The sequence below is a fragment of the Microbacterium aoyamense genome (genome assembly GCF_023155855.1).
GTDB lineage: Bacteria > Actinomycetota > Actinomycetes > Actinomycetales > Microbacteriaceae > Microbacterium > Microbacterium aoyamense.
Map to the genome: position 1 here is coordinate 158251 of NZ_JAKNUT010000001.1, position 54879 is coordinate 213129.

61 protein-coding genes and 1 pseudogene (1 of these 62 only partly in view) are annotated in these 54879 nt (G+C 69.5%); 30 read left to right on the forward strand and 32 right to left on the reverse strand.

All coding sequences use genetic code 11. The features are described 5' to 3' along the window. Positions 1 to 37 precede the first annotated feature (37 nt). The 6 genes from aspS (at position 38) to MA876_RS01100 (ending at position 6327) form a co-directional block, all read left to right on the forward strand. Complete coding sequence (gene aspS / locus MA876_RS01075) at positions 38 to 1378, forward strand: aspartate--tRNA(Asn) ligase (protein ID WP_248145219.1); 1341 nt, start codon at positions 38 to 40, stop codon at positions 1376 to 1378. Between the two features lie 70 nt (positions 1379 to 1448). Beyond that, positions 1449 to 2252: a tyrosine-protein phosphatase gene (locus tag MA876_RS01080; RefSeq protein ID WP_248145221.1), complete on the forward strand. Its 804-nt coding sequence runs from the start codon at positions 1449 to 1451 to the stop codon at positions 2250 to 2252. Positions 2253 to 2379: 127 nt separating this feature from the next. Further along, positions 2380 to 3516, forward strand: coding sequence for an ABC transporter substrate-binding protein (locus MA876_RS01085; protein ID WP_248145223.1), 1137 nt, complete (start codon positions 2380 to 2382; stop codon positions 3514 to 3516). Beyond that, positions 3495 to 4445 carry an ABC transporter permease gene (locus MA876_RS01090; RefSeq protein WP_248145226.1) on the forward strand — a complete coding sequence of 317 codons (951 nt, stop codon included), beginning with the start codon at positions 3495 to 3497 and terminating at the stop codon, positions 4443 to 4445. Before MA876_RS01085 ends, MA876_RS01090 begins: the two co-directional genes overlap by 22 nt. Then, positions 4442 to 5242, forward strand: a complete 801-nt coding sequence (locus MA876_RS01095) for an ABC transporter permease (RefSeq protein ID WP_248145229.1) — start codon at positions 4442 to 4444, stop codon at positions 5240 to 5242. Before MA876_RS01090 ends, MA876_RS01095 begins: the two co-directional genes overlap by 4 nt. Then, positions 5239 to 6327: an ABC transporter ATP-binding protein gene (locus MA876_RS01100; RefSeq protein ID WP_248145231.1), complete on the forward strand. Its 1089-nt coding sequence runs from the start codon at positions 5239 to 5241 to the stop codon at positions 6325 to 6327. Before MA876_RS01095 ends, MA876_RS01100 begins: the two co-directional genes overlap by 4 nt. 102 nt (positions 6328 to 6429) lie before the next feature. On the opposite strand, the gene MA876_RS01105 is transcribed toward MA876_RS01100, so the two are convergent. The 4 genes from MA876_RS01105 to MA876_RS01120 all read right to left on the reverse strand — a co-directional run bounded on the left by MA876_RS01105 (position 6430) and on the right by MA876_RS01120 (position 8200). After that, the gene (locus tag MA876_RS01105) at positions 6430 to 6912 is read right to left on the reverse strand and encodes a hypothetical protein (protein WP_248145233.1); all 483 of its coding nucleotides are present in this window, start codon (positions 6910 to 6912) and stop codon (positions 6430 to 6432) included. Positions 6913 to 7305: 393 nt separating this feature from the next. Next, positions 7306 to 7638 carry a hypothetical protein gene (locus tag MA876_RS01110; RefSeq protein WP_248145235.1) on the reverse strand — a complete coding sequence of 111 codons (333 nt, stop codon included), beginning with the start codon at positions 7636 to 7638 and terminating at the stop codon, positions 7306 to 7308. Then, on the reverse strand, positions 7638 to 7928 hold the full coding sequence (locus tag MA876_RS01115; RefSeq protein WP_248145238.1) for a type II toxin-antitoxin system RelE family toxin: 291 nt from the start codon (positions 7926 to 7928) through the stop codon (positions 7638 to 7640). Before MA876_RS01115 ends, MA876_RS01110 begins: the two co-directional genes overlap by 1 nt. Beyond that, entirely contained in the window at positions 7925 to 8200 is a 276-nt protein-coding gene (locus MA876_RS01120; RefSeq protein WP_248145241.1) for a type II toxin-antitoxin system Phd/YefM family antitoxin, read from the reverse strand. Before MA876_RS01120 ends, MA876_RS01115 begins: the two co-directional genes overlap by 4 nt. A gap of 176 nt (positions 8201 to 8376) precedes the next feature. On the opposite strand from MA876_RS01120, the gene MA876_RS01125 reads away from it, so the two are divergent. Next, positions 8377 to 9645 carry a MinD/ParA family ATP-binding protein gene (locus tag MA876_RS01125; RefSeq protein ID WP_248145242.1) on the forward strand — a complete coding sequence of 423 codons (1269 nt, stop codon included), beginning with the start codon at positions 8377 to 8379 and terminating at the stop codon, positions 9643 to 9645. 1 nt (position 9646) lies between these two features. On the opposite strand, the gene MA876_RS18845 is transcribed toward MA876_RS01125, so the two are convergent. The 5 genes from MA876_RS18845 to MA876_RS01145 are packed head-to-tail and all read right to left on the reverse strand — an operon-like array spanning position 9647 to position 11910. After that, positions 9647 to 9781 (reverse strand): hypothetical protein, encoded by a 135-nt coding sequence (locus tag MA876_RS18845; RefSeq protein WP_275561558.1) that lies wholly within the window; start codon positions 9779 to 9781, stop codon positions 9647 to 9649. After that, positions 9781 to 10434 (reverse strand): VOC family protein, encoded by a 654-nt coding sequence (locus MA876_RS01130; protein ID WP_248145243.1) that lies wholly within the window; start codon positions 10432 to 10434, stop codon positions 9781 to 9783. Before MA876_RS01130 ends, MA876_RS18845 begins: the two co-directional genes overlap by 1 nt. Positions 10435 to 10484: 50 nt before the next feature. After that, the gene (locus tag MA876_RS01135; RefSeq protein ID WP_248145244.1) at positions 10485 to 10937 is read right to left on the reverse strand and encodes an SRPBCC family protein; all 453 of its coding nucleotides are present in this window, start codon (positions 10935 to 10937) and stop codon (positions 10485 to 10487) included. Beyond that, positions 10934 to 11269, reverse strand: a complete 336-nt coding sequence (locus MA876_RS01140; protein WP_248145246.1) for an ArsR/SmtB family transcription factor — start codon at positions 11267 to 11269, stop codon at positions 10934 to 10936. Before MA876_RS01140 ends, MA876_RS01135 begins: the two co-directional genes overlap by 4 nt. A 17-nt stretch (positions 11270 to 11286) precedes the next feature. Then, positions 11287 to 11910 carry a DUF998 domain-containing protein gene (locus MA876_RS01145; RefSeq protein WP_248145247.1) on the reverse strand — a complete coding sequence of 208 codons (624 nt, stop codon included), beginning with the start codon at positions 11908 to 11910 and terminating at the stop codon, positions 11287 to 11289. A 136-nt stretch (positions 11911 to 12046) separates the two neighbouring features. Here MA876_RS01145 and dinB point away from each other — a divergent pair, with 136 nt between their 5' ends. Continuing rightward, complete coding sequence (gene dinB, locus MA876_RS01150) at positions 12047 to 13243, forward strand: DNA polymerase IV (RefSeq protein WP_248145248.1); 1197 nt, start codon at positions 12047 to 12049, stop codon at positions 13241 to 13243. Positions 13244 to 13249: 6 nt separating this feature from the next. On the opposite strand, the gene MA876_RS01155 is transcribed toward dinB, so the two are convergent. Then, a complete protein-coding gene (locus MA876_RS01155) occupies positions 13250 to 14161 on the reverse strand; it encodes a hypothetical protein (protein WP_248145249.1) in 912 nt (303 codons plus the stop codon). A gap of 87 nt (positions 14162 to 14248) precedes the next feature. Here MA876_RS01155 and MA876_RS01160 point away from each other — a divergent pair, with 87 nt between their 5' ends. Beyond that, positions 14249 to 14797: an AAA family ATPase gene (locus MA876_RS01160; RefSeq protein ID WP_248145251.1), complete on the forward strand. Its 549-nt coding sequence runs from the start codon at positions 14249 to 14251 to the stop codon at positions 14795 to 14797. Here the strand turns inward: MA876_RS01160 and MA876_RS01165 are convergent, their stop codons facing one another. Then, on the reverse strand, positions 14798 to 15019 hold the full coding sequence (locus MA876_RS01165) for an RNA-binding S4 domain-containing protein (RefSeq protein WP_248145254.1): 222 nt from the start codon (positions 15017 to 15019) through the stop codon (positions 14798 to 14800). A gap of 76 nt (positions 15020 to 15095) precedes the next feature. Here MA876_RS01165 and MA876_RS01170 point away from each other — a divergent pair, with 76 nt between their 5' ends. Both MA876_RS01170 and MA876_RS01175 read left to right on the forward strand, forming a co-directional pair. After that, complete coding sequence (locus tag MA876_RS01170; protein ID WP_248145257.1) at positions 15096 to 15743, forward strand: dihydrofolate reductase family protein; 648 nt, start codon at positions 15096 to 15098, stop codon at positions 15741 to 15743. Between the two features lie 55 nt (positions 15744 to 15798). Then, positions 15799 to 17040, forward strand: coding sequence for an MFS transporter (locus MA876_RS01175; RefSeq protein WP_248145259.1), 1242 nt, complete (start codon positions 15799 to 15801; stop codon positions 17038 to 17040). A gap of 3 nt (positions 17041 to 17043) precedes the next feature. On the opposite strand, the gene MA876_RS01180 is transcribed toward MA876_RS01175, so the two are convergent. Beyond that, on the reverse strand, positions 17044 to 17424 hold the full coding sequence (locus MA876_RS01180) for a RidA family protein (protein ID WP_248145262.1): 381 nt from the start codon (positions 17422 to 17424) through the stop codon (positions 17044 to 17046). A gap of 33 nt (positions 17425 to 17457) precedes the next feature. Beyond that, positions 17458 to 18408, reverse strand: a complete 951-nt coding sequence (locus MA876_RS01185; protein ID WP_248145265.1) for an AAA family ATPase — start codon at positions 18406 to 18408, stop codon at positions 17458 to 17460. 71 nt (positions 18409 to 18479) lie between these two features. On the opposite strand from MA876_RS01185, the gene MA876_RS01190 reads away from it, so the two are divergent. After that, the gene (locus MA876_RS01190; RefSeq protein WP_248145267.1) at positions 18480 to 19037 is read left to right on the forward strand and encodes a hypothetical protein; all 558 of its coding nucleotides are present in this window, start codon (positions 18480 to 18482) and stop codon (positions 19035 to 19037) included. A 119-nt stretch (positions 19038 to 19156) separates the two neighbouring features. Next, positions 19157 to 19339, forward strand: coding sequence for a YegP family protein (locus MA876_RS01195; RefSeq protein WP_248145268.1), 183 nt, complete (start codon positions 19157 to 19159; stop codon positions 19337 to 19339). A 3-nt stretch (positions 19340 to 19342) separates the two neighbouring features. Here MA876_RS01195 and MA876_RS01200 read toward each other — a convergent pair whose 3' ends face one another. The 5 genes from MA876_RS01200 to MA876_RS01220 form a co-directional block, all read right to left on the reverse strand. Then, on the reverse strand, positions 19343 to 19603 hold the full coding sequence (locus tag MA876_RS01200) for a glutaredoxin family protein (protein WP_248145269.1): 261 nt from the start codon (positions 19601 to 19603) through the stop codon (positions 19343 to 19345). A gap of 11 nt (positions 19604 to 19614) precedes the next feature. Continuing rightward, the gene (locus MA876_RS01205) at positions 19615 to 19908 is read right to left on the reverse strand and encodes a rhodanese-like domain-containing protein (RefSeq protein ID WP_248145270.1); all 294 of its coding nucleotides are present in this window, start codon (positions 19906 to 19908) and stop codon (positions 19615 to 19617) included. Between the two features lie 67 nt (positions 19909 to 19975). Beyond that, entirely contained in the window at positions 19976 to 20074 is a 99-nt protein-coding gene (locus MA876_RS01210; RefSeq protein ID WP_003792170.1) for a 30S ribosomal protein bS22, read from the reverse strand. 84 nt (positions 20075 to 20158) lie between these two features. Then, positions 20159 to 20350, reverse strand: a complete 192-nt coding sequence (locus tag MA876_RS01215; protein ID WP_248145271.1) for a helix-turn-helix domain-containing protein — start codon at positions 20348 to 20350, stop codon at positions 20159 to 20161. Positions 20351 to 20455: 105 nt separating this feature from the next. Continuing rightward, positions 20456 to 21385 (reverse strand): TetR/AcrR family transcriptional regulator, encoded by a 930-nt coding sequence (locus tag MA876_RS01220; protein ID WP_248145272.1) that lies wholly within the window; start codon positions 21383 to 21385, stop codon positions 20456 to 20458. An 83-nt stretch (positions 21386 to 21468) separates the two neighbouring features. Here MA876_RS01220 and MA876_RS01225 point away from each other — a divergent pair, with 83 nt between their 5' ends. Continuing rightward, complete coding sequence (locus MA876_RS01225; protein WP_248145273.1) at positions 21469 to 22359, forward strand: ATP-binding cassette domain-containing protein; 891 nt, start codon at positions 21469 to 21471, stop codon at positions 22357 to 22359. Beyond that, positions 22356 to 23150, forward strand: coding sequence for an ABC transporter permease (locus tag MA876_RS01230; RefSeq protein WP_248145274.1), 795 nt, complete (start codon positions 22356 to 22358; stop codon positions 23148 to 23150). Before MA876_RS01225 ends, MA876_RS01230 begins: the two co-directional genes overlap by 4 nt. Positions 23151 to 23156: 6 nt before the next feature. Here the strand turns inward: MA876_RS01230 and MA876_RS01235 are convergent, their stop codons facing one another. Further along, positions 23157 to 23564, reverse strand: coding sequence for an ArsR/SmtB family transcription factor (locus MA876_RS01235; protein WP_248145276.1), 408 nt, complete (start codon positions 23562 to 23564; stop codon positions 23157 to 23159). 89 nt (positions 23565 to 23653) lie between these two features. Here MA876_RS01235 and MA876_RS01240 point away from each other — a divergent pair, with 89 nt between their 5' ends. Continuing rightward, the gene (locus MA876_RS01240) at positions 23654 to 25093 is read left to right on the forward strand and encodes a TrkH family potassium uptake protein (RefSeq protein WP_248145278.1); all 1440 of its coding nucleotides are present in this window, start codon (positions 23654 to 23656) and stop codon (positions 25091 to 25093) included. Next, positions 25086 to 25757, forward strand: a complete 672-nt coding sequence (locus MA876_RS01245; protein ID WP_248145281.1) for a potassium channel family protein — start codon at positions 25086 to 25088, stop codon at positions 25755 to 25757. Before MA876_RS01240 ends, MA876_RS01245 begins: the two co-directional genes overlap by 8 nt. A 237-nt stretch (positions 25758 to 25994) precedes the next feature. On the opposite strand, the gene proC is transcribed toward MA876_RS01245, so the two are convergent. Next, positions 25995 to 26828, reverse strand: a complete 834-nt coding sequence (gene proC, locus MA876_RS01250; RefSeq protein WP_248145292.1) for a pyrroline-5-carboxylate reductase — start codon at positions 26826 to 26828, stop codon at positions 25995 to 25997. Between the two features lie 60 nt (positions 26829 to 26888). Between proC and MA876_RS01255 the strand changes: the two genes are divergently transcribed. The 5 genes from MA876_RS01255 (at position 26889) to MA876_RS01275 (ending at position 31165) form a co-directional block, all read left to right on the forward strand. Next, positions 26889 to 27263 carry an ArsR/SmtB family transcription factor gene (locus MA876_RS01255; RefSeq protein WP_248147134.1) on the forward strand — a complete coding sequence of 125 codons (375 nt, stop codon included), beginning with the start codon at positions 26889 to 26891 and terminating at the stop codon, positions 27261 to 27263. A 1-nt stretch (position 27264) separates the two neighbouring features. Further along, positions 27265 to 27918: an SRPBCC domain-containing protein gene (locus MA876_RS01260; RefSeq protein WP_248145294.1), complete on the forward strand. Its 654-nt coding sequence runs from the start codon at positions 27265 to 27267 to the stop codon at positions 27916 to 27918. Between the two features lie 94 nt (positions 27919 to 28012). Then, entirely contained in the window at positions 28013 to 29125 is a 1113-nt protein-coding gene (locus MA876_RS01265) for an alpha/beta fold hydrolase (protein ID WP_248145296.1), read from the forward strand. 31 nt (positions 29126 to 29156) lie between these two features. Next, entirely contained in the window at positions 29157 to 30122 is a 966-nt protein-coding gene (locus MA876_RS01270; RefSeq protein ID WP_248145299.1) for a cation diffusion facilitator family transporter, read from the forward strand. Between the two features lie 113 nt (positions 30123 to 30235). Beyond that, the gene (locus MA876_RS01275) at positions 30236 to 31165 is read left to right on the forward strand and encodes an LLM class F420-dependent oxidoreductase (RefSeq protein ID WP_248145301.1); all 930 of its coding nucleotides are present in this window, start codon (positions 30236 to 30238) and stop codon (positions 31163 to 31165) included. A gap of 156 nt (positions 31166 to 31321) precedes the next feature. On the opposite strand, the gene tadA is transcribed toward MA876_RS01275, so the two are convergent. Then, on the reverse strand, positions 31322 to 31753 hold the full coding sequence (tadA, locus tag MA876_RS01280; protein WP_248147136.1) for a tRNA adenosine(34) deaminase TadA: 432 nt from the start codon (positions 31751 to 31753) through the stop codon (positions 31322 to 31324). Between the two features lie 64 nt (positions 31754 to 31817). Between tadA and upp the strand changes: the two genes are divergently transcribed. After that, complete coding sequence (upp, locus tag MA876_RS01285) at positions 31818 to 32450, forward strand: uracil phosphoribosyltransferase (protein WP_248147138.1); 633 nt, start codon at positions 31818 to 31820, stop codon at positions 32448 to 32450. 126 nt (positions 32451 to 32576) lie between these two features. Here upp and MA876_RS01290 read toward each other — a convergent pair. The 4 genes and pseudogenes from MA876_RS01290 to MA876_RS01305 all read right to left on the reverse strand — a co-directional run. Next, positions 32577 to 33665 (reverse strand): annotated as a pseudogene (locus MA876_RS01290) (alanine racemase); the annotation flags it as partial. Beyond that, positions 33662 to 34177 (reverse strand): hypothetical protein, encoded by a 516-nt coding sequence (locus tag MA876_RS01295; protein ID WP_248145303.1) that lies wholly within the window; start codon positions 34175 to 34177, stop codon positions 33662 to 33664. The pseudogene MA876_RS01290 and the gene MA876_RS01295, both read right to left, overlap by 4 nt. Positions 34178 to 34225: 48 nt before the next feature. Further along, positions 34226 to 34549 carry a DUF3467 domain-containing protein gene (locus MA876_RS01300; RefSeq protein WP_248145305.1) on the reverse strand — a complete coding sequence of 108 codons (324 nt, stop codon included), beginning with the start codon at positions 34547 to 34549 and terminating at the stop codon, positions 34226 to 34228. 51 nt (positions 34550 to 34600) lie between these two features. Beyond that, a complete protein-coding gene (locus MA876_RS01305) occupies positions 34601 to 38098 on the reverse strand; it encodes a TM0106 family RecB-like putative nuclease (protein WP_248145308.1) in 3498 nt (1165 codons plus the stop codon). Between the two features lie 177 nt (positions 38099 to 38275). Here MA876_RS01305 and MA876_RS01310 point away from each other — a divergent pair, with 177 nt between their 5' ends. Then, positions 38276 to 40324, forward strand: a complete 2049-nt coding sequence (locus MA876_RS01310) for an NAD(+) synthase (protein ID WP_248145310.1) — start codon at positions 38276 to 38278, stop codon at positions 40322 to 40324. Between the two features lie 6 nt (positions 40325 to 40330). Here the strand turns inward: MA876_RS01310 and MA876_RS01315 are convergent, their stop codons facing one another. The 3 genes from MA876_RS01315 to MA876_RS01325 all read right to left on the reverse strand — a co-directional run bounded on the left by MA876_RS01315 (position 40331) and on the right by MA876_RS01325 (position 42705). Further along, a complete protein-coding gene (locus MA876_RS01315) occupies positions 40331 to 40909 on the reverse strand; it encodes a hypothetical protein (protein ID WP_248145312.1) in 579 nt (192 codons plus the stop codon). Positions 40910 to 41035: 126 nt separating this feature from the next. Further along, complete coding sequence (locus tag MA876_RS01320) at positions 41036 to 41476, reverse strand: hypothetical protein (protein ID WP_248145314.1); 441 nt, start codon at positions 41474 to 41476, stop codon at positions 41036 to 41038. 101 nt (positions 41477 to 41577) lie between these two features. Beyond that, a complete protein-coding gene (locus MA876_RS01325; protein ID WP_248145316.1) occupies positions 41578 to 42705 on the reverse strand; it encodes a phosphotransferase in 1128 nt (375 codons plus the stop codon). A gap of 111 nt (positions 42706 to 42816) precedes the next feature. On the opposite strand from MA876_RS01325, the gene MA876_RS01330 reads away from it, so the two are divergent. The 4 genes from MA876_RS01330 to MA876_RS01345 are packed head-to-tail and all read left to right on the forward strand — an operon-like array spanning position 42817 to position 47863. Then, the gene (locus MA876_RS01330; protein WP_248145318.1) at positions 42817 to 44271 is read left to right on the forward strand and encodes a sensor histidine kinase; all 1455 of its coding nucleotides are present in this window, start codon (positions 42817 to 42819) and stop codon (positions 44269 to 44271) included. Between the two features lies 1 nt (position 44272). Beyond that, on the forward strand, positions 44273 to 44929 hold the full coding sequence (locus tag MA876_RS01335) for a response regulator transcription factor (protein ID WP_248145320.1): 657 nt from the start codon (positions 44273 to 44275) through the stop codon (positions 44927 to 44929). 33 nt (positions 44930 to 44962) lie between these two features. Continuing rightward, positions 44963 to 46423, forward strand: coding sequence for a phytoene desaturase family protein (locus tag MA876_RS01340; RefSeq protein ID WP_248145322.1), 1461 nt, complete (start codon positions 44963 to 44965; stop codon positions 46421 to 46423). 3 nt (positions 46424 to 46426) lie between these two features. Then, entirely contained in the window at positions 46427 to 47863 is a 1437-nt protein-coding gene (locus MA876_RS01345; protein ID WP_248145326.1) for a lipase maturation factor family protein, read from the forward strand. Between the two features lie 206 nt (positions 47864 to 48069). Here the strand turns inward: MA876_RS01345 and MA876_RS01350 are convergent, their stop codons facing one another. After that, on the reverse strand, positions 48070 to 49539 hold the full coding sequence (locus MA876_RS01350) for an MFS transporter (RefSeq protein ID WP_248145329.1): 1470 nt from the start codon (positions 49537 to 49539) through the stop codon (positions 48070 to 48072). A 59-nt stretch (positions 49540 to 49598) separates the two neighbouring features. Here MA876_RS01350 and MA876_RS01355 point away from each other — a divergent pair, with 59 nt between their 5' ends. Next, on the forward strand, positions 49599 to 50156 hold the full coding sequence (locus tag MA876_RS01355; protein ID WP_248145331.1) for a phosphorylase family protein: 558 nt from the start codon (positions 49599 to 49601) through the stop codon (positions 50154 to 50156). A gap of 3 nt (positions 50157 to 50159) precedes the next feature. Here the strand turns inward: MA876_RS01355 and MA876_RS01360 are convergent, their stop codons facing one another. Continuing rightward, positions 50160 to 50345, reverse strand: coding sequence for a hypothetical protein (locus tag MA876_RS01360; protein WP_248145332.1), 186 nt, complete (start codon positions 50343 to 50345; stop codon positions 50160 to 50162). A gap of 47 nt (positions 50346 to 50392) precedes the next feature. On the opposite strand from MA876_RS01360, the gene MA876_RS01365 reads away from it, so the two are divergent. Further along, positions 50393 to 51301: a hypothetical protein gene (locus tag MA876_RS01365; protein WP_248145336.1), complete on the forward strand. Its 909-nt coding sequence runs from the start codon at positions 50393 to 50395 to the stop codon at positions 51299 to 51301. 62 nt (positions 51302 to 51363) lie between these two features. On the opposite strand, the gene MA876_RS01370 is transcribed toward MA876_RS01365, so the two are convergent. Together MA876_RS01370 and MA876_RS01375 are read right to left on the reverse strand one after the other, a co-directional pair. Next, positions 51364 to 52206, reverse strand: coding sequence for an SGNH/GDSL hydrolase family protein (locus MA876_RS01370; RefSeq protein WP_248145337.1), 843 nt, complete (start codon positions 52204 to 52206; stop codon positions 51364 to 51366). 190 nt (positions 52207 to 52396) lie between these two features. Further along, on the reverse strand, positions 52397 to 54879 hold the 3' portion of the coding sequence (locus MA876_RS01375; protein WP_248145338.1) for an AAA family ATPase. 514 nt of this gene lie beyond the right edge of the window; only the last 2483 of its 2997 coding nucleotides appear in the window; the start codon falls outside the window, past its right edge — the gene reads right to left on this strand; it ends in the stop codon at positions 52397 to 52399.

Consider the following 54879-nt stretch of genomic DNA (forward strand, 5'->3'; position numbering starts at 1 on the left):
CGGGCGGCGGCGAGAGGCCCACGTAGACTGGTCCCTCGTGACCGAACGCACTCTCGTCTCCCAGCTCCAGTCCCGCACAGACGGACCCGTCACGGTGTCCGGATGGGTCGAGACCGTCCGCGATCAGAAGAAGGTGCAGTTCGTCATCCTCCGCGATGAGACCGGCGCGGTGCAGCTCGTGAACCCCGCGACGCGTCCGTCAGAGGACGGCGAGGCTCAGGATGCCGCGGCCCTCGCGCTCACCGACACCATCTCGAACCTCGCGACGGGCACGTTCCTCACGGTCCACGGCGAGCTCAAGCACGACGAGCGCGTCAAGCTCGGCGGCGTCGAGATCAAGATCGGCTCGCTCGAGATCGCCGCAGCGGCCAACCCCGAGACGCCGATCGCCGCCGACTCGAGCGTCGACAAGCGCATGGACTGGCGCTTCCTCGACCTGCGCCAGCGCCGCAACAACCTCATCTTCCGCGTGCAGACGACGCTCGAGCACGCGATGCGCTCCTACTGGATCGAGCGCGACTACGTCGAGATCCACTCCCCCAAGCTCATGGCCTCGCCGTCGGAGTCGAACGCCGAGCTGTTCGAGGTGCCCTACTTCGAAGACAAGACGGCCTACCTCGCGCAGTCGCCCCAGTTCTTCAAGCAGATGGCGCAGGTCGCCGGCTTCGGCAAGATCTTCGAGATCGCGCCCGCCTTCCGCGCCGACCCGTCGTTCACGTCGCGTCACGCGACCGAGTTCACCTCGATCGACGCCGAGATCAGCTGGATCGACTCGCACGAAGACGTGGCGCGCATGCAGGAGGAACTGCTGCAGACGGCGTTCCAGGCGGTCAAGGACAAGCACGGCGCCGAGATCGAGGAGCTCTTCGGCCTCGAGGTGCAGGTGCCCAGCATCCCGTTCCCGCGCATCCCGCTCGCCGAGGCGCTCGAGATCGTGAAGTCCCGCGGCTACGAGGTGCCCCGCACCGACGGCGACCTCGACCCCGAGGGCGAGCGCCAGATCGCCGCGTACGTCGAAGAGACATACGGCCATCAGTTCGTCTTCATCACCGACTACCACCCGCAGATCCGCGCGTTCTACCACATGCGCGACGAGGAGACGGGGCTCACGAAGTCGTACGACCTGCTCTTCAAGGGCGTCGAGATCACGACGGGCGCCCAGCGCGAGCACCGCGTCGACGTGCTGATCGAACAGGCGAAGGAGAAGGGCCTCGATCCCGAGCACCTCGACTTCTACCTCGACTTCTTCCGCTTCGGCGCTCCCCCGCACGGCGGCTTCGGCATGGGGCTCGCCCGCGTCATGATGCTGCTGCTCGGCGAGTCGTCGATCCGCGAGGTGACCTACCTCTTCCGCGGCCCGACGCGCCTCGCCCCCTGATCGGGTGATCGGCGGGTGATTTCGAGACAGGATGCCGGGCAGCGGCATCCGGCCTCGATAGCCTGACCGCATGACGACGACTCTCGACGGCACGTTCAACTTCCGTGATGTGGGCGGCATGCCGCTCGCCGGCGGAGGCGCGACGAACTCCGGCATCCTGTACCGTTCCGACGCCCTCAGCGGGCTTACCGATGCGGGGCTGGAGCAGCTCGCGGCGAGAGACATCGGGGTCATCGTCGACTTCCGCACTCCGCAGGAACGACAGATGGCGCCCGACCGCCTGCCCGCGAGCCGGCCGTTCCACGTCGTCGATCTGCCGCTGCTCGAGGGGGCTGTCACGGGCCTCGCGCAGCAGGGCATGCAGTCGCTCGCGCAGGGGTCGGACCCCGAAGCGCAGCAGAAGGCGATCGCCGCGGTCATCTCGCAGCTGCCGTCGCTCGGCGACCTGTACGTGAGCATGCTCGAGCACGGCGCGACCTCGTTCGCCGAGTTCGCGCGGCTCGTCTCTGCCGCGACGGTCGACCCGCCGACCGCCGTGCTGTTCCACTGCACGGCCGGCAAGGACCGCACGGGCGTGAGCGCAGCGCTCGTGCTGGATGCCGTCGGTGTGCAGCGCGACGCTGTCGTGGCCGACTACGCCTCATCGCAGGACAACCTCGCCGGCCCGTGGGCCGATCGCATGACCGGGATGATCGAGCAGTTCGGCATCCCGCTCACTCCCGAGATCCGCGACCTCGTGTCGGGAACCCCCGCCGCGGCGATCGAGACGGCGCTCGCGTGGGTCGACGCGCACGGCGGCTCGGCCGCCTACCTGCAGTCGGGCGGGCTGACGGATGCCGAGCTCGCAGCCCTGCGCGAGAAGCTCGCGGGCTGATCGTCACGAGCGGCTCACCCGCCGTTCATCTTCGACGCCAGGGTCGGTAACCCGGCGCTCATAGGTTCCTCTCGTCCCAGCATCCCGAGCATGTTTCGGCGTGCCCGGAAACCCGAGAGGAACACACATGTCTCTGTCCTTCCGCCGTGCCGGTATCGGCATCGCCTTCGCGGCGTCCGCCGCCCTGATCCTCGCCGGCTGCGCTTCCACCGGCGCCCCCGCTGCCGACGGCGGTGACTCGGGGGTCGACGCATCCACCGCCACGAGCCTCGCCGACTTCGGCACGCTCGCCGACCTCGAGGCCGCTGCCAAGGCCGAGGGCCAGCTCAACGTCATCGCGCTCCCGCGCGACTGGGCCAACTACGGCGAGATCATCGACCTGTTCAAGGAGAAGTACCCCGAGATCACGGTCAACGAGCAGTCGCCCGACATCTCCAGCGCCGAAGAGATCCAGGCCGCCGAGACGAACGCGGGCCTCGACACGGCGCCCGACGTCTTCGACCTGGGCCTCACTGTCGCGCTGCAGAGCACCGACCAGTTCGCCGCCTACAAGGTCGAGACGTGGGATGACATCCCCGACGCGCTCAAGGAGTCCACGGGCCTGTTCGTCGGCGACTACGGCGGGTACATGTCGGTCGGCTACGACTCGGCGAAGTACGACGAGCCGGCCGAGATCTCGGACCTCCTCGGCGCCGACTACAAGGGCGCCGTCGCGATCAACGGCGACCCGACGCAGGCCGGCGCCGCGTTCGCCGCCGTGGGCCTCGCGACCGTGCAGAACGACGGCACGCTCGATGACTTCCAGCCCGGAATCGACTTCTTCTCGGAGCTGCAGAAGGCGGGAAACCTGCTGAAGGTGGATGTCACGACCGGCACGATCACGTCGGGTGAGACCCCCGTCGTCTTCGACTGGGACTACCTCAACGCCTCGCACCAGGCCGAGAACCCGGACTGGAAGGTCAAGGTCTTCGACGGCGTCGGCTACGCGGGCTACTACAACCAGGCCATCAACGTGGACGCGCCGAACCCGGCCGCGGCGCGCCTGTGGCAGGAGTTCCTCTACAGCGACGAGGCGCAGAACCTGTGGCTCGCAGGTGGCGCGCGCCCCGTCCGCATGGAGGCCATGATCGAGGCCGGCACGATCGACGAGGCGCTCGCCGCAGCCCTCCCGGCCGCCCCCGAAGAGACCGTCGTCCCCACCGAGGAGCAGTCGACGAACGCCGGCACGCTGCTCGGCGCCGAATGGGCCGCCGCGGTCCAGTGACCCAGGTCACCCTCGCACCCGCCGGGTCGGAGCAGCTCGCTCCGGCCCGGCCGGGCGCGCCCGGCACGAAAAGCGGTGCATCGCGTCGCCTCAGCTGGGCGTGGCTCGGTCTCACGCCCTTCGCCGCCTATGTGCTGCTCTTCCTCGCCCTCCCGACGATCCTCGCGATCAGCACGGGGTTCTTCGACGGTGAGGGAGCGTTCACATGGGACAACATCGCCGCGCTCGGCGATCCCGTCATCCTCGTGACGTTCTGGAACACGACCTGGCTCTCGCTGCTCACCGCCGCGGTCGGCGCCGTTCTCGGCGCGCTCGTCTGCTACGCGGCGCTCGGCCTGCCGCCGACCGGTGTGATCCGCAGCATCCTCGACGCCGCCACCGGCGTGCTCGCCCAGTTCGGCGGCGTCATGCTCGCGTTCATGTTCATCGCCACGATCGGCGTGCAGGGCGTGGTCACGGTGTTCCTGCGCGACACGTTCGCGATCGACATCCAGCCCGGGTCGTGGCTGTACTCGCTGCCGGGGCTCATCCTCCCCTACATCTACTTCCAGGTGCCGCTCATGATCATCACGTTCCTGCCGGCGCTGTCTGCGCTCAAGCCGCAGTGGGTCGAGGCGAACCTGACACTCGGCGGCACGCGGTCGAGCTTCTGGCTGCGGATCGGGATGCCGGTGCTCGCGCCGTCGTTCCTCGCGAGCTTCCTGCTGCTGTTCGCGAACGCGTTCTCGTCCTACGCGACCGCCGCCGCCCTCGCGAGCCAGGGGTCGCAGATCGTCCCGCTGCAGATCCGCGCCGCGCTCACGAGCGAGACCGTGCTCGGTCGCGAGAACCTCGCCGGCGCGCTCGCGCTCGGCATGATCGTCGTCGTCGGGGTCGTGATGTGGCTGTACTCGCTCATCCAGAACCGCGCCGCGAGGTGGCAGTCGTGAACGGACTCGCACCCGCCCGCGCGACACGCTGGATCATCGGCCTGGTCGTCGGCATCCTCTTCGCGATCCCGCTCGTCTCGACGCTGCTGTTCACGCTGCAGGACCGCGCGACCGGGGGCTACTCGCTCACGAACTGGATCCGCGTCTTCGACCCCGCGAACACGCAGGTGCTCACGCCGATCTGGACCGGTCTGGGCAACTCGCTCATCCTCGCCGTCGTGACGGTCGCGATCGTGCTGTTCCTGCTGCTGCCGACGATGATCCTCATCGAGCTGCGCTTCCCGCGCTTCGCGCGCTCCTTCGAGTTCATCGTCCTGCTGCCGATCACGATCCCCGCGATCGTGCTCGTCGTGGGTCTCGCGCCGATCTACCTGCAGATCGGCCGCACGCTCGGCACGGGCGCGTGGACCCTCGCGTTCGCGTACGGCATCACGGTGCTGCCCTTCGCGTACCGCTCGATCAAGGCATCCATCGACGCCGTCGACCTCAAGACGCTCGCCGAGGCGGCACGATCGCTCGGGGCAGGATGGCTCGCCGTCGTGCTGCGCGCACTCGTGCCGAACCTGCGCCAGGGGCTGCTCGCAGCATCCCTCATCTCGGTCGCCGTCGTGCTCGGCGAGTTCACGATCGCCTCGCTTCTCAACCGCCAGGTGCTGCAGACGGCCCTCGTCGTCGCGAACAAGATCGACCCCTACGCGTCGGCGATCTTCACGCTCCTGTCGCTGCTGTTCGTCTTCCTGCTTCTCCTCCTCATCGGTCGCGTGGCGCGCTCCCGCGATGGAAAGGCCCGCGCATGACCACTCCCCGCGCTCTACCCCGGACGTCCGACAACACGCTTCTCGCCGATGCCGGCAGCGGAACCCGCGTCGAGTTCCGCGACGTCGTGAAGGACTACGGCTCGACCCGCGTGCTGCACGGCATCGACCTCGACATCGCACCGGGCGAGTTCATCTCGCTGCTCGGGCCGTCGGGCTGCGGCAAGACGACGGCGCTGCGCGTGCTCGCGGGCCTCGAGCAGGCGACCGGCGGCACCGTGCTGCTCGGCGACCGTGACGTCTCGCGCGTGCCGACCAACAAGCGCGACATCGGCATGGTCTTCCAGTCGTACTCGCTCTTCCCGCACCTGCGGGTGCTCGACAACACGGCGTTCGGCCTGCGTCGCCGGGGAGTGGGGTCGAAGGATGCCGCGCGCCGCGCGACCGACGCGCTCGAGCTCGTCGGGCTCGGGCACCTCGCCGACCGCTTCCCGCACCAACTCTCAGGCGGGCAGCAGCAGCGCGTCGCGCTGGCGCGCGCTCTCGTGACCGAGCCCCGTGTGCTCCTGCTCGACGAGCCGCTGTCGGCGCTCGACGCGAAGGTGCGCGTCCAGCTGCGCGACGAGATCCGCCGCATCCAACTGCGTCTGGGCGTCACGACCGTCTTCGTGACGCACGATCAAGAGGAGGCTCTCGCGGTCTCTGACCGCATCGCCGTCATGAACGCCGGCCGTATCGAGCAGATCGGCACCCCCGAAGAGCTCTACCTGCGGCCCGCGACGCCTGGCGTCGCGGCGTTCGTCGGCATCTCGAGCATCGTGCCCGGCGTGGCGTCCGGCGGAGCGGTGACCGTCTGGGATCAGCGCCTGCCCCTGCAGTCGCCCGTCGCCGACGGGCCGGTCGAGGTCTTCCTGCGCCCCGAGAACGTGCGGCTCTCGACCGACGGGGTTGCCGGAGCGGTGCAGGAGAGCACGTTCCTCGGCAGCATCCGCCGCACCCTCGTGCGCCTCGAGGATGGCACGCTCGTGCAGGTGCAGCACTCCGCCGGCGAGCGCGTCGAGTACGACGACCGCGTCCGCCTGCAGATCGCCGACGAGCCCGTCACGGTGCGACCCGCGGCATCCTGAGCCGGCTAAGCCCAGGTCGACCACGGCAGGGCCACAGATTCATCCGGAGTTCTTCCCGCCTGGCGCCTACGCTCGTATCGCCTCAAGCGCGTCCCGCGAAGTTCAGTCCTCGCGAACGAACACTCTCTCCTGGACCGGGCCGTCTGGGTCGCCTACGTAGGTGCGCAGCGTGAGGCCTTGGAACGGCGAGGATCTCGCAAGCAACGGGAACTGAATCCGCCTACCGTCATCCTCAAGCACCACACTGACGTTGTCCCCACCGATAACCCACCCGCCTTCGGCTGTGAGCCCTTGTGCGACGACGATCGGCGGATTCGAATAGTGCGGATCCAGGATCGTGAGATTGGTGGAATACGCCGAACCATCGAGCGCAATCGTCAATTCGCCTGGGGCCTCTCTCGTGGTACTCACCCATCGACCTGTGACCTGCTCCGGAGCGAGCGAGTCGACAGGGTAATCGGCGAACCCGAAAACGGCTGTCGCGCCGCCGATCACGAGCGCGCCAACGGTCATAGGAACCACGATTTTGCTAGCCCTCAAAGGAGAACTCCTGCGTATAACTGGTCCGTTGAGCGGCATGCTCATCGCGGCGCCCCTCCAATCGCGACGAGCGTCGCCCCTTCCCGGGTGACTACGACATAGGACTCGTAGCCCGAGTCGTCAACAACGATGCGGAGTTCTGGCCCCGCCCAAGAACCAGTGCGAGATCCAAGCCTTCCGCTCGTTGATCGGTCACGTCGTCTCCGGTGCTGGACAGCAGTGCTCGTGCCAAGTCTGGACCCGCTTGATACGTGGCGGGTTCGACCCCGGGCGCTATCACTTCGGCGGCCGACTCGATGCGAATAGTGGTGGCGGATGCATCCTCGAACTGGAGCATCAGGTCGAGGACGTGCTCTGCCACGGTAATCATCGCGAGACGACTTCCGACGACGCTGAAACTATGCAGCTGCTCGGGTGAGTCGAGTATGCGAACCTCGGTCACCGCGACACCACCTGCGTGCGCGGGCTCATGTCAGGCGACCTGGTTCTCGCCCACCGCGCACAGGCGTCTGCGAGCCACACGAGGGCATAGGTAATCGCCGAGTCGGGCGTAGCGGCCAAGGACTCGATCTCTGCGAGCGAACGCGAGAGCTGGCCGATCGTGAACTCGGTCGGCGTGGAGTGGACGTCGTTGCGCTGCTCCGGAGGGATCGCCCAGAACATGTCAACGTCGAGCTCGACGGTCGGCCCGGAAAGCTCCTCGATGCGGTCGAACAACACGTGCGCCGCACGCCGCAATGTTTCGACGCCTACTTCTGTCGTGTCAGTCATCAACCCATCCCCTGATTTCTCGGCGCGGGAGGCCGGTACGCATCCCGCCGGTGAGCGATGCGAACCACCAGCAACGTGCCCGACTCGTCGTCGAGCAAGAACAGCACGCGGTAGTCGCCGCGACGAGCTGATCGCAGGCCCTCGAACTCGCCCTGGAGAGGTTTACTCATCCGATGAGGGTTTCCGGGCAGCGTGTGCGTGAGGAACTCGACGACGGCCTGAGCGATCTTGATCGGCAAGCTGTCGAGCCCTCGAATCGCAGCACTCGCGAACTGGACGTTCCAGTTCACCGAGGCCGCAGTCCGTAGCGCTCGCGGACATCGGCGGCGCTCAGAGTCTCGCCGGCTTCGAGTTCTCGCTTCGCATCAGCGACGTCGTCTCGAACCCCGGGCTGCGACAGCCAGAACAGTGTCTCGTGCAGCGAGTCCAGGGCGTCTTTACTCATCAAGACCGCCGCCGCGTGACCATGGCGAGTGATCTCGATCACCTCATGCTCGCGTTCGACCTGCTCCACCAAGCCCGAGAGCTTGTCCTTCGCCTCGCTGAGCGGCACCGTTTGCATGACTCAAGATTAGCCGATCTATTAGCCGATGAGTAGCGCTACTAACGGCCAAAAAGCGCACACGACCAGCGCGCTCGAAGACGAACGGGGCTAGACGCAGCATCCCATTCCGAGGTCCAACCACCCGACCTCGGTAGGCTGGCAGACGTTCGGCCACCCGGGCGCGAGGAGTGAACGTGGAATCTCAGACCGGCGAACCCGTCGTCAACATCCTGTCGGGAACCTCTGCCGAGGTCGTGATCGACGGCGTCTCAGAGCAGATCACCGCCGCCGACAGCCCTGCACTGCAGGCGCGCTTCGTCGAGGCCGTGCGGCAGCGCGCGGCATCCATCGGCGGCCCTGTCACCGCGACGATCGTCGAGGGCTCTTCGCGCTACCCGCTGATCGTCAACCCCGATGGGTCGACCGGCGATCAGAGCATCACGATCCCACCGCGGCCCGCGCGCGTGCCCGAGCCCGGCACCCTGACCGCGGCCGGCGCGCTGCAGCAGCGCTCGACCTCGAGCGGACCCAAGCCCACCGTCGACGACCTGCTGGCATCGCGCGACCAGCCCGCCGGCGATCGCGGCACGATCGGCTGGCCCGGCTTCGTGCGGCGCCTCACGGGCGGACGCGTCACGCTCAAGCCCAACAAGAAGGAACGCACGCTGCTCGATCGCGAGCGCACGGTCAAGCGCCGCCTCGACGGGTCGCGCACGATCGTGATCCTCAACCCCAAGGGAGGCGCGCACAAGACGACGAGCACGCTGCTGCTGGCCGAGACGCTCGGCAATCTGCGCGGCGGCTCGACCCTCGCGTGGGACAACAACGAGACCCGCGGCACGCTCGGCTGGCGGGCGCGCAGCACGCCCCACAGCAAGACCGCCGTCGATCTGCTCGACAACCTCGACCAGTTCGCCGACCTCAGCCGCGCGAGCCTCGCGCAGCTCGACGGCTACGTGCGTGCGCAGGTCGACTCGCGGTTCGATGTGCTGGCATCGGATGAGGATGCCGCGGCATCCTCCACCATCGACGCCGAGGCCTTCGACCGCCTGCACGCCATGCTCGGGCGGTATTACCGCATGATCGTCGTCGACACCGGCAACAACATGCGCGCCTCGAACTGGGTCGCCGCCGTCGCCGCGGCCGACCAGCTCGTCATCGTCTCGACGGTGCGCGAAGACACCGCGGCGAGCGCCGCGTGGCTGCTCGACGGCCTGCGCGAGAAGGGCTTCGGCGCCAAGATCGACGAGGCCGTGACGGTGCTCGCGTCGCCGTCCGACAAGACCGACCGCCGCCTGCGCAATCGTCTCGATTCGCACTTCGCGCAGGTCACGGCGGTGGTCGAGCACGTGCCGTACGACCCTGCACTCGTCGACGGCGGACCGGTCGACTTCGACGCGCTGTCACCCGAGACGCGGGATGCGTGGCTGACCGTCGCCGCGACGATCGCCGCGCGCCTCTGACTCAGACCGGCTCGGTCGTGCGGATCAGCCCGCAGTTCACGCACGACCACGCGACGAGGAACCGTTCGTCGTCGAGGATCTCGAACACGAGCGGGTCACCGCACGTCGGGCACAGGAGCGGGCTCGTCCGAGCCATCAGTCGAACGTGTCGGTCCACGACGCGATGTCGACGCCGTGGTTGTCGGGCGATGCGAGCGACCACCAGGCGGGCGCGTGCGCGTCGTCGACGAGCCGCCCGCCGGCGGCGAGCGCGGCATCCACTCGCGCCTGCGCATGATCCGCGGGCACGAACACGTCGAAGTGCGTGCGCCCACGCCCCGGATTGTCGCCGTCGATCGGGTTGAACGCGAGCTGCGGGCCCGTGCGGAGGGGGTCGACGGCATCCGTCTCGCCCAGCTCTTCGTACCCGAGCGCGGCGAGGAAGAACGGCCGCACGTCTGCCCGCGAGTGCTGCGCGACATAGATCCCGACGGTCTGCGCCCGTGACGGATCGGCGGCGAGCCCCAGGCCGGCGGCGGCCTGCGAGACCTCGGCGGCGAACCCGGTCGCCGCTGCCGGGATGCCGTCGTCACCGCGGTTCGGGATGCGCACGACCACCGCTTCTGGCCGCACGTCGATGTCGGGCAGCACGTCGAAGCGTTCGGCCGCCGCGGTGATCGGCGCGACCAGGCGTGCCGCGTCGGCGAGGGAGGCCGCGGTGAACACGGCATGCGGGCCGGAACCCGTGACGCGCCAGGCTTCGACGCCCGGGGCTCGATGGAACGCTGCCGGGGTGATCGATTCCGTCATCCAGGCCTCCTTCGCTCGCTGTCATGATGCCACGCGGCACGCGGCGAGCGTCAACCCCGCTGCAGGAACGCGGTGATGCGGGCGAGCGCGCCGTTCCAGACCTCGTCGACGAAGAAGTCGCGCACCTCGGGCACGGGGAAGCCGCTCTGCACGATGGACATGCGCGTGCCGTCGCCCTCGGGTTCGAACGTGATCTCGATGCGGGTCGCCATCGTCATGCCGTCGGGGCTCGATCCGCTCGACTCGGTGACGAGGCGATGCGGCCGATCGATCTCGAGGAAGGTCTGCGTCTCGCGGAACAGCGTGTCCTCGTCCGGACCCCACACCGCGGTCTGCGTGCCGCCGACCCGCAGATCGACCTCGATCTCGACGATGCCGGGGCGCTCGTCGAGGATCGAGAACCAGATCTTCTGCTTCTCGGCATCGGTGTACGCATCGAACACCTCGTCGGGGGTCGCGGGCAGTACGCGCGAGATGCGCAGCTCGAGGGGTGCGTCGCTCATCGGTCGGTTCCTTTCCGGAGTGTGAAGTAGGCGTCGAGGCCGTCGAGGCGACGCTCCCACAGGCGTTGGTAGTAGCTGATCCAGGCCATCGCGTCATCCAATCGCTCGCCGCCGAGGCGGCACTGCCGGGTGCGACCGATCTTCTCGGTGGTCACGAGTCCCGCATCTTCGAGCACGCGGATGTGCTTGGCCATGCCTGTCACGGTCATGGCCGCCGCGCTCGCGAGCTCCGACACGGGAGCCGGGCCGTCGCCCAGGCGCTGCAGGATGTCGCGGCGCGTGCCGTCGGCGAGTGCCGCGAAGGCCCGATCGAGTTCGGCTTGTTGAACCATGCGGTTCAGAGTAATCCTCATCGCACACGATCGCGCACCGCCGCGAGGGCGAGGGCCGACACGAGCCCGAGCTCGATGGCCGAACTGACGACGAGCCGGATGGCCAGCGTGTCGGGGTCGCCGAGTGCGGCGACGAGCAGCGCCGAAACGACGGAGACGATGGATGCCGTCATCCATCCCCTCTGCGTGCTGCGACCGAAGCGGAACGCGAGCACGATGGCGAGCGCGACGAATGCGAGCTGCGTGAGCACGAAGCCGACCTCGTGCACCGCGCCGTGCCAGCTCATGACGGGTGCGCCTGCGGGAGCACCGACGGGGAACCCCGCACCGCCGTCGGCGACGAATACGCCCGCGACGACGAGACCGACTCCCATGAGAGCGATCAGGATGCCGGCCCACCGTGTCAGCCTTCCGGCCGCGAGCACGCGGGCCAGGCCGATCCCTCCCCCGATGACCAGCAGACCCGTGACGACGAAGTTCAGGATCTGCACCCAGCCGCCCTCGCCGAGGCTGAGAAGGCTCAGGGGATGGAACGTCGGACGGAACCCCTCGCGCGTGAACGCCTGCAGCGCCCAGAGAACGATGAAGAGCGGCATCGAGACGGTCGCGCCGATGAGCAGGGCATGAGTCGAGCGCGTCATCCGCTTCTGAATAAGTTGAACCATGCGGTTCACTATTGCACACTGAACCGATAAGTTCAATATCAGATCTCGGTGGCAGCCGCGATGTCGGCGGGCGGTGGGAGGATCCGGGTCCGGGGAGCGACAGGAGGACGGGATGCGGGGCGAGGCGACCGTGCTGCACGCCGACCTCGACGCGTTCTACGCCTCGGTCGAGCAGCGCGACCAGCCTTCGCTGCGGGGGCGTCCGGTCATCGTCGGCGGAGGCGTCGTGCTCGCGGCGTCGTATGAAGCGAAGGCGCGCGGCGTGCGCACGGCGATGGGTGGTCGACAGGCTCGGGAGCTGTGTCCGGATGCCGTGGTCGTGCGACCGCGGATGGATGCGTACTCGGCCGCGAGCAAGGACGTCTTCGCGATCTTCCGCGACACGACTCCCCTGGTCGAGGGCATCTCGATCGACGAAGCGTTCCTCGAGGTGGGCGGCCTGCGCCGCATCTCGGGCACACCCGAGCAGATCGCGGTCCGCCTGCGCGAGCGCGTCCGCGTAGAAGTGGGCCTGCCGATCTCGGTGGGCGTCGCACGCACGAAGTACCTCGCGAAGGTCGCGAGCGCCGTCAGCAAGCCCGACGGCCTCATCGTCGTCGAGCCCGAGCGCGAACAGGAGTTCCTGCTGCCGCTGCCGGTCGAACGCCTGTGGGGCGTCGGCAAGGTCACCGGCGCCAAGCTGCACGGGCTCGGCATCCACACCGTCGGCGAACTCGCTGATCTCGAAGCCGCGACCGCCGAACGACTTCTCGGCCGCGCCGCCGGAGCCCACCTGCACGCGCTCGCGCGCCTCAAGGATCCCCGGCCTGTCGACACCACCAAGCGGCGCGGGTCGATCGGCTCGCAGCGCGCGCTCGGCAGCCGTCCGCGCACTCACGACGAACTCGACGTCTTCCTGACGCAGATCGTCGATCGACTCGGCCGCCGGCTGCGCGAGAAGGACCGCGTCTGCCGCACCGTCGTGCTGCGTCTGCGCTACGGCGACTTCGCGAAGGCGACCAGGTCGAGGTCGTTCCGCATCCCCTCCGATCGCACGGCACTGCTGCTCTCCGTCGCTCGCGGGCTGCTCGCTGCGGCGATGCCCGAGATCGAGGCTCGCGGGATCACCCTGATCGGGGTCTCTCTGACCGGCCTGGGCCGCGCCGACAGCGTGCCGCCAGAACTCGACATCGACTGGGATGACGGAGCCCGCCTCGACTCCGTGCTCGACACCCTGCGCGACCGCTTCGGTGCGGCATCCGTCGCGCGGGCGACGCAGCTCGGCCGCGACCCGGGCTGGTCGACGCCCGTGCTCCCCGAGCACGAATAGCGGGCGCTACTGCTCGATGAACCGCACCGGCATTTCCGTGATGTGCAGGCCCGACGAGCGGATGAGATCCTCGATCGCCGCATGCTCGCGGTCGGGTGCGACGATCTGGACCTTCTCGACACCGTCGGTCGGGGTGCCGGCGCCGTCGGCCCAGAAACTGGTCACTGCGTGCTCGTCAGCCAGCTCTCGGAGCAGCGCGAGGTAAGCAGCGCTCTCGCCGGGCTCGATCAGCATGCCGAGGTTCATCGAGTTGATCTCGACCGAATCCTGGGCATCGAGACCCGCTGCCGCGAGCCAGGCGTCCGAGTGTTCGACGAGCGGCAGCAGGTGGGCGTAGCCCGATACCGCATAGTCCTCGAGCGCGACGAGGGCGAACGTCCCCTCGAACCAGATCGAGGGCTGGATCGGGATGCCGGGGGCGAGTCGATCGGCGGCATCGACGACGCTCAGCGCGTCGAACCCGAAGTCCGGGCATCCGGTGGCGCGAGCCGGGAACTCCGTCGAGTGCAGGGAGACCTGCGCCGTGGCGGGAGTAACCACCAGGAAGGACCACGTCACCGGGTCGGCATACTCGTTCGCGCACGCGAGCTCGAGCAGGGCGGGCAGCCCGGCCGCGTCGACCGTGACCGCCATCCACGATGTCGGCGTCCAGAAGCCCGGCGCTTCGACCCAGCGCTCCTTCTCGACGGCCTCGACGTGCGGAAGAGCGGCGACCTGCTCCTCGAGCGCATCGAACTCCGCGCTGGGCCGATCGAAATGCGTCTCGTCGATCATCCAGCTGAACAGCACGAGGCCGCCGATCACCAGAGCACCCACGATCACTACGATGAGCGTGATCCATACGCGCTTGGCGCTCTTCGAGCGCGCGGGCGCGGCATCCGGTTCCGGATCCGCAGGTGCTTCGATCGTCGTCGACATCGCATCGTCTCCCCAGAGCGCTGCTGTCAGGTGGCATGAGCGTACCGCCCAGAGGTTGCGAGCGGGTGAACGCTCTAGAGTCTCAGGATGCGGATCGTCGTGTCGGGCACTCATGCGAGCGGCAAGAGCACGCTCGTCTCGGACTTCGCCCGGCGGCATCCGGACTTCACGGTCCTCCCCGATCCCTTCGAACTCATCGACGAGTCGTGGGATGCCCCGAGCGCAGCTTCCTTCGCGGCCCAGCTCCGCCTCTCCGCTGTGCGGCTGGATCCCCGCGAGGCGCCCGACGAGCTGATCGCCGAACGCGGACCACTCGACTTCCTCGCATATCTCGCGGCGCTCGAGGCGACGTCGGTGGACGCCGGATCTCGGGAGCTGTGGGAGCGCTCGGTCAGGGTCACCGCGGAGGCGCTGGCGAACGTCGATCTGATCGTGGTGCTTCCGCTGAATGCGGTGGACGGGATCGCGGCCGGAGCGGACGAGGACGAAGCGCTCAGAGGTGCGATGAATGACGCGCTGCTCGACCTCATCGACGACCCCGACCTCGTGGGCGACAGCACCCAGGTCGTCGAGATCACCGGCGACCGGATGCAGCGGCTGGCGCGGCTCGAGGCGGTCTCGCTCGGTGGAGCGTGATCAGGCCTGGACGCGCACAGCGCGATCCTCGAACCGCACCACATCGCCGATCTGCAGCTGACGGCCGCGACGGCGATCGACCTCGCCGTTCACCGTCACGAACCCGTCGATGATGGCTTCCTTGACGTCGCCGCCCGAGTCGAGCACGCCGGCGAACTTGAGGAACTGTCCGAGGCGGATGCCGTCGCCGCCGATCGAGACGTCTTCGATGGGCGCGGTCATGCCTTGAATGCTAGCGCGACGTGCCGCACGCACCGGTGTCGGCCGCGACGCATACACTCGGCTCGAAGGAGACCCCATGACCCGCGTGCGCATCGACCTCTTCGCCTCTCTCGACGGCTACACAGCGGCCCCCGACCCGGCCGTCGACAACCCTATGGGCGAGGACTGGGGTCCGCTCACCGCCGCGTACGCGGCGACCCGCACCTTCCGGCAGAAGGTCTTCGGCGACACCACCGGAGCGGGTACGACCGGGACCGACGACGCCTTCGCGGTCGCGTTCTTCGAGGGTGTCGGCGCCGAGATCATGGGCGCCGCGATGTTCGGGCTGCACGCGAACCCCGACGACGAGAACTGGAAGGGCTGGTGGGGCGACGAGCCCCCGTTCGGCTGCCCCGTCTACGTCCTGACGCATTCCGTGCCCAGGCCGGCAATCGAGATGGCCGGCGGAACGACCTTCCACTTCCGCAGCGGCGCGATCGACGACGTCCTCGCCGAGGCCAGCGTCGCGGCCGATGGCCTGGATGTGCGCGTGGGCGGCGGCATCCGCACCGCCCGCGAGTTCCTGCGCGCAGGGCTCGTCGACGAGCTCCACGTGACGATCGCGCCGATCGTGCTGGGGCGTGGCAACCGCGTGTGGGACGACCTCCGCGGGCTGGAGCACACGCACAACGTCACGACGGTCGTGGCTGAGAGCGGCACGATCCACGTGACTTTCACGCGCTGAGCGCGCCGGCGACGCCGGCGAGCGCAACCGCCGTCGAATCGATACGATAGCCGGATTGCCGCGGATCTTGCGCAGCATCCATCGCCTGAAAGACCGCTCCACCGTGTACTCACTCCTGCTCGCGATCATCTACATCGCCTTCATCAGCCTCGGTCTGCCCGACTCGCTCGTGGGCGCCGGCTGGCCGGTCATGCATCAAGACCTCGGCGTGCCGATCGCGTTCGCCGGCATCATCACGATGATCATCGCGGGCGGCACGATCCTCTCGAGCCTGGCCTCGGAGCGGATCACACGCCGATTCGGCGTCGGACTCGTGACGGCCGTGAGCGTCGGCATGACGGCCGCGGCGCTCGTGGGCTTCTCGGTCTCGGACTCGTTCTGGATGCTGTGCCTCTGGGCCATCCCGTACGGCCTCGGCGCTGGCGCCGTCGACGCGGCGCTGAACAACTACGTCGCTCTGCACTACGCCGCACGTCACATGAACTGGCTGCACGCGTGCTGGGGACTGGGAGCGTCCATCAGTCCGTTCATCATGAGCTTCGCCCTCACGCAGGACCTCGGCTGGTCGAGCGCCTACCTGATCATCGGCGTCGTGCAGGCGGTCCTCACCTTCGGGCTGCTGCTCAGCATCCCGCTGTGGAAGAAGGTCAACCCGCTCACGACGGCAGACGAGTCCGGGAAGCATGCGACGCACGTGCCGCTCGCGCAGGCACTGCGGATCCGGGGCGTCTGGCTGATCCTCACCGCGTTCTTCGCGTACTGCGCGCTCGAGAGCACGGCGATCCTGTGGGCATCGACGTATCTCGTGACGGATCGGGGGGTGGATGCCGCGACCGCCGCCGCCTTCGCCTCGCTCTTCCTGCTCGGCGTCACCGCCGGGCGGTTCCTCGCGGGCTTCTTCGCCGACCGCGTGGGCGATCGGTGGATGATCCGCCGCGGCTTCCTCACGGTCGGCCTCGGGATCGTGCTGCTCCTGCTGCCCGTGCAGACGACGGTGCTCGCGCTCGCGGGGCTCGTGATCGCGGGTCTCGGCTGCGCGCCGATCTACCCCGCGATCATCCACTCCACGCCGGTCAACTTCGGCCGCCGCAACTCGCAGGCCATCATCGGCGTGCAGATGGCCGCCGCCTACACGGGTTCGACGCTCGCACCGCCCCTCTTCGGCGCGCTCTCTGCGGGCACCGGTATGTGGATCTTCCCGCTCTTCCTCGCCGCGCTCATGCTGCTCGGCCTGCTGATGTCGGAGCGACTCAACCGCCTCGACCCCGGCGCGACCGCAGACGCCGCGGCGCCCTGACGATCAGTCCGGCACGTGGGCGGTCATCATGATCGAGACCAGGATGCCGGGCAGCTCGGGACCGAGTCTCGCGACCGCGCGAGCGGGCGGGTCCTGCGGGAAGACCTGGGCGTAGGCCTCGTTCATCCCCGCGAAGTCCGGCGGATGCGCGAGCAGCACGGTCACCAGTGCGACGTCATCCAGCGCGCACCCCGCCGCGCGGAGCACGGCCTCGCCATTGCGCAGCGCTTGGAGTGTCTGTCCTTCGATCGACTCGGGGCGTGACCCGCTCTGCGGGTCGACGCCGACCATGCCCGAGACGTAGACCGTCGAGCCGGCGCGGACACCCTGGCTGAACAATGGCGAACTCGGTGCGTCGGGTGTCGTGATGATCTGCCTCGACATGCCCAGGAGCCTACGCTCAGCCGCGAACGTCCTCTACCGGTCGCCTCGGATCAACGCTTCGACCCGATCGGCGAGTGCAGTCACCGGCTCTCGGCCGTCGAGCTCCACCGTCGCGCCGGCGCGAAGCAGCGGTTCAACCGTCCTCACATCATGGGCGATCCGCTCTCGATCCTCGGCTGTCGCCCCATACGGGTTGTTCGTGCGAGCGGACACACGCTCGAGCAGCACCTCCAGCGGCGCGCTCAACAGGATGACGGCGGCGAAACGGTCGTAGAAGCGGCCCTGATTCTCGACGGTGCCTTGCACGACGACCGCTTCATCGGACGCGAGGAGCTCCGTCATCCGCTCCTCGTCCCACCGACCGTCCGCGAGGACCCATCCGTCGTAGTCCGTGTCGACGACGCGACGACCGCGCCGACCGAGCTCGTCGAGGAGCGTCGACTTCCCCGCTCCCGACATGCCGGTGACGAGGATGTGCCGCGGCCGGATGCCGGCCACGACCTCGTCGACGATCTGCGCGAGCGGGCGATCGGCCTCGACGCGCAGGTGATCGCCCAACCAGGGTTCGAACTCCGCTGCTCGCCGCCGCACGTCGTCCCAGGTCGGTTCGACGATGCTGCGCAGATTCCGCTCGCGGACCGCCAGCCGCCGCTGATGCTCGGTCTCGTCGTCGAGCATCAGCAGCACGAAGGTCAGGGATGCGTTCGTCGCACCCGCCGCACGCCGCCACGTGTCACGAGCGATCTCGCTGTCGTTGACAGCATCCACCACCACCCTCAGGCCCAGCGCGAGGTTCTGCTCGGCCACCGCGCGCACCGCCTCATACGCGGCGGCGCCCGTCGTCCACGACCGCTCGAGTCCCCCGCCCAGCATCGCGTCCTCGACGGTATCGATCGAGAGGTGCACGGCGCCCGTTCGTCGGGCTACTTCGACCGCGACCGCGGACTTGCCCGTGCCTGGCAGTCCTGAGATCACGACGAGCATCCGCCCATTATCGCGGGCAGGTCGACGGCGCGCGGGAGGGGAGCGCGATCGCGTCGGTATGCTGACCGACGATGACGAAGCACCTCGATCTCACCGGCCTGCCGCGGTTCCTCGCTCACCTCGAGGCCAGGGACGCTTCGTCGGCGCACTTCGCCCGACTGCTGCTCGACAGCGGGTGCGTGCCGGTCGGCTTCTGGGGCCCCGTGCAGATGGACGTATGGGAGCTGCGGATCCGCCGGGGCGCCGCCATCGTACGATTCGGGGTTGAGCGAGGATACTCCGATGGACTGATGATCGGACCGCCGACCGGCTCCGACTCGTGGACGAGCTTCGTGCCGATGAACCTGGCCGTCGTCGCCTGGGCAGGAGCGAACGCGTATGCACTCCGTCTCGACGACCCGAGCGTGGTGAACGTCGACCTGCAGGAGGTCGGGCTGGCCGTGGTCGATTGGGTCGGTGATGGCCACGAAGAAGCGATCGATCGTGTGCGCCAGGCGTGGAAGACCTATCACGAGAAGGAGGGTCGACTTCGCCGGCGGACGAACGGTCACCCGACGCCGGCACAACTGAACGCGTCGAGAGCTGCCGGAGCGGCGGCGATGCAGGCAGCCGCGACGCCGTCCACCTGAGGACCGCCTGTCGCGACGAGGTGGACTCTTTCCTCGCAAGCCGGAGCCCGCTAGCGTACGAGCGGGCGAGACTCCGCAGAGCGCGGCACATACGGGCGCCCAGGACAAGGGAGTTCACGATGGCCGGAAAGTTCGAGCTCTGGGTCGACAAGGCGGGCGAGTACCGCTTCAATCTGAAGGCGTCCAACGGCCAGGTCATCGCGACCAGCCAGGGCTACGCGTCGAAGGCGAGCGCCCTCAACGGCATCGAGTCCGTCAAGACGAACGCGCCCGACGCCGAGACAGTCGAGATCGAGAAGTAGTCCTCAGGCGCGAGCCAGCAGGGCTTCGCGCAGCCGATCGGGCGCGACGCGCCAGTGACCGAGCAGGTCGTCATCGACGAAGACGACCGGGACCTTGTCCCACCAGCGCTCCTGCAGGCGCGGATCGCTCTCGATCGGCAGTTCTTCGAGCGAGATCGCGTCGGCCGCGGCATCCGGCAACTCCGCCACGACGGCCTCGATCACCTCACGTGCGACTTCGCACAGGTGGCAGTCCGCCTTCGTGATGAGGGTGACGGTCGTCATGTCTCGATCGCTCAGTGCTCGATCGGATAGCCGGCGGCGATCCACTCGTCGGTGCCGCCGTCGACGTTCGTCGCGTCGTAGCCGCGCGCGGCGAGCGCCTCGACGACGCGGCCCGAGCGACCGCCGACCTTGCAGATCACGTCGAACGCCTCGGCGGGCAGCTCGTCGAGGTGTTCGCCGATCGTCGACATCGGCAGGTTGACGGCGCCGGGCACATGCCCCTGCTCGTACTCCCACGTCTCGCGCACGTCGATGAGCGGTCGCCCTTCGCGGGCCTTGAGTTCGTGGACGTCGATCGACTGCATGAAAACTCCTGAAGGCTGAGACACGAAGCGCCCGTCCCGGAGGACAGGCGCTTGGTGCGGATGACGCTTACTTCTTGTTGCGGCGCTGGTGGCGAGTCTTGCGAAGCAGCTTGCGGTGCTTCTTCTTCGCCATGCGCTTGCGGCGCTTCTTGATGACAGAACCCACGGAAAACCTCACTAGATCGGGGTCTGGATGCAGAGTGGTCTGCACCCGGGCAACGGGCAAAACGGAAAAATGCCTCGGACCAGTCTAGCCGACGTCGGCGATGGGCCGATGCAGGGCCTCGGTGACCGCCGATTCGGGGACCCGGTAGCTGCGCCCGAAGCGCACCGCGGGCAGCTCGCCGGCGTGCACGAGACGGTAGACCGTCATCTTCGAAACGCGCATCAGCTCGGCCACTTCGGCGACCGTCAAGAAGCGGACGTCAGGCAGTTCAGCCACAGCACCCCTCCTTCGGTCCCCAAGCGTGCTGACCACACTCTAGAGCCCCGTGGGGACGCGTGTAAACCCGCGTGACGGATGTGAACCGTGGGACGGAAGTGGATGCTACGCCCCGCCGCTCGCCCTTTTCAGCCGCTCCGCGGCGTCGCGCGCCGCCTGGCGCTCGATCTTCCGCGCGTCGCGCAGCGCCTTCTCAGCCTCGCGCACCGCCTTGCGCGCCTCGCGGTACTTCTTGTCGCCCGCGATCTCGGCATCGTCGAGTTCGACCCATGCGCGCGGTGCATCGTGCCCCCGCGTCGCGATCGCCGCGATGTAGTGCTCGACTCCGTCGAGGAACCGCGCCATGCCGAAGGCGAACGGGTCGTTGTCATCGAGGAACACACCGGCGTCGACAGCGGCGCGCAGCGAGGGGTACGCGTCGGCCGTGATCAGACTGCGGAAGAGCGCGTCCTCCTGCCTCGTCTGATCCTCGCCCCCGATGCCCGCCTCGCGCTGCGCACGGGTGTATCCGGCGATGACCGAGCCCGCCCACCGCGACTGACCCGTCATCGTCGTCATGACCGAGAGCCGCTCTTCATGAGACAGAGCGGTGCCGTCGAGGGCGCCGAGTCCGGCATCCATCCACGACGCACTGTTGGGAGTGATCGGCGATCCCGTGATCGGGATGTCGAGGATCCATGGATGCCGGAGGTAGACGATCATCTGCCCGCGATAGAGCTCCTCGAGGCGTGCGCGCCAGTCGCCGGGCTCGGTGGACTGCTCGGGCGGGAGCGCTGTCGCCTCCTCCTGCATGAGCAGGATCAGATCGTCCTTCGCCGTCACGTAGCGGTACAGCGACATCGGAGTGAAGCCCAGTCGCGACGCGACCGCGGCCATCGACACGGCGCCCAGGCCCTCGGCGTCAGCGATCTCGACGGCTGCCTCGACGATGCGCTCGACGCTCATCTCGCGCTTAGGGCCGCGCTGCGGATTGGCCGCGACGCCCCATGCGAGCGCAATGCCGCGCGGCAACTCGGGTTCGACGTCGTGCTCCACGGGTCCAGCTTAGGACTGTTTATGACGTAAACAGTGTGTTACCGTCATAAACAGTTTCAGCCATACACAGAAAGGGTCCGACTGTGAACGCTCCCGCCATCCAGGTGAGAGACCTCCGCGTCGCGTTCGGAAAGTCCGTCGTGCTCGACGGCCTCGACCTCACGGTCGAACGCGGCGAGGTCTTCGCCCTGCTCGGCCCGAACGGCGCCGGCAAGACGACGACGATCAACATCCTGACGACGCTCGGCACGTCCGACACCGGCACGGTCGAGGTCTTCGGCATCGACGTCGCCCGCAATCCCATCGCCGTCAAGCAGCGCATCAGCCTCACGGGTCAGGCCGTCGCCGTCGACGACGTCCTCACCGCGACCGAGAACCTCGTCATGCTCGGGCGCCTCTCCGGGCTCTCGGGACGCGAGGCGCGTGCCCGGGCAGCCGAGCTTCTCGAACGCTTCGATCTGACGGATGCCGCGGCCAAGCGCGTCGGCACCTACTCGGGCGGCATGCGCCGACGGCTCGACCTCGCCCTGAGCTTCGTCGTGACGCCCGAGATCCTCTTCCTCGACGAGCCGACGACGGGCCTCGACACGCGCAGTCGCCGTGAGCTGTGGGACGTCATCCGCTCGCTCGCCGACGCCGGGACGACGGTCTTCCTCACGACGCAATACCTCGAGGAGGCCGACCAGCTCGCCGACCGCATCGCCGTGCTCGACGCGGGCCGCATCGTCGGGCTCGGCACACCTGCCGAGCTCAAGTCCCGCGTCGACGGCGACACCGTCGAGCTGCACGACGAGCACGGAGCCCTGCTGCGCGAAGTGCCCACCGACGGCACCGTCTCGGGCCTGCGCCGCGCGCTCGACGTGCTCGACGAGTCGGGAGCGGAAGGCGTCGTGACGCTTCGACGACCGAGCCTCGACGACGTCTTCCTTTCTCTCACCTCGGCCCCGGCCGCCAGCCTGCAGGAGTCAGCATGACCACGGCATCCCTCCCCGCCCTTCGCCCACGCATCTCGGGGTTCACCGCCGAGAGCGTCTTCGTGAAGCGCAGCCTGACGCACTCGCTGCGCGACGGCGAATCGCTGCTCATGGCGATCATGCTGCCCGTCATGCTCATGGTGCTCTTCGTCTTCGTCTTCGGCGGCGCGATGGACCCGTCGGGCTCCTACGTGAACTACGTCGTGCCGGGGGTGATCGTGCTGTGCGCGGGGTTCGGAGCATCCTCCACCGCCGTGTATGTCGCGAACGACATGAAAGCGGGGATCATCGACCGGTTCCGTACGATGCCGCTGCGCGCGAGCGCCGTCCTCACAGGGCACGTCGTCGCGAGCCTGATCCGCAACCTCGTCGCGACCGCCGTCGTCATCGGCGTCGCACTCGCGATCGGGTTCCGCCCGACGGCGAACGTCGGCGAGTGGATCGCGGCCGCGGGACTCATCGCGCTCTACATCCTGACGATCACGTACCTGTTCGCCGCGATCGGCCTCGCCGCCGGCACTCCCGAGGCGGCGACCGGCTACGGCTTCATCATCCTGTTCCTGCCGTACCTGTCGAGCGCGTTCGTGCCGGTCTCGACGATGCCGACCTGGTTGCAATGGATCAGCGAGAATCAGCCGATCACGCCCATCATCGAGACGATCCGCGGCCTGCTCATGGGGACGGAGATGGGGGATGCCCCGTGGTGGGCGCTCGGCTGGTGCGCCGCGATCCTCGCGTTCGCATTCGCGTGGGGTGCATGGCTCTTCCGCCGCAAGGCGGGGCGGCGCTAGACCCGATCAGCGGCCGGGGAGCTTCTTCAGCGCGCTGGTGACGACGTGCTTCGCGGATGCCGCGGCGCGGCCCACGACCTCGGCCGCGTGCGCGGCGGAATCGGTCAGCGTGGACGCCGCGGCGAGCGCGTAGTCGGGCTCGTCGCCGAGGAACGGCACGAGCCAGTCATCCACTTCGTCGAGGGGCTCGGGCGACAGGCTGTAATAGCGGTGCTGACCCTCTTCGCGCACCGAGACGAGGTGCGCATCGCGCAGCACCTTCAGGTGCTTCGAGACGGTGGGCTGACTCACCCCGAGATCGGCGACGATGTGCGACACGCTCGTGCCGGACTCCCCCGCGCCGGATCGATCGAGGAGGAGCCGCAGGATGTCGCGACGTGTGCCGTCCGCGATCACGTCGAAGATGTCCGCCATGTGCTCAGAGTAGTCGTGACCCCCGCGGGATACCATGAGGGCCTACCGTGGGACGACACGTATCGTCTGACAGTGGCAGGGAGGACCGGATGACGGATGCTGCGCGCGCACCGCGCGGCTCGTTCCTCCGTCGCGCGGGGCACGAGTTCCTGGAGTTCTTCCGCGAACTCACGCAGCGCTCCCCCGCGCGCTTCGCGATCCTCATCTTCCTGTCGCTCATCCTCGTCTTCACGGGCCTGTTCTCGCTGCCGATCGCCGCAGCCGACGGCCGGGTGACCCCGTTCGCGGACGCCTTCTTCACCGCCGTCTCGACGGTGTGCGTCACGGGGCTCGCGACCGTCGACATGGCCACGCACTGGTCGCCGTTCGGGCACGTGCTCGTCTTCCTGGGCGTGCAGATCGGCGCCGTGGGAGTGCTGACCCTGGCATCCATCCTCGGACTCGTCATCTCGCGTCGACTGGGACTCCGGACGAAGCTCCTGGCGGCCGGCGACTCCAATCCCCTGCGGGCGCACGGCGGCCCTGTCAACGAGGGCCAGACCGTGCAGCTCGGCCAGATCGGCAGCCTGCTGGCAACGGTCGCGCTGTCCACCCTCGTGATCGAGGGCATCGTCGCCGTCATGCTCTTCCCGGGTCTGCTGGTTGCTGGCGTGCCGTGGTACACGGCGCTGTGGGAAGCGCCGTTCTACGCGGCGATGGCCTTCACCAACACGGGCTTCACTCCGAACGCCGGCGGACTCGTCCCGTTCCAGCACGACTACTTCTTCCTCACGGTGCTCATGGCGGGGGTCTTCCTCGGCTCGATCGGGTTCCCCGTCATCTACACGCTGCGCCGGCACCTCTGGCATGTGCGCAAGTGGTCGCTGCACGCGAAGCTGACGATCATCACGACGGTCGCGCTGTTCCTTGCCGGCGGTGTCGTCTTCCTCATCCTCGAGTACGACAACCTCCTCACGCTCGGCACCCAGGATGCCTTCGACACGACCTTCCAGGCGTTCTTCCTCTCCGCCATGACGAGGTCCGGCGGCTTCGCGATCCTCGACATCGGCGAGCTCAACCAGTCGAGTCTGCTCGTCGCCTGCATGCTCATGTTCGTGGGGGGCGGCTCGGCGTCGACCGCCGGCGGCATAAAGGTCACGACCCTCGCGGTGATCGCCCTCGCCGTGTGGTCCGAGGCGAAGGGTCGCCTTGCGAACCAGGTGTTCGGACGCCGCATCCCGAGCGACGTCCTGCGCGTCGCGCTGTCGGTCGTCGCCTGGGGATCCACGATCGTCGCGCTCTCGACGATCATCATCACGCAGATCACGAAGGCCGATCTGGGCGACGTGCTCTTCGACGTGATCTCGGCGTTCGGAACGGTGGGCCTGTCGACGGGCCTGACCGCCGAGCTCCCCGACCCCGCTGTCTACGTGATGGCGATCACCATCATCATGGGCCGCGTTGGTACAGTGACTCTCGCCGCGGCCGTGGCCGCGTCAACCCGTTCGCAGTTGTACTCGCTGCCGGTGGAAAGGCCGATCGTTGGGTGACCGCATCAGAAACGACGCCCCGGTCCTCGTGATCGGACTCGGCCGCTTCGGCGCTGCCTGCGCGGGCGAGCTCGACCGGCTCGATCGAGAAGTGCTCGCGATCGACGAGAGTCTCGACCTCGTGCAGAAGTGGTCCGAGCGCGTGACCCACACGGTCCAGGCCGACGCGAAGAACATCGATGCCCTGAAGCAGATCGGCGCCCAGGACTTCCAGGTCGCGGTCGTCGCCGTGGGCTCGTCGATCGAGGCATCCGTCCTCATCACCGCCAATCTCGTCGACCTCAAGGTGCCGCAGATCTGGGCCAAGGCCGTCTCGCAGTCGCACGGCAAGATCCTCGCCCGCGTCGGCGCGAACCACGTCATCTACCCCGAGCGCGAGGCCGGCGAGCGCGTCGCGCACCTCGTGAGCGGCCGGATGCTGGACTTCATCCGCTTCGACGACGACTTCGCGCTGGCGAAGCTCTATCCTCCGAAGTTCATCCGCGGCGTGGGTTTGAACGAGTCGGGCGTCCGCACGAAGTACAACGTCACGGTCGTCGGTGTGAAGAGCCCCGGCAAGCCGTTCCGCTACGCCGAGGCGAACACGATCGTCACGAACCACGACCTCATCATCGTGTCCGGCACGAACAGCGACATCGAGCGCTTCGCCGCCCTCGACCGCTAGCGCCGCGCGTCACCCTCGCTGCCCGGCGGCGCGGCGGTGTCGAACCGTAGGAGATTCACGAGCGGCCGACGTTCTGCGGTCAACCCCACGAGGAATCTCCTACGTTTTGGCACGCGACGGCGCGCAGCGGCGATGACCGACCCGTCGCCGTCTCAGGCCAACGGCGCCGAAGTGCCCGCCGCTCATCTCGATGCGCGGCTGAGCCGCTGCTGGATGACCGTCGCTCGCACGGGGTGATTACGCGCCGGCGGCGAGCTCGCGCGCGCGTGCGAGCGCGGCATCCGTCGCCGACTCGAACACGACGTCCAGGCGCGCGGCCTGCAGCACCGCGATCGCGCGCTCGGTCGTGCCCTTGGGGCTCGTCACGCGGCGACGGAGTTCGGCGGGGTCTTCTCCGGATGCCGCGAGCAGCGCCGCAGCGCCGATGAAGGTCTGCTCGGCCATCAGGCGGGCGTCCGCCTCGCTGAAGCCCTTGCCCACGGCGGCCTTCGTGAGCTCCTCGATGAGCAGGAAGACGTATGCGGGCCCCGAGCCGGAGATCGTCGAGAGCGGGTCGATCTGCGATTCGGGCACCTCGATGACCGCCCCGCAGGTCTCGAAGAGCCGCCGCACGACCGCGGTCTGCGCGGGCGTCACCGCGGTGCCCGGCGCGAGCCCGGTCACCGCCTTGCCCACGACCGCCGGGGTGTTGGGCATCGAGCGCAGCACGGGCGTGCCCGCGGGCAGGATCGCCTCGAAGGTCGCGATCGTGACGCCGGCCGCGAGGCTCACCACGATCGCTCCGGGGCGCAGTGCGGGCGCGATCTCGCGCAGCAGGTCGGGCACCATGGCCGGCTTGACGCCGATGAGCACGACGTCGGCGGCCGCCGCGGCATCCATATTCCCGCCCTGCGCTTCTTCGAGCGCGATGCTCGTGACGCCGCCGAGTTCCGCGAGCGCCTGCGCCTTCTCGCGCGTGCGGTTGGTCACCGTCACACGCGGCGCGAGGCCCGACGCGACGAGCCCCTGGAGGATCGCACCCCCCATGGATCCGGCTCCGAGGATGGCGATGTGCGGCAGTGCATCGGTCATGCCGCCATCCTATCTATTTCGCACTTGACTTATATAAGTTCTGGGTGAACTATGGATGCCATGCACGCGCTCGACATCCTCGGAGACCCGGTCCGCCGGCGCATCCTCGAGCTGCTCTCGCAGGGCGAGCTGAGCGCAGGCGCGATCGGCGAGGTGATCCAGACCGAGTTCGGCATCTCGCAGCCCGCCATCTCGCAGCACCTCCGCGTACTGCGCGAGTCGGGCTTCGCGAGTGTGCGACCCGAGGGCACGCGCCGGCTCTACGCGATCGACCCCGCCCCGCTAGAAGCGGCGGACGCCTGGTTCGACCCGTTCCGCCGGTTCTGGCAGCCCAAGCTCGACGCGCTGGGCACCGAGCTCGCGCGCGGTCGCCGGGCCAGGCGCATCCAGGCCGAAGAGCCAGACGACGAATCCACCGACGAAGAGGAGAAGTGACATGGTCGACATCGACCGGCAGATCGACGCGGTGCAGCGCACCGTGCGCGGCGACGAGCGCGACGGCGAGCCCACACGCGTGCAGAAGCTGTCGCAGACCTACCCCTCGCCCATCGAGGACGTGTGGGATGCCGTGACCACCCCCGAGCGCATCGCACGCTGGTTCGCGCCGATCGAGGGCGACCCCCTGAGCAGCGGTCACTACCAGGTCGTCGGCAACGCCGGTGGCACGGTGGAGGAATGCCGTCCGCCGGCCGACGGGGCGGCCGGTTACCGCATCACGTGGGAGTTCGGCGGCGGGATGTCATGGGTCGAGGTGACACTGGCATCCGTCGCCGAAGACGAGACCAGACTCGACCTCGTGCACATCGCGCGCACCGCCAACCTGCCGCCCGGCTTCTGGGAGCTCTACGGTCCGGGCGCGACCGGTGTGGGCTGGGACTCGGGTCTGCTCGGGCTCTCGCTCCATCTCGCGAGCGATGCCTCCATCCCTCCCGGGGAAGGCGATGCGTGGATGCTGAGCGATGAGGGAAAGCGCTTCGCCCGCCGCGCTGCCGACGCGTGGGGCGACGCCCAGATCGCGGATGGCGGCGAGCCGGATGCGGCGCGAGCCGCGGCCCACCAGACGTACCTCTTCTACACGGGCCAGGGTTAGACCTGAAAGTCAGTTCACATACTCGGACGGCGGGTCTATAGTCGAGGCGACGGGGGCGTGGATGCCGCCGCATGCACTACTCGGAGGAACTCGGATGCCCCTCTTCGACGGAATCACCGCCCGCATCGTCGATACGCCGCGCCTGGCGGTCGGCATCCTCGAGCGCGAGGGGGACGATCCGGCGACGGCTCCCGAGCAGACGGTCGTGCTGATCCACGGCAACGTCTCGTCGAGCCTGTTCTGGCAGGAGATCATGCAGGATCTGCCGAGCGATCTGCGCGTGATCGCGATCGACCTGCGCGGCTTCGGGAGCTCGGAGCACGCGCCGATCGACGCGACCCGCGGGGTGCGCGACTTCAGCGACGACGTGTTCGCGACACTCGAGGCCCTCGGCATCCCCGAGGCCCACCTCGTCGGCTGGTCGATGGGCGGCGGCGTGGTGATGCAGTACGCGCTCGACCACCCCGCCCTCAGTCTCACGCTTCAAGCCCCCGTCTCGCCGTACGGGTTCGGCGGCACCCGTCGCGACGGCTCGCGGCTCACGGCAGACGACGCCGGCACAGGGGGCGGGGGCGCGAACCCCGATTTCGTCCAGCGCCTCACCGATGGCGACACGAGCGACGAGGCCCAGACCTCGCCGCGGAGCGTCTTCCGCTCGGGCTACGTCGCCGCGGGCTACACGACCGAGCACGAGGACACGTGGGTCGAGTCGATGCTCACGACCTCGACGGCCGACGGAAACTACCCCGGCGACGGGGCGGCCAGCGAGAACTGGCCGGGGTTCGCTGCGGGCGCGAACGGCGTCCTCAACACGATGACACCCGAACACTTCGACACGTCCGGCATCGTCGACCTCACGGTCAAGCCCCCGATCCTCTGGATTCACGGCACCGCCGATGCGATCGTGTCGGATGCATCGTTCTACGACCTCAACTACCTCGGGCAGCTCGGCATCATCCCCGGGTGGCCGGGCGAGGACGTCGCGCCCGCGCAGGAGATGAAGGGGCAGACCCGTGACGTGCTCGGGGCGTACGCCGCCGCGGGCGGTGACGTCACCGAGATCGCGCTCGAAGGCGTCGGCCACTCGCCCCACCTCGAGCGTCCGGCCGAGTTCCGGCAGGCGCTGCTCGCCCGCATCGGCTACGTGGGAGCACCGGCGAACCCCGCGCCGCCGACCGAGGCGATCATCCTCCGCTCGGCCGACTGAGCGGTCCACCGGCCGGGTCTAGGCTTTCGCCATGAGCGCATCCGGCGGCAACAGGGCGATCATCGCCGCGTTCCTCGCGAACATGGGCATCGCCCTGGCGAAGTTCGTCGCGTGGTTCCTCTCGGGTTCCGCGTCGATGCTCGCCGAGGCGATCCACTCCGTCGCCGACTCGGGCAACCAGCTGCTTCTGCTCCTGGGCGGTCGGCGCGCTCGCAAGGCGGCCGACAAGGAGCATCCCTTCGGTCACGGACGCGAACGCTACGTCTATGCCTTCGTCGTCGCGATCATCCTCTTCTCGGTCGGTGGACTCTTCTCGATCTACGAGGGCGTCGACAAGCTCGTGCACCCGCACGAGCTCGAGAACGTCTGGATCCCCATCGCGGTCCTCGTCATCGCGATCGTGCTCGAGTCGTTCTCGCTGCGGACGGCGATCCAAGAGAGCAACCACGTGCGCGAGAAGGGGCAGTCGTGGGTGTCGTTCGTGCGGCGCGCGAAGGCGCCCGAGCTTCCCGTCGTGCTGCTCGAAGACGTCGCCGCGCTCACGGGCCTCGCATTCGCCCTCTTCGGCGTCGGCATGTCGGCGATCACCCACAACCCCGTCTTCGACGCGATCGGCACGCTCATGATCGGCACGCTGCTGATCATCGTCGCGATCACTCTGGGCATCGAGACCAAGAGCCTCCTCGTGGGCGAGGGGGCGACGGATGCCGATCACGACCGCATCGTGGGCGCCATCGAGAACGGGCCCGAGGTCTTCAAGCTCATCCACATCAAGACGCTCTACCTCGGCCCGGACGAGCTGCTCGTCGCCGCGAAGATCGCGCTCCCGACCGACAAGACCCTCAACGACGTCGCGCGCGACATCGACATCGTCGAGGCGCGCGTCCGCGCGGCCGTGCCGGCAGCACGGGTCATCTACCTCGAGCCCGACGTGTACCGCCCGGGCGATGATCCCTCGCCGCCCACGGAAGACATCGTCATCCGCTCGCTCGACTGATCACCGCGGGATCGTCGAAGCACACCATTCCCGTCGAACCGGACGTCGACGAAGCCGGCTTCGGCGGGAATGGTCGGTCTCGACGCCGGCCACGCGGCTGGAAGACTGGCGGTATGGAGTACACGATCTTCACCGAGCCCCAGCAGGGCGCGTCCTACGGCGACCAGCTCGCCTTCGCCCTGGCCGCGGAGCGCGCCGGGTTCGACGCCTTCTTCCGATCCGACCACTACATGCGCATGGGCGAGGGCGACGGGATGCCGGGACCGACCGATGCGTGGACGGCGCTCGCCGCGCTCGCGCGCGAGACCTCCCGCATCCGGCTCGGCACGCTCGTGTCGTCCGCCACACACCGGCACCCCGCGATCCTTGCGATCCAGGTCGCGCAGGTCGACGAGATGTCCGGTGGGCGCGTCGAGTTCGGCCTCGGCACCGGCTGGTTCGAAGCCGAGCATCGGGCCCTCGGCATCCCGTTCCCCGCGAAGCGGTTCGGTCCGTTCGAAGAGCAGCTCCAGATCGTGACCGGCCTGTGGTCGACCCCGATCGGCGAGACGTTCTCGTTCGCAGGCGAGCACTACCGGTTGCAGGATGCCCCGGCCCTGCCGAAGCCCGTCCAGAAGCGCATGCCGGTCATCGTCGGCGGGGGCGGCGCACGCCGCACCCCCGAGCTGGCGGCGCGGTACGCGACCGAGTTCAACATCGGGTTCCGCCCCGAGGACGAGATCGGCCCGATCCTCGACGGCGTACGCGCCGCGTGCGAGCGGATCGACCGCGACCCCGCGACGCTCAAGCTCTCGGTCGCCCTGACGACCTACGCCGGCGCTTCCGAGGCTGACGTGTCACGGCGAGCAGCCGCCGTGGGTCGCTCGCTCGACGAGGTCCGCAACGGCGTGAACATCGTCGGCGGCCCCGACGAGATCACCGAGAAGATCGAGCGGCTGCGCGCCCTCGGCGCCGATCGCGTGCACTTCCAGCTGCTCGATCTGCAGGAGCCGGAGCACGTCACCTACCTCGGCGAAGAGGTGCTCCCCCACCTTCCCCGCTGACCTCGGGCACCGCGAGCGCGAACCGTCGCGAACGGCCGGGTGCGGCATCCATTCTCGGCCGTCCGAGACGGATCGCCGCAGGAGTCACGCGCGAACCGTCGCGAACGGCCGGGTGCGGCGGCTCGGCCCGGCCTATCGGGACGGGTCGCGCCGCACTCAGCGGCGGGCGTCGAAGAACGTGCGCAGGAGAGCGGATGCCTCGGCCTCGCGCACTCCCGCGACGACCTCCACCCGATAGGGCAGCCGCCGGTCTCGCACGACGTCGTACATCGAGCCGGCGGCGCCCGCCTTCTCGTCCCACGCGCCGAACACGAGACGCGAGACGCGGGACTGCAGCACCGCCCCCGCGCACATGACGCAGGGCTCGAGGGTCACGACGAGCGTGCACCCTTCGAGGTTCCAGGAGCGGGTGGATGCCGCAGCCGCGCGCAGCGCGACGACCTCCGCGTGCGCGGTCGGATCGTGCGACACTTCGCGCAGATTGCGACCTTCGCCGATGACGACGCCCGCGGCATCCAGCACGACCGCACCGACGGGCACGTCGTCGGCCTCGCCCGCGAGCGAGGCGAGCTCGAGGGCGCGCTGCATCGCGGCGAGGTCAGCGGGGTCGATCAGCACACCACGAGACTACGACCCCGGCTAATCTGGCCCTATGCGCCTGCACGTCGCGGAACACCCGCTCATCACCCACAAGCTCACGGTCCTGCGCGACGAGCGCACGCCGTCGCCCGTGTTCCGTCAGCTGACCGAGGAGCTCGTGACGCTGCTCGCGTACGAGGCGACGCGGAACGTGCGTGTCGAGCCGATCGAGATCCAGACGCCGGTCACGACCACGACGGGCGTCAAGATCAGCGAGCCGCGCCCGCTCGTCGTTCCGATCCTCCGTGCGGGTCTCGGGATGCTCGAGGGAATGGTCAAACTGCTCCCCACCGCCGAGGTCGGGTTCCTCGGCATGGCGCGCAACGAAGAGACGCTCGAGCCGACGACCTACGCCGAGCGCCTTCCCGACGACCTGAGCGACCGCCAGTGCTTCGTGCTCGACCCGATGCTCGCGACGGGCGGTTCGCTCGGCGCCGCGATCGAGTTCCTCTTCAACCGCGGCGCGCAGGACGTCACGGCGATCTGCATCCTCGGCGCGCCCGAGGGCGTCGCCGCGATCGAGACGCAGGTCGAGGGCCGCGACGTGACCCTCGTGCTGGGCTCGCTCGACGAGCGGCTCAACGAGAAGGGCTACATCGTGCCCGGCCTCGGCGACGCCGGCGATCGGCTCTACGGCACAGTCTGAAGCTCGCGGGACGCGTCTGACGGCGGCGGTGGGCTGCGGCATCCCGAACCCGACGACGGCGATGGGCGTGAGCGCGCGACCGTTGAAGCGGGTCGCCGTGACAGCGGTGTACGCGCCCATGACGGGGCTCGCCACGAGGTCGCCGACGACGAGGTCAGGCAGCATCGCCTCACGCGCGACGACGTCGGTCGAGTCGCACGTCGGCCCGGCGACGGTCGACCAGCGGTGGGCGTCGGGCTCGGCTCCGAACAGCTCGCGCACAGCGAAGACGAGCGGTTGCACGTCCTCGGCGATGACGTTCGAGTACGAGCCGTAGACGCCGTCGTCGAGGTAGTACCAGCGCCCGTCGCCCCGCTCGGCGACACCGACGACGCTCGTGATCAGAGTCATGCTCTCGGCGACGAGGATGCGTCCGGGCTCGGCGATGATGTCGAGCCGGTGCGCGTACGGCTCGAGCACCGCACGCAGACGAGCGCCGAGGGTCTCGATCGACGACACGGGCTCGTCGTAGGCGACGGGGAAGCCTCCCCCGATGTCGAGCACGGTGAACCGCAGGCCATGCTCGCGCTCGAGCGCGTCCATGAGGGCGAGCGTCTCGGTCACCGCGGTCGCGAAACGGTCGGGATCGTCGAGTTGGCTGCCGACATGGAAGCTGAACCCCGCGATGCGGATGCCGCGGGCACGCGCGATGCCGAGCAGCCTGCCCGCCTCGACCGGGCCGACACCGAACTTCGTCGACAGGTCGCTCTTGGCGTGCGGGCTGCGGTACGCGAGCCGCACGAGCAGGCGCACGTCAGGGGGCGCGCCCTCGAACTTCGCCAGCTCGGTCTCGTTGTCGACGACGAAGGTGCGGACTCCGGCATCCATCGCCTCGACGATCTCGGACGGCTTCTTGATGGGATGCGTGTGGATGACGCGATCCGCATGGATCCCGTGGCGGCGGACGATCGCGAGCTCCTCGCCCGTCGCGACGTCGAAGCAGCACTCGTCGCCCGCGAGCGCCGCGATGACGGCGTCGTCGGCGAGCGCTTTCACGGCGTAGTGGAAGCGGACGAAAGGCAGAGCGGCGCGCAGTCGGCGGTACTGCCGCCGCACGCGCTCGGGCGACAGCAGGAGCAGCGGGGTGCCGTGCACCGCGAGCGCGGCGCGCGCCGCGTCGCTCGACAGCAGCGCCGCGGTCTCGCGCCGGCGGAGGTCCACCAGCTCGGCGTTCATGCCGCCGGCTCCTTCGCGGCGCGCCGCCGCAGGCCGATCTTGTCGGTGAGGGTGAAAGCTCCCGCGGCGACGGCGTAGAAGATCACGTCGGCGACGAGCTTGCCCGCGAGGAGGCCCCACACCGGATCCTGAAGGAGTGTCACGCCGAGGAGGAGCGCAGCCGGTCGGATGAGCAGCGTGTCGAGGATCTCGGCTGCTCCGAACTCGGCGACGAGCAGCAGGAAGGTCGCTGCGACGAGCTTGCGCCCCGAGACGCCGAGCCGGGACTGTTCGAGTCCGACCGAGATCGCGAGGACGACGTAGAAGCCGATGAACTCTCCCAGCAGCGCAGCGACCGCGATCGCTGCCGGGTGATCGGTCCAGAAGGTGACGGCGAGGCCCGCGACGATCATGGCCGCCGTGCCGGCGATCTCGGCGGGCAGGTAGCGGACGATCCAGAACACGAAGCCGCGGCGGCGCTTCGGCGCCTCGTCCTCGATGGATGCCTCGGCGGCGTGCTCGATGGTGGTCATGCGCGATCCCTTCCTCCTGCTGAGAGGAAGCGACCCGCGACCTGATACTCAGTCGTCGAGCAGCGGACCGGACGGAGACCGGCGACCGGTCTCCTGCTCCCAGAACTCGAGCTGCTGCGTGAGCGCCTTCGCGAGTTCGAACACCTGCTCGGGTGGGATCCGGATGCGGCTCACGACGCGCGCCGGCACGATCGTGCGGTGCTCGCCCGTCTCGGCGTCGATCGCGTCATGCGGCGGTTGCGCGAGTGTGAGGAAGTCCATGACGAAGACGGTCGGCGTGTGCCAGACGTTCGCGAAATCGGCGTAGTGTCCGGCGATCTCTTCGGGTGGCAGGTCGATCTCGAACTGGCGGGGTGCGTCGTCATCTGCCACGGGGACCTCCGTCGGGACGTGAGCGTGCCGAGAGTCTACGCGCGGCGGATGTCAGGGATGCCCGACGAGTCGAGCGAAGCCGCTGAGACGCGCGACGCCTTCGGCCGTGTACGGCAGATCGTCGAGCAGCCCCGGCGAGTAGACGAGGTATGCGGTGTGCATCGCACGCGAGATCGCAACGTTGAGGCGATTGCGCAGCAGCAGGAACTCGAGGCCACGCGGGGCATCCCGTCCCGACGACGCGGCGAGCGAGACGATCGCGACCGCGGCTTCCTGCCCCTGGAACCGATCGACCGTGCCGACCGGGACGTCGGGGAATCCGGCGGCTGCCAGAGCCTCTTCGACCGCGACCTGCTGGGCGTTGTACGGCGTCACGATGATCAGGTCGCTCTGCTCGAGTGGGCGGGGCTCGCGCGGCGTCGTGACGCCGTCGTCATCCACGCGGATGTCATGCCACTCGCGGCCGAGCAGATCGCGCACGATCCCCACGACGACGGCGGCCTCTTCGAGGGACTGCGTCGCGTTGCCGTGGTGGCGCACGGGAACCGTCTCGAGGCCCGCCGGGATCCCCTCGAGCACGCGTAGCGCCGTCGAGGGATGCGCCGCGAGCTCGCCCCGGTAGGACAGCACCGAGACGGGGCCTGCGACGGCGGGATGCATCCGCCATGTGCGGGCGAGGAAGTAGCCGAACTCGGCCGGGATGACGTCGGAGCCGTCCATCACCCAGCCGAGCGCCGAGGTGTCGACGGGCTCCGGGTGCGTGCCCTGGCTCACCTGGGGCAGCTGCTGCGGATCACCGAGCAGGAGCAGACGGGATGCAGCGAGCGACACCGCGATCGTCGAGGCGAGCGAGAACTGCCCGGCCTCGTCGATCACGAGCAGGTCGAGGCTGCCGCGCGGAATGCGTCCCTCGTGCGCGAAGTCCCACGCCGTGCCGCCGACGACGAAGCCGCCGGACTGCTCGGCGGCGAACGCCGCGACGCCGTTCTTGGGGATGACCGTGAACGAGAGGTCCGGGGCATCCGTCTTCGGCGCCTTGGCGACCTGCGTCTTCGGAACCCCGGCCGCCACGATGCGGTCGAGCATGTTCTCGATGACCGCGTGCGACTGCGCGACGACGCCGATCTTGAAGCCGTGATCCCGCACCAGCCGCGCGATCACGTGCGACCCCACGTACGTCTTGCCGGTGCCCGGAGGACCCTGGACCGCGAGGTAGCTCCGGTCGAGGTCGAGGATCGCCCGCGTGATCGCGTCGACGTCGTCGCCGACGGATGCCGGCAGCGAGCGACCGTCGCGCAGGCGCGGTGGGCGGCGGAGCAGGATATCGGTGCCCGGGTCGCGCGGAAGCTCGGGCGACGCGGCGATGACGGCATCCGCCCACGCGTCGATCGCGGCCTGCTGGTTGCCCGCGGGCGGAGGCGACGCGGGGGTCAGCGCGAGCGGCAGTTCGCTCCACGTGATGCCGTCGACGGCGCGCTCTTCGACGATGACGCCGTCATCGAGCGTCTCGAGCACGGTGATGCTCCGAGCCGAGTGGATCCACCGGGGCATCGCGTCGAACGGGTACGGAGCGGGCAGCTCGTACAGCGCGAACGGGTTCGTGCCGACCGCGAGCCGCGTGCCGGGAGCGAGCTCGCCGCGCAGCTCGACGATGCGGCGCTCGCCGCCGCGCCCGCTTTCGAGGAAGTGCCAGTCCTCGGTGACTCGGGAGCGCTCGGGGTCGATCGCGATGACATCGCGCGACTCCTCCCACAGTGACAGGGGCTCGCGCAGCCGCAGGTAGTGCGTGGCCCAGAACGACTTCGCCTCGCGCGGGTAGTAGTCGATCGCAGCCGAGCCGAGCCGCAGTGCCTGGGACTCGCGCTCTGGTCGCCCCTCGGCGAGGCGCTCGAGCGTGAGGGCCCGGACGGACGGCTCGTACGCGGTCTCACTCGGGTCGAGGTTGGGTGTCGGCCGCAGGCCGGCCTCGCGCGCGCGGTCGACGAGCCAGTCGCGCAGGCGCAAGGTCGAGACGCAGTCGTAGCGGTTGTAGTCGGCGAGGTCGGCGAGGATCGCGGCGGACTCGGCATCCATCCCCTCGTCCGCCAACGCCCGCGCCTGCACGTACTGGACGATCGAGTCGTCGCCCTTCTGCACGTCGCTCGTGCGCACATCGTCGCCCATGTAGAGCGGCTCGAGCTTCTTGATCGAGTACGAGCGGGAGCCGACCCGCAGTGCCCGCCGCACCACGGGGTAGAGGTCGACGAAGACGCCGTCGCGCAGCAGCCGGTCGACGTCCGCCTCGCGCACGCCGTAGCGCGCCGCCATCGCGAGCAGATGCGTCGGCTCGTAGGGGGCGTAGTGGTAGATGTGCATGTCGGGGTACTGCAGCCGCCGCAGACTCACGATGTCGAGGAACGTCTCGAGCGCCTTCTTCTCGTCGGCGAAGGTGTGCGCCCACAGCGCGGTGTACTGCTCGTGAAGATCGACCCACCCGAACAGGTAGTCGATGCCCCACACCGTCGGGTCGCCCTCGGTGTGCAGCGGATCGCCCTCGAAGTCGAAGAAGAGGTCGCCGCGATCGGGCCGGGGCAGCGCCCCGAGTGCCTTGGGCTGGACCACCTCGTAGGTCGGGATCGGGGTCTTCTCGATCGTCGCGACGACCCCGCCCGCGGGGCTGTCGAGCTGGAGCCGTGCCTGCGTGCGCAGCATGCGGAAGGTGTCGGCGTTCATGCGCGGCGGGGCCGCGCCAGCGTCGGCGAGCTCGTCGATCGTGACGATGCCCTCAGCGCGCAAGCGGGCGCGCTGGACGGGCCGCATGCCGGCGACGAGCAGGAGGTCGCGGGATGCCTCGACCTCGAGCTCACAGGTCGCGCAGCGACCGCACGCCACGACACCGAGTTCGCCGCGGTCGTCACCCCACGCGATCGGCGCTCCCTCGCTGCCGAGATCGAGCCGTCGGTCGGCGATGAGCGCCTCGAGCCGTGCCCGGCGCAGCCGGAACACCGGCAGGAGATCGTCGACCTCGTGAACGCTCGTCGTGCCGTCGCCGAGGAGCAGTTCGACGCGATCTGCGCGCGGGATGCCCAGGCGATCGAGCTGATCGACGTACGCCGCGAGCTGCATGAGCGCCGTGACCCGCGCGTGGCGTGCGAGCTTGGTGTCCTGGACGACCCAGCGCTCCCCGTCGCGCACGAGGAAGTCGGCGAAGCCGACGAAGTCGCTCGTCGAGAACGCGGCCTGGAAGATCACCTCGGCATCGGACGCCAGAGCGGTGTTCGTCGCGGCGACCGCCTCGGCCAGAGCCGCGGCATCCGACGAACGCGTCTCGGGAATCACTGCGACCGCGTCGGCCCCGAACCGCTCGATGTAGGTCTGGAGCACGCGGTGCTCGTGAGCGGTGCCCAGTCGCCCGGCGCGCTTGAGCGTCTCGTCTTCGGGCTCCTCGACCGCAGCCACGCGGCCCAGCCGCGCGTCGATGGCGCGCAGCCACGCGAACTCGCACTCGGCGGCCGCCTTGATGTCGCTCGCGCTCCAGACGATCCGGCCTTCGCCTGGGATGTATCGCATGCCTCGACCCTAGCCGCGGCATCCGACACCCCCGGTCCGGCGACGACCCCGGCCGCCGAACCCACACACTCTTCGCGAACCCACATGCTTTCGTCGACCCGATCGTGTGGGTTCGCGCGAATCTTGTGGGTTCGCGCTCTCGGGGCGACCGCGCGCACGACCTGCCAGACTGGGGGCATGAGCCTCCCGTTCGAGAGCGCCTACCGGCACGGCTTCGCGCGCGTCGCCGCGTGCACGATCCCCGTCGCGATCGCCGACCCCGCCGCCAACGCCGACGCGATCCTCGAGACCGCCCGCGAGTGCTCCACCGAGTCCGTCGCGGTCGCGCTGTTCCCCGAGCTCTCGCTCACGGGGTACGCGATCGACGACCTCGTGATGCAGGATGCCGTGCTCGATGCCGTCGTCGCGCAGATCGAGCGGCTGGTCGAGGCATCCGAAGACCTCTTCCCCGTCCTCGTCGTCGGCGCGCCGCTGCGCCACCGCAACCGCCTCTACAACTGCGCCGTCGTGATCCACCGCGGTGAGCTGCTGGGCGTCGCGCCGAAGTCGTACCTGCCGACGTATCGCGAGTTCTACGAGCGCCGCTGGTACGCGCCGGGCGACGACCAGCGCGGCGAGGACATCCGGGTCGGGCGGCTCGAGGCTCCGTTCGGACCGGATCTGCTGTTCGAGTCGCTCGACGTGCCGGGCCTCGTGCTGCACGCCGAGGTATGCGAAGACGTGTGGGTGCCGATCCCGCCGTCGTCCGAGGCGGCGCTCGCGGGCGCGACGGTGCTCCTCAACCTGAGCGGCAGCCCGATCACGATCGCCCGCGCCGAGGACCGCAAGGCGCTCGCGCAGTCGCAGTCCCTTCGCTGCAACGCGGCCTACGCATATGCCGCCGCGGGCATGGGCGAGTCGACGAACGACGTCTCGTGGGACGGCCAGACCTTCGTCTACGAGGGCGGGATGCTGCTCGGCGAGACCGAGCGCTTCCCCGACGGTCCGCGCCGGACGATCGTCGACGTCGATCTCGACCGCCTCCGCCAGGACAGGCTGCGCCAGGGCACGTTCGACGACAACCGGCGCACGCACGCGCCGTTCTTCCGCACCGTGCACTTCGAACTCGATCCGCCCGCGAGCGACATCGGGCTCCTGCGACCCGTCGATCGGTTCCCGTTCGTGCCCGACGACCCCGCCCGACTCGCGCAGGACTGCTACGAGGCGTTCAACATCCAGGTCTCGGGGCTCGAGCAGCGCCTGCGTGCGATCGGCGGCCCCAAGCCCGTCATCGGCGTGAGCGGGGGCCTCGACTCCACGCACGCGCTGCTCGTCGTCGCACGCGCGATGGATCGCATGGGTCGCCCGCGCAGCGACATCCTCGCGTACACGATGCCCGGCTTCGCGACGAGCGACCACACGAAGTCCAACGCGATCGCCCTCGCCGAATCCGTCGGCGCATCGATCGAGACGATCGACATCCGACCGGCAGCGACAGAGATCCTGCAGGGGATCGGGCATCCCTTCGCCGACGGCGAGCCCGTCTACGACGTGACGTTCGAGAACGTGCAGGCCGGCATCCGCACCGACTTCCTCTTCCGTCTCGCGAACCAGAACGGCGGACTCGTCATCGGCACGTCCGATCTGTCGGAGCTCGCTCTCGGCTGGGCGACATACGGCGTGGGCGACCAGATGAGCCACTATGCGGTCAACGCCGGGGTGCCCAAGACCCTGATCCAGCACGTGATCCGGTGGGTCATCTCCGATGTCTCGACCGACCTCAGCGACGAAGCCAAGACGGTCCTGCAGTCGGTGCTCGACACCGAGATCTCGCCCGAACTCGTGCCCGCAGGTCAGGACGGCAAGCTCCAGTCGACCGAAGACCGCATCGGCCCGTACGCCCTGCACGACTTCGCGCTGTTCCATATCCTGCGTTACGGCTTCCGTCCGTCGAAGATCGCGTTCCTCGCCTCGCACGCGTGGTCGGATCAGGATGCCGGAGCCTGGCCCCCCGGCTTCCCCGACGAAGACCGCTACGCGTACGACCTGTCGACCGTCGCGAAGTGGCTCCGCGTGTTCCTGCAGCGCTACTTCGCGTTCGCTCAGTTCAAGCGCTCGGCGATCCCGAACGGTCCGAAGGTCTCGCCCGCCGGCTCGCTGTCGCCGCGCGGCGACTGGCGCGCGCCGTCCGACGGCAACGCGACGGTCTGGCTCGCCGAGCTCGATGCGGCGCTCCCGCCTGCCTGAACGAGGTCAGGCGACCTCGGGCACGTACGCGAGGGTGATGATCCAGCTGTCGCGCGAGAGATCCACGAGCCGGTAGTAGACCTTGCGGTCGGGGATCCAGCCCTTCGTCAGCGGGCTGTCGAGCCGCACGTGGTCGCCCTGCACGCGCGCCCCACGACCGTCGGCGTCTCGCACGGCCTGCACGCGGGTCCAGTGCGCCACGAGCTTGGTCACATCGGTCTCTTCGAGCAGGTGGGAGTGGCGCTGCATCGTGTGCAGCTCGATCTCGTCGGGGTGTGCGTCACGCAGATCGAGACCGACGCGGACGCCGGGATCATGCAGTGCGACGACCGAGGCAGCACGGAAGTTCGCATTGCGGATCGAGTACGGAATCGGCTGGCCGTCCACTTCGGCGATGAGCTGCGTGTGGAATCCGAACTTGCCGGGAGCCTCGCGCTCGACGCGCACATCCTTCTCCTCGACGCCGAGCTTGGCCGCGACGAGCTCCTTCGCGAGCGTGCGCTTGCGGTCGTGCTCCGACAGCTTCGGATCCCAGCCGAGTCGGGCAGAGATGCCGGTCGGAGTGTCGAGCAGTACGGATTGCATGGTCCACCTCTTCTTGGCCGGACGGATGTCGCCACTTCATCTTGGCCGCTGAGCGCGGGCTCCGGAAGACGACGCACGGGGCGGCATCCGAGATGGATGCCGCCCCGCGCGTGCGTGCGATCGAACTCAGTCCGACCAGGCCGATGCGACCGAGGCCGCAGAGGCCGGCGACGCCGGTGAGTCGACGGGTGCCGGCGCGGGCGGAGCCGGCGCGGGAGCGGGGGCGGCCGGCGCAGGAGCCGGTGCGACCGGCGACGGCGCGCTCACGACGGACGGCTGGGACGGAGCCGACGCGACGGACGCGACCGACGCGGCGGAAGCGACGGGCGGCGCCGTGGGCGACGGCGACGAGATGACCGACGCCGACGTGTCGGTGACCCGCAGTTGGAGTCCCCCGCGGTCGAGCACATCGCCGCCCGAGCCGACGACCGGGCCGCCCGGAACGACCGAGCCGGATCCCGTGCGCAGATCCATGTTCGCCGCGGTGGCGGCCGCGGCTCCTCCGACGAGCGTGAGTCCGACGGCGCCGGCGACCCCGTACGTGATCCACTTCTTCTTGTTCAGCATGATTTTCTCCTCTCGGCCCGGAGGGGGATCGGACCCCGTCCGGGCGATATCAGTCTCGCGACGCCCACTAAGGCGCATCGAAGCCGTGCATGAGACGCCTCTTAGGCGAGATCGGCGTTGCGGACGACGGCGTCGGCCAGCTCCAGCAGCCGGTACCCGCGCTCGGCATCCCCCGCCTCCGTCGCGCCGAGCGCATGCCCGAGCACGTGCGTCGCCGTGCGGGCGCGCATTCCTTCGTCGCCCCAGCGCTCGAACGCCTGACGCGCGAGTTCCCACACGCGCGCATCGTCCGGAGCAGGCGTGAGCATGGCGCTCGAGATCGCATGGGCGGCGAAGGCCGCGGCATCCTCGCTCGGTGCTCCGCGTCCCGCGGTGTCGACGTCGATGACGCTCGAGATGCGCATCTCCTCGTCGAGGAACAGCTGGCCGAAGTGCAGGTCTCCGTGGATGGATGCCGGAGTCCCGTCCTCCCACGTCGCGCGCGCACGTTCGACCACACCCGCCGCGATCGCGGCGCCGTCGGGAGGAAGGACGCCCTCCAGGCGGTCGGCGTACCAGACGAGCCGTCGCGCGAGCCCCGTGCGCGCGCGGTGCTCGAGGGGCACCTGCGCGATCCTCGCCCGCAGCGCGTCGACCTCGTCGAGCAATGCTCCTGGCTCCCACGCGACGCTCGCCGCCGGGACTCCGGATGCGGCATCCCACACGATCAGCCCTTCCGCCGACCAGCCTCGCAGCGCCGGCACGGGGATTCCGGCATCGGCTAGGCGCTCGTGGGTCTCGACGATCGCGACGACCCGATCGGGGGGAACCGCTTTGACCCACGTGTCGCCGAGCCGGGTCGGCACGCGCAGCACGGCGCGCCGACCCGCGCGGTAGACGACGAGTGCGGGCGCCCCGACGTCGTCGAACCCGAGGCGAGCCAGCAGCGACTGCGCCGCGTGCGAGAAGGCGACGGGAGCGAGCGCCGGCAGGTGCGGGTCCGCCGGGTGCAGCCACACGCGCACCTCCGGCTCTGACGGCGTCCCCGAGAGGATGCCGGTCTCGGCGGTCACGACGCGGCGCGAGCTGTCGACGAAGTACGTCAGGGTGCTTCCGTCCGCGGCGGGCACGTGGAAACCGGCGATCGAGCCCGCACCGAGCAGCTCGCGGCTCACGAGCGCCGGAACGACATCGTCGTCGAGCTCGAGCGCATCGACGAGCAGGGCGAGCTCGGGGGGCGCGGCATCCATCCTTCGATCCCAGCACGTCGGCCGCCGCGAAGTGATGAGACCTCTCTTAGTCTCGCGTTTCGCCGCGGACGCGGCACCCATACTGAAGGGGTGGGGGATAGGCGCGGATGGATGCCGAGGGTGTCGGTGCGCACGCGTCTCATCGCCGTCATCACGATCGTCTCCGCGGTCGGCCTGCTCGCCGTAGGCTTCTTCGTCTATCTCGAGGAGCGCCAACGCGTGCTGAGCCAGGTCGACCAACTGCTCGAGGCCAACCTCGAATCCGCGCGGTTCCTCGTGGAGAAGGGCGACGACGACACCGGCACCTGGGCGTCGTCGACGGACGCGCTCGAAGCCGTCGTCGAACGCACGGCGCCCGACGACAACACGGGGGTCGTCGGGCTCGAAGCCGGCGCCGTGACGCTCGTGCCCGGCGTCGCCCTCGACGTCGACCTGCAGTCGGCGCCCGGGTTCGTGCCGTACATCGTGCGCACCGCGACGACGTCCGAACCGGTCATGGGAACGTACGGCGACGACGATGTGACGTGGCGGTATCTGGCGATCCCGATCGCCCTCGGCGCCGAGAGCGCTCCCGGTGCGACGTTCGTCATCGCCTACGACGTCGACGCCGAGCTCGCCGAGATCAACAGCGCAGCCCGCGCGTTCCTCATCGCGTCGATCGGCACGCTCGTCGTCATCGCCCTCGCCGCGGCCCTCGTCACCACCCGGCTGCTGCGTCCCCTGCGGCAGATGCGCGAGACCGCCGAGCGGGTCTCGGCCCAGTCGCTGTCCGAGCGCCTGCCCATCGTCGGACGCGACGACGTCTCGGAACTCGCTCACACGATGAACGAGATGCTCGACCGGCTCGACGAAGCCCTAGATTCGCAGCGGCGCCTGCTGAGCGACGTCGGCCATGAGCTGAAGACCCCCATCACGATCGTGCGCGGGCATCTCGAGGTCGTCGACGCGGACGACCCGACCGACGTCCGAGAGACGCGCGACCTCGTCGTCGACGAACTCGAGCGCATGGGACGACTCGTCCAGGATCTCGCCTCCGCCGCCGCGCTTCACGGGCCCGCTCCCGTGCGCCCCGTGCCGACCGATGCCGCCGATCTCCTCCGTCAGATCGTGCGCAAGGCGCAGGGGATCGAGGGGGCGGATGCCGCGGCGGGGCCGTTCGCCGAGGTGGTCACGTCGCTCGATCCTGCGCGCGTGACGCAGGCCGTCCTCCAGTTCGCCCAGAACGCCGTGACTCACGGCGGAGGGCGCATGGTGATCTCGAGCCGCGCCGCCGGGGACAGCCTCGAGGTTTCCGTGCGCGACTTCGGCGGCGGCGTTCCCGACGAGGCGAAGTCTTCCGTGTTCGACCGCTTCCATCGAGGGGAGGATGCCGCGGGCCGCGCCGGGAGCGGCCTCGGCCTCAACATCGCCCAGGTCATCGCGCGCGCCCACGGCGGATCGGTGCGGGTCGTCGATGCGACCGGCGGCGGTGCCGAGTTCATCCTCGCCGTGCCACTCACGGACGCACCGGCTCTCATCATCCCGCCGCGACCGCCGCTGCCGGTGTCGGCAACCAGAGGGGACTGACGTGGCATCCATCCTGATCGCCGACGACGAGACGCGGATCTCGGGCTTCATCGACAAGGGCCTGCGCGCCGCCGGCTTCGCGACGCGGGTCGCGCCGACGGGCCCCGAGGCCCTCGACCTGGCGTTGAGCGGTGAGTTCGATCTGCTCGTGCTCGACGTGAACCTGCCGGGCATGGACGGCTTCGGCGTGCTCGAGAACCTGCGCGGCTCGGGCTCGACGATGCCGGTCATCATGCTGACGGCGCGTGTCGAGCTCGCCGACACGGTGGCAGGTCTCGAGGGCGGCGCCGACGACTACCTCGGCAAGCCGTTCCGCTTCGACGAGCTCATCGCGCGCATACGGCTTCGGATGCGGAAGGATACCGCCGCCACGCCCGTCTCGCTGACGCATCGGGATCTCGTGCTCGACATCCGCACGCGCCGTGCCCACATCGGCGGCACCGCGGTCGAGCTCTCGGCGCGCGAGTTCACCCTCGCAGAGGAGTTCATCCGCAATGCGGGGCAGGTGCTCAGCCGCGAGCAGCTGCTGAGCCGGGTGTGGGGGTACGACTTCGACCCCGGCTCGAACGTCGCCGACGTGTACGTCGGGTACCTGCGGCAGAAGCTCGGTGCGGGCTGGATCGAGACGGTCCGCGGCGTCGGCTACCGCCTGGTCTGACCGCCCCGGCCGGCGCGGTGCGAGGATGAGGACATGGCGCCACGCGCGACGGTCATCGGCAGCGGTCCCAACGGGCTCGCCGCCGCCGTCGCGCTCGCACGCGCGGGCTACGCCGTGCGGGTGGTCGAGGCATCCACCACCGTCGGCGGCGGCGTGCGCACGGCCGAGCTCACGCTGCCGGGATTCCGCCACGACGTGTGCTCGGCGGTGCATCCGGCCGCGCTGAGCTCGCCGTTCTTCCGGGCCTTCGGGCTGCGCGCGCGGATCGACTGGGTGGTTCCGGATGCCTCGTACGGCCAGCCGCTCGACGGCGGACGCGCCGCCATCGCGTGGCGCGATCTCGATCGCACGGCAGCCGGGCTCGGCCGCGACGGCGACGCGTGGCGTGCGCTCGTGCGTCCCCTGGCGCGGCACCTGGACGACATCCTCGAGTACACGAGCGATCAGCTGCTTCGCCTGCCGCGGCATCCCGTCGCCGTCGCCCGGTTCGGTGCTCGCGTCCTGCAGACCGGCACGGCGCTCGATCGACTCACCTTCTCGACGCCCGAGGCGCGAGCGCTCCTCGCCGGAGTGCTCGCGCACGCGAACGCCCCGTTGCCGTCTCCCGGCGCCGCGGCGTCCGGCGTCTTCCTCGCCGCGCACGGGCATGCGGGCGACGGCTGGGCGTATCCGCGCGGTGGCGCGCAGCGGATCGCGGATGAGCTCGCCGCCGACCTCGAGGCGCATGGCGGCACGATCGAGACGGGCGTCCGCGTCGACACGCTCGACGGCTTCGACGCGGGCGATCCCACGCGCGGCGACGTCTTACTGCTGGACACGTCGCCGCGGCTCGCGCTCACGCATCCCTCCGTTCCGCCCTCGTACGCGCGCGCGATCGCCCGTTATCGCTACGGACCCGCGGCCGCGAAGGTCGACTTCGCCCTCGACGGCCCGATCCCGTGGGCTCACGCCGATCTCGCCCACGTGCCGACCGTGCACCTCGGCGGCACGGCGGCAGAGGTCGCCGCGAGCGAGAACGCCGTCGCGGCGGGCCGCGTGAGCGAGCGACCGTACGTCCTGTCCGTGCAGCCGTCGGTGCTCGACGCCTCCCGCGCGCCCGAGGGCAAGGCCGTGCTGTGGGCGTACATCCACGTGCCGGCGGGCTCGACGCTCGACCCGACCGAGCTCGTCACCCGGCAGGTCGAGCGCTTCGCCCCGGGGTTCCGCGACCGCATCCTCGCTTCGCACGCGATGAGCGCGGCCGAGCGCGAGGCCTACAACCCCAGCGACATCGGCGGAGACATCCTCGGCGGCGCCTTCACCATGGGTCAGGCGTTCCGCCGCCCGGTCGTCTCGCTCACCCCGTGGCGCACACCGATGGACGGCGTCTACCTCGCGTCTGCTTCGACGCCGCCGGGCCCCGGCGTGACGGGGATGGCGGGCTGGCTCGCGGTACGACAGGTGCTGCGGGATGCCGGAGCCCCGGCATCCCTCGAGGATCTCTTCCCGGGATAGACGATGGACGGCTTCGCGGCGGTCGACTTCGAGTTCGCCCGGCAGGTGCTGCAGCGGGGGATCGCCGCGCTCTACGTCGTCGCCTTCGTCTCGACGCTGAATCAGTTCCGTCCGCTCCTCGGCGAGCGCGGTCTGCTCCCTGCCCCGGACCTGCTGGAGTGGGCGCGGCCGCGCAAGCGGCTGCTCAACCCCACGATCTTCCGGTGGATCCGCTACACCGATCGGCGACTGGTCGCCCTGTGCGTCCTGGGTATCGGGATCGCCGCGACACTGGTCGCGGGTCTGCCGCAACTCGGGCCGCCGTGGGTGCCGATGCTGTGCTTCCTCGCCCTGTGGGTCGGGTACATGTCGATCACGAGCATCGGACAGACCTTCTACGGCTTCGGCTGGGAGATGCTCCTGCTCGAAGCCGGGTTCCTCGCCGCGTTCCTCGGATCGAACGACCAGCCGCCCGCGACCGCCGTGATCGTGCTGTTCTGGTGGATCGTCTTCCGGCTCGAGTTCGGCGCGGGGCTCATCAAGATCCGCGGCGGCCGCGAGTGGCGCGACCTCACGGCGCTCACGTACCACCACGAGACCCAGCCCATGCCGGGGCCGTTGAGCCGGCAGGCGCACCTGCTCCCCCGCTGGTTCCATCAGGGCGAAGTGCTCGGCAATCACTTCGCGCAGCTCGTCGTGCCGTGGTTCCTCTTCGCGCCGGTCCTGGGACTCTGGGTGGATGCCGCGTGGCCCGCGCTCATCGGCACGGTCGCGGCATCCATCGTCATCGCGACCCAGATGTGGCTGGTCGTCACCGGCAACTTCGCCTGGCTCAACTGGGCGACGATCGTGCTCGCGTTCTCGGCGGTCTCGTGGCCGTCCGGTGCCGGTTCCGACGTGCCCGTGTACTGGCTCGTGATCACGGCGCTCGTCGCGGTGGGTTATGCGGTGATCAGCTGGCCCGCCGCGCGCAATCTCGCGGCGCGGCGGCAGCTCATGAACGCGAGCTTCAATCGCTGGCAGCTTGCGAACGCGTACGGCGCGTTCGGCACCGTCACGAAGGAGCGCATCGAGTACGTCGTCGAGGGCACGCAGGACGAGGATCCGGATGCCGCGGACTGGCGCGAATACGCCTTCAAGGGCAAGCCGGGCGACGTGCGACGCATCCCGCGGTGGTTCGCTCCGTACCACCTGCGGCTGGACTGGCTCATGTGGTTCCTGCCCCTGGGGCGCTCGCTCGAGGAGTGGTTCACCGCGTTCCTCGTGCGACTGCTGCAGGCGGATGCTTCGACCCTGCGCCTGCTCGCGCGAGACCCGTTCGACGGCGAGCGACCGCGCTTCGTTCGCGTCGTGTCGTACCGCTATCGGTTCTCGACGCGGGCCGAGTTCCGCATCTCACGGGCGCGCTGGGTGCGCGATCGCCGCCGCATCCTCGTGCAGCCGATCGCATTGCGGGGCTGATCCGTCACGGACCGCGGTCGTCCGGGCATCCCCGTCGCGCCCGGCCCCTGCGCATCGTCCTCGCACACCTCGACCGTCGTCGAGACAACTCGATATTCACGAGATGACCCTCTGTTCGCGCGCACAGGGTGTTCTCTCGCGAATATCGAGTTCTCTCGGCGCGATCCGGTTACCGGTGCGCGGGACGGCGGGAGGGGATGCCGCGGTCAGTCGTCGCGGCCCTTGCGGCGGGCCGTGAGGTCGACGATCGCGACGATGAACGCGAGCCCGAGGAAGAGGCCGACCGCGATCATGCCGTAGGCGTAGGCGTCGTGGTACACGACGATGTCCGACGCCGCGCCCGTCTCGCGATAGATCGCCGCGTAGAAGAGCGACAGTCCGACCGCGGTGCCGACGGCGGTGCCGATGCGCTGACCGAGCTGTCCGACCGAGCCCGCCACACCACCCTGCTTGACGGGCACGTCGGCGAGCGTGAGCGTCTGGTTCGGAGCGATCACGAGACCGCCGCCCGCACCGCCGACCACCATGATGGCGGCCATGACCCACGGCGTCCACGCGGGGTCGGTGTAGAGCGCCGCGGCGACGAGACCTCCCACGCACGCGAGCATCGCCCCGAGACCCCACACGACCACGATCCGACCGAAGCGGCCGACCATGTTGCCGCCGATGACCGATGTCACGGCGCTCGCGAGCGCGAAGCCGATCGAGACCATGCCCGCATAGACGGGCGCGAGGCCGAGGCCCTGCTGCAGGAAGAGCGTGCCGAGCAGGAACATCGCGGGTGCCGCCGTGAAGTAGGCCGTCTGCAGCAGCGTTCCGTTGCGGTACGACCCGATCCGGAAGAGCTTGAGCGGGATGAGCGGGCTCTTGCCGCGGCTCTGGTACCGCCGCTCCCACGCGATGAAGGCCGAGACGAACAGTGCGAACGCGACGAGCAGCCACCAGCGCGCGGGGTTGTCGGTCGGCGCGCCGGTCGTGAACAGGAACGGCCACATGAGGGCGACGACGGATGCCGCGAACAGCAGGAGCCCGAACGGATCGAGCTGCACGGGCCTCGGTGAGCGCGTGCGCGTCTTGGGCAGCATCCACAGCACGAGGGCGATCGCGATGAGGCACAGCGGCACGTTCATCCAGAAGATCAGGCGCCAACCGTCGGTCTCACCGCCGATCGCGATCAGCAGCCCGCCCAGCGTGGGGCCGAAGGCCGTCGCGACGCCGATCGTCGCGCCGAAGAGCCCGAACGCTCGGCCGCGCTCGGCGCCCTGGAAGAGCTCCTGCGCCATGCCGAGGACCTGCGGCATCTGGATGCCGGCCGCGACCCCCTGGAAGAGCCGCGCGATCAGCAGGATCTCGGCGGTGGGGGCGAGCGCGCACGCGATGCTCGTGAGCGTGTAGAGCGAGAGACCGACGACGAACAGCATCCGTCGCGAGCGCTGGTCGCCGAGGCGGCCGGCGGGTACGAGCACGAGACCGAACGTGAGCACGAAGCCCGAGACGATGAGCTGCAGCTGCGTCGAGTCGGCGTCGAGCACGTGCCCGATCGACGGCAGGGCGACGTTGACCTTCGTGAGGTCGAGGATCGTGATCGCCGCGACCGCGACGCACACCCAGAACGCGCGCCACCGTGCGCCCGACGACAGCGGAATGGCTTCGGTCTTCGGCGCGGGTGTGGTCACGCGCCCAGGCTATCGCCGACCGCGATCAGGACGGAGGGGCGACCTGGGACAATGGGTACGTGAAACTTCTCGTCGCTGCCCTCGATGCCGAACTCGTCGCCTTCCCCGAGACCCTTCCCGGGTTCGACCGCCTCGTGACGGGGCCCGGCAAGCTGCAGGCGACCTACGCGCTGACGCGGGCGCTGGACGCGGCGGAGTACGACGAGATCCTCGTCGTCGGCACTGCGGGGGCGATCGACCGACGACTCGACGCGATCGTCTACGACGTGGATGCCGCGATCCAGCACGACGTGACCGACATCGACGGCGTCGTGGGACAGCACGTGTCGCTCCCGCCGCGTGTCGAGCTCGGCCGCGAGGGAGTCACGATCGCGACAGGCGATCACTTCGTCGACGACTCCGAGGCGGTGCAGGTCATCCGCCCGCTCGGCGCGGGACTCGTCGACATGGAGACGTACGCGTACGTGTGGGTCGCGCAGCAGTTCGGCATCCCGATCCGCGTCCTCAAGTCGGTCTCGGACCGCGCCGAGGGTGACGCGATCACAGACTGGCGCACAACGGTCGCCGCCTGCAGTGCTCAGCTGCGCGACGTCGTGCGCGCCGAATACGGCGTCTGAGCGTCAGGACTCGTCGCCGCTGCGCGCGAACAGGCCGCGCAGCGCCAGGAACACCAGGACGGCGACGACCGCCACGACCACGAGCTTGCCGATGAACCACAGCAGCGAGAACAGCGCGTTGACGAGAACCCACGCGATCACGATGGCGACGATGACGCCGAGGATGGTCCACACGGAGTTCTTCGTCATGCAACTAGCCTAGAACGTCCCCCTCACACAGCAGACGCAAGGAACACATGTCCAACCCCACCGATCCGACCGCGTCGACCCCCGACGCGCAGCCCACCGATGCGCACGCGCCGGTCGACCCGAGCGCCCAACCGACCGAGGCCTACGCGCCGGTCGATCCCGACGTTCAGCCGACGGAGGTCTACGGTCAGCCGGTCGCCCCGCCGCTTCCGCCGTACGCGGAGCAGGCGACGCAGGCGTACGCGGGCGTCCAGCCGGCGTACGGAGCGCCCGCGCCGAAGGCGACCGACACCCGCTCCAAGACCCTCGCGTGGATCGCGCTCGGCGCCGGCATCCTCGGGTTCGTCCTCGTGCTCGTCGCCTTCATCCCGCTCCTGTGGGTCTCGCTGGTGCTCGTGCTCATCGGCGGTGCGCTGCTGCTCGGCGCGCTGATCGTGGGCATCATCGCCCTCGCCGGCAAGAAGCACGGCGGCAAGGGTCTCGGCATCGCGGCGATCATCGTGTCGGTGGTCGGCGGCGTCCTCTGGATCGTCGCCCTCGTCTGGGCGCTCGCGATCATCGGTCTCGCAGCCGCGGGAACGAGCATCGACTCGCTCCCGGACTCGACGATCGTCGAGTCCGAAGCCCCGGTCGAACCTGAGACCGAGACTGAGACCGAGACGGGCGACGACGTCGCGGCGGGCGCGTACGACGAGGCTGCGTACCTCGCCCAGGTGCGCCCCGAGCTCGTCGCCATCATGCAGGAGGTCGACCCCTCGGTCACCGAGGAACTCCTCAGCCAGATCTTCACGGATGAATCGCTCGTATCGACGGGTCAGAGCTTCCTGCTCGCCGGCGACACCGCCCGCGACACCTTCGTGAGCTCGATGTCGGGCGCCGACCTCTTCACCGAAGACCAGGCGATCCGCTTCTACGACGTCATCCTCGGCGCCGCCCAGGCGCACCTGGTCGAGTAGTCCGCGGAACGTCAGTGGCGCGGCATCCCGAGACGGATGCCGCGCCACTGTCGTTCACACGCTCAGGACGCCCACTGGGTCCGCGCCCACGTGACGGCGGCGAGTGTCGCCTGCCCGCTGAGAGACGGGTGGAAGTAGTCCCTCGTCGAGATGTCGGCCTTCGAGAAGGCGTAGTTCGCTACGGCTCCGCCGTCATACCGGCACTTCGCGACCGACGCGCACGCCGCGGCGAGCGCCTGGTTGTACTCGTTGACCCGCTGCTGCACGGCGGCGCGGCGCTGCACGTCCGCTGCCGAGGTGCTGGTCGGCTTCTCGAGCATCGACTGGCAGATCTTCAACAGCCCCCAGACCAGCCGTGCCGACACGCTCGACTTGTTGAGGTCGTACATGCGCTGGAGGCTCGGGATGCTGGCGACGAAGATCTCCGGCGATGCCGGGCTCGCGGCGAGCGTCGTGAGCGCCGACTGCACGTTCGCTCGGAAGGTCGCCGCCGGGGTCATGGCCCCGGCGGTCTTGGTGCAGGCGTCGTTGGCCCCGATCTCGATCGTCACGTACTGCGCGCCCTGCGCGACGGCCTTCTGCGCCTGCCCGGGGAGCGCGCTCGATGCGGCACCCGAGACCGCGTTGTTGTAGACGACGAGGGATGCCGCGCCCGCTGCCCGCAAGCGCGCGGAGTGCGAGTTGACCGAGGCCGTCGAGCCCGTCGACCAGCTGTTGGTCGGACAGCTGATCAGGCTGCTGCACGACATCGCCGCCTGGGTGATCGAGTCGCCGAGCGCCGCCATCCGAGCGGGTGGGGGCGGTGCGGCCGAAGCCGCCCCGGCGCTGAAGAGGCTGGCTGAGATGAGGACGGCGGCCGCTGCCGCGGTGGCGAGGACGCGGCGTCCCCGGGAGAAGAAGTGCACGAACGGCTCCGATCGGTTCACGACGGTGTGTACGACGGGATACCGGCGACTCAGCGCCGGCGAGTGGCGGGAAGGGCGCGGCGAACCGCGGCCGGACGGGTACCGGCGAGTCGGGCTACCGGCCCCCACGGCCGATCTGGCGAAAAGATACACCCGTGCATCCACCTCGACAAGAGGCCGTGCGGCGGGATCAGACTGCGAGTGCCGCGTCCTGCCGGATCACGCTCGGCCCGTGCGCCGTCGCCTCGACGATGAGCTGCGCAGGGAGCTGCTCCTTCATCGCAGCCACGTGACTGATGAGGCCGACCGTGCGTCCGCCCTTGCGGAGCTCGTCGAGCGTGCGCATCGCGAGTTCGAGCGTGTCGTCGTCGAGGGCGCCGAAGCCCTCGTCGACGAAGAGCGTGTCGAGGCGCACGCCGCCCGCCCGAGACGTGACGACCTCGGCGAGACCGAGCGCGAGCGCGAGCGAGGCGAGGAAGGTCTCGCCACCCGAGAGCGAGTGCGGAGAGCGCGGCAACCCGGTGTGCGCGTCCATGACCTCGAGCCCGAGACCGGATGCCGCGTTGCGCACCGCGCGCGCATCGCTGTGCAGCAGCCGGTAGCGTCCCGCAGACATGTCGTCGAGACGCACGTTCGCCGCCGCGACGATCTCTTCGAGCTCGGCGGCGAGGACGAACGACTCCAGCGTCATGCGATGCGTGTTGGGCGCGCGACCGGCCAACGTATCGGCGAGACGCACGATGACGGCGTGGTCGGCGGCGGCCCCGTCGATCGCGGCGTGCGCGTCGCTCGCCCGTTGGACGAGGTCACGCAGACGTGTGGCGGTCTGACTCGCTGCGGCGACCGCATCGACGGCAGCGCTCCATCGCTCACGCGCCTGCGTCTGCCGGACGGATGCGGCGGCGAGATCGACCAACTCCTCGGGCTCGCCCGCGAGTGCGAGCTCGAGATCGCGCAGCCGATCACGCTCCGCCCGGATGGCGACATCGTGCTCGCGGATCTCGGCGTCGAGCACGGCGCGCGCGGCGGCGTCGCGAAGACCCGTGGTCGCCTCGTCGGAGGATGAGAAGACGGATGCCGCGATCCGTGCCTCCACGTCGGAACGCACGCGCTCCAGGGCCGCGCGTGCGGCGCGCGCCGCGGCGTCGGCGTCGAGGAGCGCCGTAGCGAGCGAACGGCGCTCCTCGGCGTCGCGGATCCGCTCCCGCACGGAGTCGAAGTCACCCCTCGCCGCCGCGACGGCAGCCCGGTCGAGTGCCGCCGCGGCCTCGGCGGCGACGAAGGCGTCGCGCGCGAGAGCGAGCTCGGTGACGAGCGCATCGCGTTCGAGGGCGGATGCGGCATCCGTCTCGATGAGTCGCTCACGCTCGAGGGAGAGGGTCGTCCGGCGCGCGTCATCGTCGCGCGCGGTCGCCGCCGCGCGGGTGGCGTCGGCGTGCGCGAGATCGAGCGCCTCGACGCTCTCGCCGCCCGCACGCGCGGCGGCGTCGGCGTGCGCGGCACGCGCGGTGCGCGCTGCATCGGCGGCGGCCTTCTCTGCGGATGCGGCGCGATCCCGCGCGGCCTCGGCGCGCTGGATCTCGTCGTCCGTGACGGGGTCCTCGGAGGCGGGAGCCGGATGCGGGTGCACGAGCGATCCGCAGACGACGCACGGCTCGTCGTCCACGAGTCCGCCGGCGAGCTCTGCGGCGTGACCCGCCAGGCGGCGCTGCAGCAGCGCCGTCACCTCCGCACGGTCACGGTCGAGGAGCACCGACGCATCGAGGTATGCGGACTCGGCGGCGGTGAGAGCATCGCCGAGACGGGACGCTTCACGGGCCGCCTCGCGCCGGGTGTCGAGCGTCGCGAGCGCGGCGATCGCCGCCTGCAGTCGCACCTCGGTCGAGCCCAGCGTCTCGAGTTCGTCGCCGAGATCGCGCAGACGTGCCGGAACGAGCGCTCGCGCGGCATCCATCGTCGTGAGGGATTCCTCGAGGCGCGCGACCGCATCGCGATCGCGGGTGATCGCCGCTTCGGCGAGCGCGAGCGCGTCTTCGCTTTCGACCGCGAGCGCCCAGACAGCGAGACGGCCCGTGAGCTCCTCGACGAGGCGAGCGAGACCCTCGGCATCGACGTCGGCGCTCTCGGGTGACGCGAGCACCCACGCATTGCGCGCGGTGTCTCGCCTGCTCAGCGCGCGCTCGTCGTCGACGGTCGCGGTGTGCGCGGCCTCGAGCGGTGCGCGCAGCGCCTCCGCGGCGAGCGCGCGCTCGAGCGTCGAGCGCTGTGCGGCGACCGCCGGCGCGCGCTCCTCGAGCGCCGCGAGCGCGAGACGCGAGCGATCGCGTTGCTCCTGGCGCGTGCGCAGTGCTCGTGCTTCGGCGAGCGCGATCTCGGCATCTCGGTGCGCCGCGTCCGCGGCGTCACGGTCGAGCGTCAGCGCTCCGACACGATAGTCGGCGCGCTGCACACCCACCGCCGCCGCGGCGATGCGGTCGGGCACCGCACCGGCGGCGATGAGCTCATCGGCATCGAGGTCGTTCGAGAGCACACGCTCCGCCTCGCCGAGCAGGAGCTGCACGCCCTCACCGGCAGAGGACAGTGCGCGTTCGGAGTCCTTGCGACGCTGATCGAAAGCTGCCTGGTAATCCTCGTACGTGCGCGTGCCGAAGAGCCGTCGCAGCAAGCGCTGCC

Excerpts from the sequence above, each read along its gene's own strand:
- MA876_RS01200 (WP_248145269.1), bottom strand. The coding sequence starts at position 19,603 with ATGACGACCGTCACCCTCATCACGAAGGCGGACTGCCACCTGTGCGAA.
- MA876_RS01155 (WP_248145249.1), bottom strand. The coding sequence starts at position 14,161 with ATGTCGACGACGATCGAAGCACCTGCGGATCCGGAACCGGATGCCGCG.
- MA876_RS01235 (WP_248145276.1), bottom strand. The coding sequence starts at position 23,564 with ATGGCGGACATCTTCGACGTGATCGCGGACGGCACACGTCGCGACATC.
- MA876_RS01105 (WP_248145233.1), bottom strand. The coding sequence starts at position 6,912 with ATGAGCATGCCGCTCAACGGACCAGTTATACGCAGGAGTTCTCCTTTG.
- MA876_RS01255 (WP_248147134.1), top strand. The coding sequence starts at position 26,889 with ATGCACGCGCTCGACATCCTCGGAGACCCGGTCCGCCGGCGCATCCTC.
- MA876_RS01160 (WP_248145251.1), top strand. The coding sequence starts at position 14,249 with ATGCGGATCGTCGTGTCGGGCACTCATGCGAGCGGCAAGAGCACGCTC.
- MA876_RS01100 (WP_248145231.1), top strand. The coding sequence starts at position 5,239 with ATGACCACTCCCCGCGCTCTACCCCGGACGTCCGACAACACGCTTCTC.
- MA876_RS01165 (WP_248145254.1), bottom strand. The coding sequence starts at position 15,019 with ATGACCGCGCCCATCGAAGACGTCTCGATCGGCGGCGACGGCATCCGC.
- upp (WP_248147138.1), top strand. The coding sequence starts at position 31,818 with ATGCGCCTGCACGTCGCGGAACACCCGCTCATCACCCACAAGCTCACG.
- MA876_RS01340 (WP_248145322.1), top strand. The coding sequence starts at position 44,963 with ATGGCGCCACGCGCGACGGTCATCGGCAGCGGTCCCAACGGGCTCGCC.
- dinB (WP_248145248.1), top strand. The coding sequence starts at position 12,047 with ATGCGGGGCGAGGCGACCGTGCTGCACGCCGACCTCGACGCGTTCTAC.
- MA876_RS01130 (WP_248145243.1), bottom strand. The coding sequence starts at position 10,434 with ATGACGGAATCGATCACCCCGGCAGCGTTCCATCGAGCCCCGGGCGTC.
- MA876_RS01360 (WP_248145332.1), bottom strand. The coding sequence starts at position 50,345 with ATGACGAAGAACTCCGTGTGGACCATCCTCGGCGTCATCGTCGCCATC.
- MA876_RS01240 (WP_248145278.1), top strand. The coding sequence starts at position 23,654 with ATGACGGATGCTGCGCGCGCACCGCGCGGCTCGTTCCTCCGTCGCGCG.
- MA876_RS01230 (WP_248145274.1), top strand. The coding sequence starts at position 22,356 with ATGACCACGGCATCCCTCCCCGCCCTTCGCCCACGCATCTCGGGGTTC.
- MA876_RS01320 (WP_248145314.1), bottom strand. The coding sequence starts at position 41,476 with ATGCTGAACAAGAAGAAGTGGATCACGTACGGGGTCGCCGGCGCCGTC.
- MA876_RS01195 (WP_248145268.1), top strand. The coding sequence starts at position 19,157 with ATGGCCGGAAAGTTCGAGCTCTGGGTCGACAAGGCGGGCGAGTACCGC.
- MA876_RS01270 (WP_248145299.1), top strand. The coding sequence starts at position 29,157 with ATGAGCGCATCCGGCGGCAACAGGGCGATCATCGCCGCGTTCCTCGCG.
- MA876_RS01330 (WP_248145318.1), top strand. The coding sequence starts at position 42,817 with ATGCCGAGGGTGTCGGTGCGCACGCGTCTCATCGCCGTCATCACGATC.
- MA876_RS01085 (WP_248145223.1), top strand. The coding sequence starts at position 2,380 with ATGTCTCTGTCCTTCCGCCGTGCCGGTATCGGCATCGCCTTCGCGGCG.
- MA876_RS01325 (WP_248145316.1), bottom strand. The coding sequence starts at position 42,705 with ATGGATGCCGCGCCCCCCGAGCTCGCCCTGCTCGTCGATGCGCTCGAG.
- MA876_RS01140 (WP_248145246.1), bottom strand. The coding sequence starts at position 11,269 with ATGGTTCAACAAGCCGAACTCGATCGGGCCTTCGCGGCACTCGCCGAC.
- proC (WP_248145292.1), bottom strand. The coding sequence starts at position 26,828 with ATGACCGATGCACTGCCGCACATCGCCATCCTCGGAGCCGGATCCATG.
- MA876_RS18845 (WP_275561558.1), bottom strand. The coding sequence starts at position 9,781 with ATGGCTCGGACGAGCCCGCTCCTGTGCCCGACGTGCGGTGACCCGCTC.
- MA876_RS01295 (WP_248145303.1), bottom strand. The coding sequence starts at position 34,177 with ATGACCACCATCGAGCACGCCGCCGAGGCATCCATCGAGGACGAGGCG.
- MA876_RS01205 (WP_248145270.1), bottom strand. The coding sequence starts at position 19,908 with ATGCAGTCGATCGACGTCCACGAACTCAAGGCCCGCGAAGGGCGACCG.
- MA876_RS01080 (WP_248145221.1), top strand. The coding sequence starts at position 1,449 with ATGACGACGACTCTCGACGGCACGTTCAACTTCCGTGATGTGGGCGGC.
- MA876_RS01110 (WP_248145235.1), bottom strand. The coding sequence starts at position 7,638 with ATGACTGACACGACAGAAGTAGGCGTCGAAACATTGCGGCGTGCGGCG.
- MA876_RS01345 (WP_248145326.1), top strand. The coding sequence starts at position 46,427 with ATGGACGGCTTCGCGGCGGTCGACTTCGAGTTCGCCCGGCAGGTGCTG.
- MA876_RS01190 (WP_248145267.1), top strand. The coding sequence starts at position 18,480 with ATGACGAAGCACCTCGATCTCACCGGCCTGCCGCGGTTCCTCGCTCAC.
- MA876_RS01315 (WP_248145312.1), bottom strand. The coding sequence starts at position 40,909 with ATGCAATCCGTACTGCTCGACACTCCGACCGGCATCTCTGCCCGACTC.
- MA876_RS01305 (WP_248145308.1), bottom strand. The coding sequence starts at position 38,098 with ATGCGATACATCCCAGGCGAAGGCCGGATCGTCTGGAGCGCGAGCGAC.
- MA876_RS01310 (WP_248145310.1), top strand. The coding sequence starts at position 38,276 with ATGAGCCTCCCGTTCGAGAGCGCCTACCGGCACGGCTTCGCGCGCGTC.
- MA876_RS01145 (WP_248145247.1), bottom strand. The coding sequence starts at position 11,910 with ATGACGCGCTCGACTCATGCCCTGCTCATCGGCGCGACCGTCTCGATG.
- MA876_RS01185 (WP_248145265.1), bottom strand. The coding sequence starts at position 18,408 with ATGCTCGTCGTGATCTCAGGACTGCCAGGCACGGGCAAGTCCGCGGTC.
- MA876_RS01365 (WP_248145336.1), top strand. The coding sequence starts at position 50,393 with ATGTCCAACCCCACCGATCCGACCGCGTCGACCCCCGACGCGCAGCCC.
- MA876_RS01090 (WP_248145226.1), top strand. The coding sequence starts at position 3,495 with ATGGGCCGCCGCGGTCCAGTGACCCAGGTCACCCTCGCACCCGCCGGG.
- MA876_RS01275 (WP_248145301.1), top strand. The coding sequence starts at position 30,236 with ATGGAGTACACGATCTTCACCGAGCCCCAGCAGGGCGCGTCCTACGGC.
- MA876_RS01135 (WP_248145244.1), bottom strand. The coding sequence starts at position 10,937 with ATGAGCGACGCACCCCTCGAGCTGCGCATCTCGCGCGTACTGCCCGCG.
- MA876_RS01260 (WP_248145294.1), top strand. The coding sequence starts at position 27,265 with ATGGTCGACATCGACCGGCAGATCGACGCGGTGCAGCGCACCGTGCGC.
- MA876_RS01120 (WP_248145241.1), bottom strand. The coding sequence starts at position 8,200 with ATGCAAACGGTGCCGCTCAGCGAGGCGAAGGACAAGCTCTCGGGCTTG.
- MA876_RS01265 (WP_248145296.1), top strand. The coding sequence starts at position 28,013 with ATGCCCCTCTTCGACGGAATCACCGCCCGCATCGTCGATACGCCGCGC.
- tadA (WP_248147136.1), bottom strand. The coding sequence starts at position 31,753 with ATGCAGCGCGCCCTCGAGCTCGCCTCGCTCGCGGGCGAGGCCGACGAC.
- MA876_RS01180 (WP_248145262.1), bottom strand. The coding sequence starts at position 17,424 with ATGTCGAGGCAGATCATCACGACACCCGACGCACCGAGTTCGCCATTG.
- MA876_RS01170 (WP_248145257.1), top strand. The coding sequence starts at position 15,096 with ATGACCCGCGTGCGCATCGACCTCTTCGCCTCTCTCGACGGCTACACA.